The organism is Nocardioides flavus (ex Wang et al. 2016) (genome assembly GCF_014653115.1).
Classification (GTDB): Bacteria; Actinomycetota; Actinomycetes; order Propionibacteriales; family Nocardioidaceae; genus Nocardioides; species Nocardioides flavus.
In genome coordinates, this window is the sequence record NZ_BNAD01000009.1 from 1 (window position 1) to 55367 (window position 55367).

At 72.5% G+C, this 55367-nt stretch carries 55 protein-coding genes, 1 tRNA gene, 1 rRNA gene and 1 other RNA gene (1 of these 58 running past the window's edge); 32 read left to right on the forward strand and 26 right to left on the reverse strand.

The window, feature by feature from the left end; translation table 11 throughout:
• The first annotated feature begins 2 nt into the window (after window positions 1-2).
• From rrf to IE200_RS14290, 3 genes are all read left to right on the forward strand, one after another.
• Window positions 3-120 (forward strand): 5S ribosomal RNA (gene rrf, locus IE200_RS14280).
• 116 nt (window positions 121-236) lie between these two features.
• Window positions 237-1163, forward strand: a complete 927-nt coding sequence (locus IE200_RS14285; RefSeq protein ID WP_191280165.1) for a tetratricopeptide repeat protein — start codon at window positions 237-239, stop codon at window positions 1161-1163.
• A gap of 192 nt (window positions 1164-1355) precedes the next feature.
• Complete coding sequence (locus IE200_RS14290; RefSeq protein WP_268245550.1) at window positions 1356-1835, forward strand: DUF3145 domain-containing protein; 480 nt, start codon at window positions 1356-1358, stop codon at window positions 1833-1835.
• A gap of 15 nt (window positions 1836-1850) precedes the next feature.
• Here IE200_RS14290 and IE200_RS14295 read toward each other — a convergent pair whose 3' ends face one another.
• The 6 genes from IE200_RS14295 to IE200_RS14320 all read right to left on the reverse strand — a co-directional run bounded on the left by IE200_RS14295 (window position 1851) and on the right by IE200_RS14320 (window position 8396).
• Window positions 1851-3281: an acyl-CoA carboxylase subunit beta gene (locus tag IE200_RS14295; protein WP_191280166.1), complete on the reverse strand. Its 1431-nt coding sequence runs from the start codon at window positions 3279-3281 to the stop codon at window positions 1851-1853.
• A gap of 28 nt (window positions 3282-3309) precedes the next feature.
• The gene (locus IE200_RS14300; RefSeq protein WP_191280167.1) at window positions 3310-4560 is read right to left on the reverse strand and encodes a beta-ketoacyl-[acyl-carrier-protein] synthase family protein; all 1251 of its coding nucleotides are present in this window, start codon (window positions 4558-4560) and stop codon (window positions 3310-3312) included.
• A 92-nt stretch (window positions 4561-4652) separates the two neighbouring features.
• On the reverse strand, window positions 4653-4898 hold the full coding sequence (locus IE200_RS14305) for an acyl carrier protein (protein ID WP_129456799.1): 246 nt from the start codon (window positions 4896-4898) through the stop codon (window positions 4653-4655).
• A gap of 47 nt (window positions 4899-4945) precedes the next feature.
• Window positions 4946-5959 carry a beta-ketoacyl-ACP synthase III gene (locus tag IE200_RS14310; RefSeq protein WP_191280168.1) on the reverse strand — a complete coding sequence of 338 codons (1014 nt, stop codon included), beginning with the start codon at window positions 5957-5959 and terminating at the stop codon, window positions 4946-4948.
• A complete protein-coding gene (locus IE200_RS14315) occupies window positions 5959-7143 on the reverse strand; it encodes an acyltransferase domain-containing protein (protein WP_191280169.1) in 1185 nt (394 codons plus the stop codon). The genes IE200_RS14310 and IE200_RS14315 overlap by 1 nt, the downstream gene beginning before the upstream one ends.
• An 80-nt stretch (window positions 7144-7223) precedes the next feature.
• Window positions 7224-8396, reverse strand: a complete 1173-nt coding sequence (locus tag IE200_RS14320) for a PucR family transcriptional regulator (protein ID WP_191280170.1) — start codon at window positions 8394-8396, stop codon at window positions 7224-7226.
• A gap of 171 nt (window positions 8397-8567) precedes the next feature.
• On the opposite strand from IE200_RS14320, the gene IE200_RS14325 reads away from it, so the two are divergent.
• A complete protein-coding gene (locus IE200_RS14325; protein ID WP_229856564.1) occupies window positions 8568-9554 on the forward strand; it encodes an alpha/beta fold hydrolase in 987 nt (328 codons plus the stop codon).
• A gap of 42 nt (window positions 9555-9596) precedes the next feature.
• On the opposite strand, the gene aceE is transcribed toward IE200_RS14325, so the two are convergent.
• Window positions 9597-12341, reverse strand: coding sequence for a pyruvate dehydrogenase (acetyl-transferring), homodimeric type (aceE, locus tag IE200_RS14330; RefSeq protein WP_456237864.1), 2745 nt, complete (start codon window positions 12339-12341; stop codon window positions 9597-9599).
• Window positions 12342-12614: 273 nt separating this feature from the next.
• On the opposite strand from aceE, the gene IE200_RS14335 reads away from it, so the two are divergent.
• The 6 genes from IE200_RS14335 to IE200_RS14360 all read left to right on the forward strand — a co-directional run bounded on the left by IE200_RS14335 (window position 12615) and on the right by IE200_RS14360 (window position 16821).
• The gene (locus IE200_RS14335; protein WP_268245549.1) at window positions 12615-13013 is read left to right on the forward strand and encodes a DUF3052 domain-containing protein; all 399 of its coding nucleotides are present in this window, start codon (window positions 12615-12617) and stop codon (window positions 13011-13013) included.
• Window positions 13010-14668, forward strand: coding sequence for an AMP-binding protein (locus tag IE200_RS14340; protein ID WP_191280172.1), 1659 nt, complete (start codon window positions 13010-13012; stop codon window positions 14666-14668). Before IE200_RS14335 ends, IE200_RS14340 begins: the two co-directional genes overlap by 4 nt.
• A complete protein-coding gene (locus IE200_RS14345; RefSeq protein ID WP_191280173.1) occupies window positions 14665-15150 on the forward strand; it encodes a peroxiredoxin in 486 nt (161 codons plus the stop codon). The genes IE200_RS14340 and IE200_RS14345 overlap by 4 nt, the downstream gene beginning before the upstream one ends.
• A gap of 147 nt (window positions 15151-15297) precedes the next feature.
• A tRNA-Val gene (locus IE200_RS14350) sits at window positions 15298-15369 on the forward strand.
• A 137-nt stretch (window positions 15370-15506) separates the two neighbouring features.
• Window positions 15507-15896 carry a hypothetical protein gene (locus IE200_RS14355; protein WP_191280174.1) on the forward strand — a complete coding sequence of 130 codons (390 nt, stop codon included), beginning with the start codon at window positions 15507-15509 and terminating at the stop codon, window positions 15894-15896.
• A gap of 25 nt (window positions 15897-15921) precedes the next feature.
• A complete protein-coding gene (locus IE200_RS14360; protein WP_191280175.1) occupies window positions 15922-16821 on the forward strand; it encodes a serine/threonine-protein kinase in 900 nt (299 codons plus the stop codon).
• A 5-nt stretch (window positions 16822-16826) separates the two neighbouring features.
• Here IE200_RS14360 and IE200_RS14365 read toward each other — a convergent pair whose 3' ends face one another.
• From IE200_RS14365 to IE200_RS14375, 3 genes are read right to left on the reverse strand one after another with little or no spacing between them, the layout of a single operon-like run.
• On the reverse strand, window positions 16827-17498 hold the full coding sequence (locus tag IE200_RS14365) for a response regulator transcription factor (protein ID WP_191280176.1): 672 nt from the start codon (window positions 17496-17498) through the stop codon (window positions 16827-16829).
• 45 nt (window positions 17499-17543) lie between these two features.
• Window positions 17544-18929, reverse strand: a complete 1386-nt coding sequence (locus IE200_RS14370; protein WP_229856566.1) for a sensor histidine kinase — start codon at window positions 18927-18929, stop codon at window positions 17544-17546.
• A 25-nt stretch (window positions 18930-18954) separates the two neighbouring features.
• On the reverse strand, window positions 18955-19332 hold the full coding sequence (locus IE200_RS14375; RefSeq protein ID WP_191280178.1) for a hypothetical protein: 378 nt from the start codon (window positions 19330-19332) through the stop codon (window positions 18955-18957).
• Between the two features lie 148 nt (window positions 19333-19480).
• Between IE200_RS14375 and IE200_RS14380 the strand changes: the two genes are divergently transcribed.
• Genes IE200_RS14380 through IE200_RS14395 form a run of 4 tightly spaced genes read left to right on the forward strand, consistent with a single transcriptional unit; the run spans window position 19481 to window position 24021 of the window.
• On the forward strand, window positions 19481-21013 hold the full coding sequence (locus IE200_RS14380) for an AMP-binding protein (RefSeq protein WP_191280179.1): 1533 nt from the start codon (window positions 19481-19483) through the stop codon (window positions 21011-21013).
• Between the two features lie 18 nt (window positions 21014-21031).
• The gene (locus tag IE200_RS14385; RefSeq protein WP_191280180.1) at window positions 21032-22150 is read left to right on the forward strand and encodes a Nif3-like dinuclear metal center hexameric protein; all 1119 of its coding nucleotides are present in this window, start codon (window positions 21032-21034) and stop codon (window positions 22148-22150) included.
• A gap of 24 nt (window positions 22151-22174) precedes the next feature.
• Window positions 22175-22915: a zinc ribbon domain-containing protein gene (locus IE200_RS14390; RefSeq protein ID WP_191280181.1), complete on the forward strand. Its 741-nt coding sequence runs from the start codon at window positions 22175-22177 to the stop codon at window positions 22913-22915.
• A 14-nt stretch (window positions 22916-22929) separates the two neighbouring features.
• On the forward strand, window positions 22930-24021 hold the full coding sequence (locus IE200_RS14395) for an FUSC family protein (protein ID WP_191280182.1): 1092 nt from the start codon (window positions 22930-22932) through the stop codon (window positions 24019-24021).
• Here the strand turns inward: IE200_RS14395 and yaaA are convergent.
• Window positions 24018-24797 (reverse strand): peroxide stress protein YaaA, encoded by a 780-nt coding sequence (yaaA, locus tag IE200_RS14400; protein ID WP_191280183.1) that lies wholly within the window; start codon window positions 24795-24797, stop codon window positions 24018-24020. The genes IE200_RS14395 and yaaA overlap by 4 nt on opposite strands.
• A gap of 150 nt (window positions 24798-24947) precedes the next feature.
• Between yaaA and IE200_RS14405 the strand changes: the two genes are divergently transcribed.
• Window positions 24948-26399, forward strand: coding sequence for an RNB domain-containing ribonuclease (locus tag IE200_RS14405; protein ID WP_191280184.1), 1452 nt, complete (start codon window positions 24948-24950; stop codon window positions 26397-26399).
• 46 nt (window positions 26400-26445) lie between these two features.
• Here IE200_RS14405 and IE200_RS14410 read toward each other — a convergent pair whose 3' ends face one another.
• The 3 genes from IE200_RS14410 to map form a co-directional block, all read right to left on the reverse strand.
• Window positions 26446-27225 (reverse strand): PDDEXK family nuclease, encoded by a 780-nt coding sequence (locus IE200_RS14410; protein ID WP_191280185.1) that lies wholly within the window; start codon window positions 27223-27225, stop codon window positions 26446-26448.
• 153 nt (window positions 27226-27378) lie between these two features.
• Window positions 27379-27765: RNase P RNA component class A (gene rnpB, locus IE200_RS14415), an RNA gene on the reverse strand.
• 13 nt (window positions 27766-27778) lie between these two features.
• The gene (map, locus tag IE200_RS14420; RefSeq protein ID WP_191280186.1) at window positions 27779-28651 is read right to left on the reverse strand and encodes a type I methionyl aminopeptidase; all 873 of its coding nucleotides are present in this window, start codon (window positions 28649-28651) and stop codon (window positions 27779-27781) included.
• On the opposite strand from map, the gene IE200_RS14425 reads away from it, so the two are divergent.
• On the forward strand, window positions 28650-28874 hold the full coding sequence (locus IE200_RS14425) for a hypothetical protein (RefSeq protein ID WP_191280187.1): 225 nt from the start codon (window positions 28650-28652) through the stop codon (window positions 28872-28874). The genes map and IE200_RS14425 overlap by 2 nt on opposite strands.
• Window positions 28875-28930: 56 nt before the next feature.
• Window positions 28931-29149, forward strand: a complete 219-nt coding sequence (locus tag IE200_RS14430; protein WP_191280188.1) for a hypothetical protein — start codon at window positions 28931-28933, stop codon at window positions 29147-29149.
• 16 nt (window positions 29150-29165) lie between these two features.
• Here the strand turns inward: IE200_RS14430 and panB are convergent, their stop codons facing one another.
• The 7 genes from panB to IE200_RS14465 form a co-directional block, all read right to left on the reverse strand.
• Window positions 29166-30023 (reverse strand): 3-methyl-2-oxobutanoate hydroxymethyltransferase, encoded by an 858-nt coding sequence (gene panB / locus IE200_RS14435; protein ID WP_191280189.1) that lies wholly within the window; start codon window positions 30021-30023, stop codon window positions 29166-29168.
• A 93-nt stretch (window positions 30024-30116) separates the two neighbouring features.
• The gene (locus tag IE200_RS14440) at window positions 30117-30617 is read right to left on the reverse strand and encodes a hypothetical protein (RefSeq protein WP_191280190.1); all 501 of its coding nucleotides are present in this window, start codon (window positions 30615-30617) and stop codon (window positions 30117-30119) included.
• 17 nt (window positions 30618-30634) lie between these two features.
• Complete coding sequence (locus IE200_RS14445; protein ID WP_191280191.1) at window positions 30635-32626, reverse strand: alpha/beta hydrolase; 1992 nt, start codon at window positions 32624-32626, stop codon at window positions 30635-30637.
• Window positions 32623-32952, reverse strand: coding sequence for a hypothetical protein (locus tag IE200_RS14450; protein WP_191280192.1), 330 nt, complete (start codon window positions 32950-32952; stop codon window positions 32623-32625). Before IE200_RS14450 ends, IE200_RS14445 begins: the two co-directional genes overlap by 4 nt.
• Window positions 32949-33470: a hypothetical protein gene (locus IE200_RS14455; protein ID WP_191280193.1), complete on the reverse strand. Its 522-nt coding sequence runs from the start codon at window positions 33468-33470 to the stop codon at window positions 32949-32951. The genes IE200_RS14450 and IE200_RS14455 overlap by 4 nt, the downstream gene beginning before the upstream one ends.
• A 61-nt stretch (window positions 33471-33531) precedes the next feature.
• Entirely contained in the window at window positions 33532-34716 is a 1185-nt protein-coding gene (locus IE200_RS14460; RefSeq protein WP_191280194.1) for a PQQ-dependent sugar dehydrogenase, read from the reverse strand.
• A 26-nt stretch (window positions 34717-34742) separates the two neighbouring features.
• Window positions 34743-35630, reverse strand: a complete 888-nt coding sequence (locus IE200_RS14465; RefSeq protein WP_191280195.1) for a GNAT family N-acetyltransferase — start codon at window positions 35628-35630, stop codon at window positions 34743-34745.
• Between the two features lie 87 nt (window positions 35631-35717).
• Here IE200_RS14465 and IE200_RS14470 point away from each other — a divergent pair, with 87 nt between their 5' ends.
• The 10 genes from IE200_RS14470 to IE200_RS14515 all read left to right on the forward strand — a co-directional run bounded on the left by IE200_RS14470 (window position 35718) and on the right by IE200_RS14515 (window position 46974).
• Complete coding sequence (locus IE200_RS14470) at window positions 35718-36203, forward strand: SigE family RNA polymerase sigma factor (RefSeq protein ID WP_191280196.1); 486 nt, start codon at window positions 35718-35720, stop codon at window positions 36201-36203.
• Window positions 36200-37420, forward strand: a complete 1221-nt coding sequence (locus IE200_RS14475; protein ID WP_191280197.1) for a hypothetical protein — start codon at window positions 36200-36202, stop codon at window positions 37418-37420. Before IE200_RS14470 ends, IE200_RS14475 begins: the two co-directional genes overlap by 4 nt.
• 22 nt (window positions 37421-37442) lie before the next feature.
• Entirely contained in the window at window positions 37443-39485 is a 2043-nt protein-coding gene (locus IE200_RS14480; RefSeq protein WP_191280198.1) for an NAD(+) synthase, read from the forward strand.
• Window positions 39486-39636: 151 nt separating this feature from the next.
• Window positions 39637-39798 (forward strand): hypothetical protein, encoded by a 162-nt coding sequence (locus IE200_RS14485; protein ID WP_191280199.1) that lies wholly within the window; start codon window positions 39637-39639, stop codon window positions 39796-39798.
• 81 nt (window positions 39799-39879) lie between these two features.
• Window positions 39880-40479 carry a hypothetical protein gene (locus IE200_RS14490; protein ID WP_191280200.1) on the forward strand — a complete coding sequence of 200 codons (600 nt, stop codon included), beginning with the start codon at window positions 39880-39882 and terminating at the stop codon, window positions 40477-40479.
• 67 nt (window positions 40480-40546) lie between these two features.
• A complete protein-coding gene (locus IE200_RS14495) occupies window positions 40547-41893 on the forward strand; it encodes a glutamine synthetase family protein (RefSeq protein ID WP_191280201.1) in 1347 nt (448 codons plus the stop codon).
• A gap of 19 nt (window positions 41894-41912) precedes the next feature.
• Window positions 41913-44912 carry a bifunctional [glutamine synthetase] adenylyltransferase/[glutamine synthetase]-adenylyl-L-tyrosine phosphorylase gene (locus IE200_RS14500; protein WP_229856567.1) on the forward strand — a complete coding sequence of 1000 codons (3000 nt, stop codon included), beginning with the start codon at window positions 41913-41915 and terminating at the stop codon, window positions 44910-44912.
• Window positions 44913-44993: 81 nt separating this feature from the next.
• Window positions 44994-45635: a SatD family protein gene (locus IE200_RS14505; RefSeq protein WP_191280202.1), complete on the forward strand. Its 642-nt coding sequence runs from the start codon at window positions 44994-44996 to the stop codon at window positions 45633-45635.
• Window positions 45632-46366, forward strand: a complete 735-nt coding sequence (locus IE200_RS14510) for a hypothetical protein (RefSeq protein ID WP_191280203.1) — start codon at window positions 45632-45634, stop codon at window positions 46364-46366. Before IE200_RS14505 ends, IE200_RS14510 begins: the two co-directional genes overlap by 4 nt.
• A gap of 164 nt (window positions 46367-46530) precedes the next feature.
• Window positions 46531-46974 carry an SRPBCC family protein gene (locus IE200_RS14515; RefSeq protein ID WP_191280204.1) on the forward strand — a complete coding sequence of 148 codons (444 nt, stop codon included), beginning with the start codon at window positions 46531-46533 and terminating at the stop codon, window positions 46972-46974.
• A gap of 51 nt (window positions 46975-47025) precedes the next feature.
• Here the strand turns inward: IE200_RS14515 and IE200_RS14520 are convergent, their stop codons facing one another.
• Complete coding sequence (locus IE200_RS14520) at window positions 47026-47442, reverse strand: hypothetical protein (protein ID WP_191280205.1); 417 nt, start codon at window positions 47440-47442, stop codon at window positions 47026-47028.
• Between the two features lie 321 nt (window positions 47443-47763).
• On the opposite strand from IE200_RS14520, the gene IE200_RS14525 reads away from it, so the two are divergent.
• A complete protein-coding gene (locus IE200_RS14525) occupies window positions 47764-48045 on the forward strand; it encodes an iron-sulfur cluster biosynthesis protein (RefSeq protein WP_191280206.1) in 282 nt (93 codons plus the stop codon).
• A gap of 65 nt (window positions 48046-48110) precedes the next feature.
• On the opposite strand, the gene cobU is transcribed toward IE200_RS14525, so the two are convergent.
• The 3 genes from cobU to cobT are packed head-to-tail and all read right to left on the reverse strand — an operon-like array spanning window position 48111 to window position 50471.
• Window positions 48111-48638: a bifunctional adenosylcobinamide kinase/adenosylcobinamide-phosphate guanylyltransferase gene (gene cobU / locus IE200_RS14530; RefSeq protein WP_191280207.1), complete on the reverse strand. Its 528-nt coding sequence runs from the start codon at window positions 48636-48638 to the stop codon at window positions 48111-48113.
• A 23-nt stretch (window positions 48639-48661) separates the two neighbouring features.
• On the reverse strand, window positions 48662-49426 hold the full coding sequence (locus tag IE200_RS14535; RefSeq protein ID WP_229856568.1) for an adenosylcobinamide-GDP ribazoletransferase: 765 nt from the start codon (window positions 49424-49426) through the stop codon (window positions 48662-48664).
• A 4-nt stretch (window positions 49427-49430) separates the two neighbouring features.
• Complete coding sequence (gene cobT, locus IE200_RS14540) at window positions 49431-50471, reverse strand: nicotinate-nucleotide--dimethylbenzimidazole phosphoribosyltransferase (RefSeq protein ID WP_191280208.1); 1041 nt, start codon at window positions 50469-50471, stop codon at window positions 49431-49433.
• 53 nt (window positions 50472-50524) lie between these two features.
• On the opposite strand from cobT, the gene IE200_RS14545 reads away from it, so the two are divergent.
• Genes IE200_RS14545 through ctlX form a run of 4 tightly spaced genes read left to right on the forward strand, consistent with a single transcriptional unit; the run spans window position 50525 to window position 53455 of the window.
• The gene (locus tag IE200_RS14545; RefSeq protein WP_191280209.1) at window positions 50525-51094 is read left to right on the forward strand and encodes a 2'-5' RNA ligase family protein; all 570 of its coding nucleotides are present in this window, start codon (window positions 50525-50527) and stop codon (window positions 51092-51094) included.
• A gap of 21 nt (window positions 51095-51115) precedes the next feature.
• Window positions 51116-51319 (forward strand): hypothetical protein, encoded by a 204-nt coding sequence (locus tag IE200_RS14550; protein ID WP_129456469.1) that lies wholly within the window; start codon window positions 51116-51118, stop codon window positions 51317-51319.
• Between the two features lie 7 nt (window positions 51320-51326).
• Window positions 51327-52427, forward strand: a complete 1101-nt coding sequence (locus IE200_RS14555; RefSeq protein WP_191280210.1) for a threonine aldolase family protein — start codon at window positions 51327-51329, stop codon at window positions 52425-52427.
• Window positions 52424-53455, forward strand: coding sequence for a citrulline utilization hydrolase CtlX (gene ctlX / locus IE200_RS14560; RefSeq protein ID WP_191280211.1), 1032 nt, complete (start codon window positions 52424-52426; stop codon window positions 53453-53455). Before IE200_RS14555 ends, ctlX begins: the two co-directional genes overlap by 4 nt.
• 51 nt (window positions 53456-53506) lie before the next feature.
• Here the strand turns inward: ctlX and IE200_RS14565 are convergent, their stop codons facing one another.
• On the reverse strand, window positions 53507-55367 hold the 3' portion of the coding sequence (locus tag IE200_RS14565) for a PhoX family protein (protein WP_191280212.1). Its footprint extends 170 nt past the window's final position; 1861 of the gene's 2031 nt are visible here — the last part of the coding sequence; its start codon lies beyond the right edge, outside the window; it ends in the stop codon at window positions 53507-53509.

Here is a 55367-nt window from a genome sequence, read left to right on the forward strand (position 1 = left end):
GTTACGGCGGCCATAGCGAAACGGGAAACACCCGGTCCCATACCGAACCCGGAAGTTAAGCCTTTCAGCGCCGATGGTACTGCAACCGAGAGGTTGTGGGAGAGTAGGACGCCGCCGGACAAACATTTGGCAGGGGCCACCAGGAGACTGGTGGCCCCTGTGCCATTTCATGGCATGGAGTGAGTACGGTTGACCCGGTGACGGGGGCCGATGCAAGGAAGAAGGAGAGTGCGGCTGTGGCCGAGGACCGTCGAGGACAGCGATCGTCACGAGGTGGCTCCGGCGCGGGCCGAGGCAGCTCGTCCGGTGGTGGACGGGGTGGCTCGGCCCGCGGTGGCCACCAGGGCGGCAGGTCCGGCGACGGCAAGCCGGCCGGAGGCGGCAGGCCCACGGGCGGCAAGCCCGGCGGGAAGCGGCCGTCGAGCTCGCAGCAGCGGTCCTTCCGTGGGCGTACGGAGGAGAAGCCACGCACCGCCGACCAGGCGGCGTACGACGGTCCCGATCTCCCCGAGGGCATCACAGGTGCCGAGCTCGACCGCGGCGTCCGCGCCCAGCTGAAGGGACTTCCCGAGAAGCTCGCCGCACGCGTGGCACGACACCTGGCCGCTGCCGGCGCCTTCATCGACGAGGACCCCGAGCTCGCGTACCAGCACGCCCTCGCGGCCCGAGCGCGCGCCTCGAGGATCGCGGTGGTGCGCGAGGCTGCCGGCGAGACCGCCTACGCCGCCGGCCACTATGCCGAGGCGCTGTCGGAGCTGCGCGCGGCCAAGCGGATGAACGGCGCCACGGACTACCTCCCGATCATGGCGGACTGCCACCGCGCCCTCGGCAACCCGGAGCAGGCGATCAAGCTGGCCAAGAGCCCGTCGGTCGCCAACTTCAGCTCCGAGGCCAAGGCAGAGATGACGCTCGTCGAGGCCGGGGCGCGGCGGGACATGGGCCAGCTCGACGCAGCGCTGCGGACGCTCGAGCTCGCGCCGCTGACGTCCAAGAGCCGTTCCGCCTGGGTCGTGCGGCTGCGGTACGCCTACGCGGACACGCTGGAGGCGGCCGGGCGGGAGTCCGACGCGCTGGCGTGGTTCCACCGTACGCACGCGATCGACTCCGAGGAGCTCACCGACTCCGCCGAGCGTGCGGACCTCCTCGAGCGCCGACAGTCCTGATCGGCGTGACCTGCTGGCGTTCGGGCGCCACATGGGTCACAATAGGGGCACTAATCACATACGTGTCACTCGACTCTTGTTGAGCACTGACGACAGAACGCTGGGGAAGGCGCATCTGGAGCGTCGGAACTCAAGGAGGTCACGGTGACCACACGCATTGCTTCCCGCCCGGACGGTCCGGGTACGCGGGGCATTCTCTACGTGCACTCTGCTCCCTCCGCTCTCTGCCCGCACATCGAGTGGGCCGTGGGCGGAGTCCTCGGAGTTGCCGTCTCGCTCGACTGGACGCCGCAGCCCGCCCAGCCGGGTGCCTATCGTGCCGAGCTGTCGTGGACCGGCGCCGCCGGCACGGCGGCGGCTGTCGCGTCGGCGCTGCGTGGATGGAACCACCTCCGGTTCGAGATCACCGAGGAGCCGACCAGCTCGACCGAGGGCACCCGCTTCTCGTGCACGCCTGACCTGGGGATCTTCCACGCCATCACCGGGCCGCACGGCGACATCCTGATCCCGGAGGACCGGCTCAAGGCCGCCGTGGTCAAGGCCGCGCTCGGCGACACCACGCTGCTGCTGGAGATCGACAACCTCCTGGGCAAGCCGTGGGACGACGAGCTGGAGACCTTCCGCCACGCGGGCGAGGGCGCACCGGTGCGGTGGCTGCACCAGGTCGTCTGAGGCTGTAGCCCCGCGTCAGAGCGGGATGTTGCCGTGGCGTCCGCGGCGCACGCCGGCGGTGTCGATCTCGTGGCGCATCGCTGCGGCGATGGCGCTGCGGGTGCGGCTGGGCTCGACCACCTCGTCCACGACGCCGATCTCGACCGCCTTGTCGACGCCGCCGGCGATGCGCTCGTGCTCGGCGGCGAGCTCGGCCTCGACCTGGGGCCGGATCTCGGGGGAGACCTCGGAGAGCTTGCGGCGGTGCAGGATGCGGATCGCCGCCACCGCACCCATCACCGCCACCTCCGCGCCCGGCCAGGCCAGGACGCGGGTGGCTCCGAGCGACCGGGCGTTCATGGCGATGTAGGCGCCACCGTAGGTCTTGCGGGTCACGAGGGTGATCCGGGGGACCACGCACTCGCCGAACGCGTGCAGCAGCTTGGCCCCGCGGCGTACGACTCCGTCCCACTCCTGGCCGACGCCCGGCAGGTAGCCGGGGACGTCCACGAGCACGACGAGCGGCACGCCGAACGCATCGCACATGCGGACGAAGCGTGACGCCTTCTCCGCCGACAGGGAGTCCAGGCAGCCGCCGAGGCGCAGGGGGTTGTTGGCGACCACGCCGACCGTTCGCCCACCGAAGCGGCCGAGCGCGGTGACGATGTTGGGCGCCCAACGCGCGTGGAGCTCCTGCATCGTGCCCTCGTCCAGAATCGCCTCCACGAGTGGGTGCACGTCGTAGGCGCGCTTCTTCGACTCCGGAAGCAGCGCCTCGAGGTCGCGGTCCTCGACGGCGTCGACGTCGAGGCTGTGCTGCGCACCGAGCAGGGAGGCGACCGTACGGGCGCGGTCGAGGGCCTCGCGCTCGGACTCGGTGAGGATGTGGACGACGCCGGACCGGCGCCCGTGCGGCTCGGGCCCACCGAGGCGCAGCATGTCGACGTCCTCGCCGGTCACCGACCGGACCACGTCGGGACCGGTGACGAAGATGCGGCCCTCGGGACCGAGGATGACCACGTCGGTGAGCGCCGGGCCGTAGGCCGCGCCGCCGGCCGCGGGGCCGAGGACGACCGAGATCTGTGGGATCACTCCCGACGCCTGGGTCATGACCTGGAAGATGCGTCCGACCGCGTGGAGGGACAGGACGCCCTCGGCCAGGCGCGCGCCACCGGAGTGCCAGAGACCGATGATCGGCACGCCGTCGGTGATCGCGCGGTGGTAGGCGTCGACGACGACACGGCAGCCCAGGTCGCCCATGGCGCCGCCCATCACGGTGGCGTCGCTGCAGAAGGCGACCACCGAGGTGCCGTCGACACGGCCCACCGCCGCGAGCATGCCCGAGTCGTCGTCGGGGGTGAGGAGCTCGAGGGTCCCCTCGTCGAGGAGCGCGGTGAGGCGGTGGACCGGGTTGCGCGGGTCCTCCTCGCGGGGCAGCTTGGCGGGCTTGGCGGCGGTGGTCGTCATCGGTGGTCCTCCGTGGGTGGTCGTCGGGTCAGACGCTGCCGAAGGCCACCGCGACGTTGGCGCCGCCGAAGCCGAAGGAGTTGTTGAGCGCGACGATGTCGCCCTCGGGCAGGTCGCGTCGCGACGTGGGGATGTCCAGGTCGACCTCGGGGTCCTTCTCGTCGAGGTTGATCGTCGGCGGGCTGACGCGGTCGTGCAGCGCCATCACGGTCGCGACGGCCTCGAGCGCGCCGGCGCCGCCGAGCAGGTGGCCGGTCATCGACTTGGTGCTGGTCACCACGCACCGGTCGGCGTGCTCGCCGAGGACGGCGTGGAGCATGAGGCCCTCGGCGATGTCGCCCTTGGGCGTGGAGGTGGCATGTGCGTTGACGTGGACGACGGTCGCGGGGTCGACGTCGCCCTCGCGGAGCGCCATCTGGATGGCGCGGGTGCCGCCGCGGCCCTCGGGGTCGGGCTGGGCGATGTCGTGGGCGTCGTTGCTGATGCCGGCGCCGCGCACCTCGGCGTACACCGTGGCGCCACGCGCGCGGGCGTGCTCCTCGGACTCGAGGACGAGGACGGCACCACCCTCGCCGAGGACGAAGCCATCGCGCGCGGTGTCCCAAGGGCGCGACACACGCGTGGGGTCGCCGCCCTCCTCGCTGCCGGTCTTCGACAGCGCCATCATGTTGGCGAAGGCGGCCATCGGCAGCGGGTGGATCGCGGCCTCGGTGCCGCCGGCGAGGACGACGTCGGCGCGGCCGAGGCGGATCATGTCGATCGCCATGGCGATGGCCTCGTTGCCGGACGCGCACGCCGACGTGGGTGCGTGCACCGCGGCGCGGGCGCCGTAGGTGAGGCTGACGTTGGCGGCCGGCGCGTTGGGCATGAGCATGGGGACCGCGAGCGGGGAGACACGACGCGCGCCCTTCTCGAGGAGCGTGTCGTAGTTCTGGAGCAGGGTGGTGACGCCACCGATGCCCGAGGCCACCGCGACGGCGAGGCGCTCGGGCTCGAGGCCCGAGCCCTCGAGGCCCGCGTCGGCCCACGCCTGCGCGGCCGCGACCATCGCGAACTGGCTCGAGCGGTCGAGGCGACGGGCCTTGACCCGCTCGAGGACCTCGCTGGGCTCGACGGCCACGCGACCACCGATCCGCACCGGCAGCTGGTCGACCCACTCGTCGGTGAGGTGCCTGATGCCGGACGTGCCGGCCAGCATGGCCTGCCACGTGGAGGCGACGTCGCCTCCGACAGGGGAGGTGGTGCCGAGGCCGGTGACGACTACGCGGGTCGAGGGCATCAGATGGGGTTCCGTTTCTTGCGGGGTTCGGGAGGTTCCTGGGTCACGGGGGCCGGGCTGGACACCGGCCACCCGTGACGCGGGGGAGGGCGTCAGCCCTGGGCGCGCTCGATGTAGGCGACGGCGTCGCCGACGGTCTTGAGGTTCTTGACCTCGTCGTCGGGGATGGTCACGCCGAACTTCTCCTCGGCGGCCACGACGACCTCGACCATGGAGAGCGAGTCGACGTCGAGGTCGTCGACGAACGACTTGTCGAGCTGGACGTCGTCGGCGTCGACGCCGGCGACCTCGTTGACGATGTCGGCGAGGTCGGCGCGGATTTCTTCGGTGGTGGCCATGGGCCTCCCTTTCTGGTGGTGGGTGGTGCTTGGTCTGGTCTCGGGGGTCAGGGGACGGTGACGACCTGGGCGGCGTAGGAGAGCCCGGCGCCGAAGGCGATGAGCAGGGCGGTGTCGCCCGACCTCGCCTCGCCCTCGGCCATCATCCGGTCGAGCGCGAGCGGGACGGACGCGGCGGACGTGTTGCCCTGGTCGGCGACGTCGCGCGCGATCCTGACGCTCTCGGGCAGCTTCATCGAGCGCGCCATGGCGTCGATGATGCGCATGTTGGCCTGGTGGGGGACGAAGACGTCGAGCTCGTCGAGGGAGACGCCGGCGGCGTCGAGCGCCTGCTGGCCGATCTTGGCCATCGCGAACGAGGCCCACCGGAAGACCGGGTTGCCCTGCATGGTCAGGTGCGGCATCACGCCGGAGCCGGGCTGCGTGTCGGAGCCGACGACGTCGCGCCAGTCCTCGCGCTGGCGGATCAGGTCGAACTTCTCGCCGTCGGAGCCCCACACCACCGGACCGATGCCGGGTGTATCGCTCGGTCCGACGACCGCCGCACCCGCGCCGTCGGCGAAGATGAAGGCGGTGCCGCGGTCGGTGAGGTCGAGGATGTCGGTGAGTCGCTCCACGCCGACCACGAGGACGTGGCGTGCGCTGCCGGCGCGGACGATGTCGGAGGCTAGTGCGATGCCGTGGCAGAACCCCGAGCAGGCCGCAGAGATGTCGAAGGCGGCTGCGCCGTCGGTGCCCAGCTCGTGGGCGATCGCGGTCGCGACGGCGGGGGTCTGGAGCAGGTGGCTCACCGTGGCGACGACGATGCAGTCAATCTGGCCGACGTCGAGCCCGGCCCGCTCGATGGCGATCCGCGACGCCTCGACGGACATCATCTGCACCGACTCCTCGGGGCCGGCCCAGCGTCGCGTCCTGATCCCGGAGCGCTGCTGGATCCACTCGTCACTGGAGTCGATCGCGTCGACGACCTCGGAGTTGGGCACGATGCGTGCTGGCCGGTAGGCGCCGACGCCGAGGATGCGCGCGTGCGGGGCGCCTGTCGTACCGGTGATCGGCGCCATCAGGGCGTGGCCTCGGGGTGCAGCCGCAGCAGCGGCTGGCCGGGCGAGACGAGGTCGCCGTCCTCGACGAGCCACTCGACGACCGTGCCGCCGTGGGGTGCGCTCACCTCGAGACGGTCGCGGAGGCTGGCGACGGCGCCGATGCTGGCGCCCGGGGGCAGGACGCGGAGGTCGCCGTTCTCGGGGGAGAGGTGGAACGTGCCCTTGGCCGGCGACACGACCATGCGCCAGGTCGGCGAGGTCTCGATCATCGACGCCTCCCCGTGCTTGTCGCAGAACTCGCGGGCGGCATCGAGCTGGTCCGGGGTCTTGAGCGCGAAGGTCTCGACACCCTTGAGGGCGCGCTTGGCGATGCCGGTGAGGGTGCCGGCGGGCGGCATCTCGAGGATGCCGGTGACGCCGAGGTCGCTCATCGTCTCCATGCAGAGGTCCCAGCGGACGGGGTTGGCGATCTGGCCCACGATGCGGCGCAGCACGTCGCGTCCGTCGTGGACGACCTGGCCGTCACGGTTGGAGATGACCGGGGTGCGCGGGTCGTGGGTGGAGACCGACCGGGCGAGGGAGGCCAGACGGTCGACGGCCGGCCCCATGTGGCTGGTGTGGAAGGCGCCGGCGACGCTGAGCGGCATCAGGCGGGCCTTGGCGGGCGGCTCCTCGGCGAACGCGGCGAGCTGCTCCATGGTGCCCGCGGCGACGACCTGGCCGGGACCGTTGTCGTTGGCGGCGGTCAGCCCGTGGCGCTCGACGGCGGCGAGGACCTCCTCGCGGTCGCCGCCGAGGACGGCGGTCATGCCGGTCGCGGTGACGGCCGCGGCGTCGGCCATCGCGTTGCCCCGCTCGCGCACCAGCACCATCGCCTGCTCGGCGGTGATCACCCGGGCGCCGGCGGCGGCGGTCAGCTCACCGACGCTGTGCCCGGCGACCGCGCCGATGCGCGAGAACGCGTCGGCGGGATGGGGGAACAGGTCGAGCGCCGCGACGAGCCCGGTGGCGACCAGCAGGGGCTGGGCGACCTTGGTGTCCCGGATGGTCTCGGCGTCGGCCTCGGTCCCGTAGTGGGCCAGGTCGATGCCGGCCACTGTGGCCAACCAGTCGAAGCGCGCGGCGAAGGTGGGGTCCTCCAGCCAGGGCGTGAGGAATCCGGGGGTCTGGGCCCCCTGGCCGGGGGCGACGATGACGAGCACGACGACCACTCTGCCGCCTCGGCACCCGCCGACGCGGGTCCGACGCCCACGAAAGTCACCCCCAGAAGTTTGTAGGGTTCCTACAGTTCCGTCCGGCCGGACTGTCGCCCTAGGATCAGCGCCAGCTGCAGGGTGAACGCCTCGCGCGGGCGGGTCGGCGACCACCCCGTCACGTCGGTGACCTGGCGCAGGCGGTAGCGCACGGTGTTGGGATGCACGAACAGCGCCCGCGCGGTCGCCTCGATCGAGGAGCCGTGCTCGAACCAGGCGCCGAGCGTCTCGAGCAGCGTGCCGCGCACCGCCATCAGCGGCAGGTAGACCTCGTCGACGAGGTGGCGCCGGGCGTGGCCGTCGCCGGCGAGCACCCGCTCGGGCAGCAGGTCGCGGCTCGCCACGGGCCGGGGCGCGTCGGGCCAGCCGCTGGCGGCGCGGTGGGCCGAGAGGGCCGCCCGCGCCGATGCGCTGGCGTGCGCCAGGTCGGCGGTGACCGGGCCGACCACGACGGGGCCGTCACCGAAGTGGTCGAGCAGCCGCGTCGCCGCCGGGAGCGGGTCGCTCACGCCGCCGAGCACGACGACCAGCCGCTCGCCCTGGGTGGCGCACAGGGCGTCCATGCCGCCGGCGCGGGCGGAGCGGCGTACGGACTCGAAGACGTCGAGCTCCGCGCGGTGGGGCGGCACCGCACCCAGCACCACGGCCACGTCGCCGTGCGCGCCCCAGCCCAGCGCGCTGGCGCGCGACAGCACGGTCTCGTCGGCCTCGGCGCGGACGACGGCATCGACGACCAGCGCCTCGAGGCGGGCGTCCCACGCGCCGCGGGACTCCGCCGCGCGGGCATAGACGGCTGCGGTGGCGAACGCGACCTCGCGGGCGTACAGCAGGACCGCGTCGTGGACCTCGCGGGCGTCCTCGGGGTCGAGCAGGGCGTCGATCGTGGTCTCGACCACCCGGATGCTGAGCCGCACCAGCTCCACGGTCTGCTGGAGCGAGATCACGCCGGTCAGCTCGCGCGGCGCGGCACCGAAGACGACGACGTCGAGGGGGTCGTGCGCCGTGGCCTCGACCTCCTGGTCGTACCAGTCGACGAAGCCCCGGATGCCGGCCTGGACGATGAGGCCGACCCACGAGCGGTCCTGGGCGCTGAGGTCGTCGAACCACGGCAGGTCGGTCGACATGCGGCCCGTCGCGGCCGTGCTCAGCGCCCCGGTGGAGTTGCGCAGCGCCTCGGCGGCGCGACGACGGGACGGCGGCATGGGGCGACTCTAGTGGCCGGTGGTCCGTAGTGGGATTCCCACGAAGGAGGGTGGTGCCTGCCCAAGGAGGTCACGACTTGGCATCGGTTGACGCCGCCGCCGGTCCGGCGCGTGCCACGGCCCCGTCGTCTGGTTGAATCCGGGGCCTGCCCCCGGCCCCTTGGAGTCCCCGTGCCGCGTCGCACCAGTCCGCACCTGCAGCACGTCACCGTGCACGGGCACCGTCGCGCGTACGTCCGGATGGGCTCGGGCCCCGTCGTCCTGTTGCTGCACGGCCTGGGCTGCGACCACACGACCTGGACCCCGGTGCTGGAGTCGCTGGCGCGCACCCACACCGTCATCGCGCCCGACCTCCTCGGCCACGGCGCCTCGGACAAGCCGCGCGCCGACTACAGCGTCGGCGGCTACGCGAACGGCATGCGCGACCTGCTCACGATGCTGGGCGTCGACTCCGCGACCGTGGTGGGGCACAGCTTCGGTGGGGGAGTGGCGATGCAGTTCGCCTACCAGTACCCCGAGCGGACCGAGCGGCTCGTCCTGGTCGGGTCCGGGGGACTGGGGCCCGACGTGAGTCCGGCGATCCGGGCCATCACCACGCCCGGGTTCCACCAGGCGATGGGGGTGCTGACGGCTCCGGTGCTGCGCCACGTGACCACCGCGACCCTGCGGCTGCTCGCCCGCAGCCGGGTGCCCCAGGCACGCGACCTCGGCGAGGTCGCCGACATCTACGACTCGTTCAAGGACCCCCGCACCCGCGCGGCGATCCGTCACGTCGTGCGCGCGGTCGTCGACTGGCGCGGCCAGATCGTCACGATGGCCGACCGGGCCTACCTCACCGAGGCGATGCCCATGTGCGTCGTCTGGGGGGCCGACGACATGGTCATCCCGGTCAGCCACGCCAGCAACGCGAGCGCTCTCGCGCCGTCGGCCCGCATCGAGATCGTCCCCAACGCCGGGCACTTCCCCCACCGCGACCACCCCGAGCGGTTCGTCAAGATCGTGCGCGACTTCATCCGGTCGACCGAGCCGAGCCACTACGACCGCGAGCGCTGGCGTGAGCTGCTGCACGAGGGCGGTCCGACCCTCCCGGTGCAGGCCGAGGCGGGGGAGTCGCCGCTGGCGCCGGTCCACGCCGTACGACGCGCGAAGCCCGCCTGACCCCAGAGGGGCAGGCGGGCCTCGACGGGTGCGGACGCCGGATCAGGCGTCCCCGCCCTCCTGCTTGATGTCCTTGGTCGCGGTCGGGTCGTCGATGCGGTAGCGCTCGGCGGCCTCGACGACCTTCTCCACCGGGAACTGGCCGGCGTCGGCCAGCGCCTGGAGGGCCTGGACGACGACGCTGACGGCGTCGATGTGGAAGAAGCGCCGCGCGGCCGGACGGGTGTCGGCGAAGCCGAAGCCGTCGGCGCCGAGCACGCGGTAGTCGGCCGGGACCCACCGCGCGATCTGCAGCGGGACGGCCCGCATGTAGTCGGACACCGCCACGACCGGTCCCTGCACGCCGGCCAGCTTGTCACTGACGTAGGCGGTGCGCTTCTCCTCGCCGGGGTGGAGCAGGTTCCACTGCTCGGCGGCGGCACCGTCGCGGGCCAGCTCGTTCCAGGAGGTGACCGACCACAGGTCGGACTGCACGCCCCAGTCCTCGGCGAGCATCCGTGCAGCGTCCTCGATCCACGGGTAGCCGACGCCGGAGGCCATCAGCTGGACCCGCGGGCCCTCGCCCTCGGCGGTCGAGACCTTGTGGATGCCGCGCAGGATGCCGTCGACGTCGACGTCGGAGGGCTCGGCCGGCTGCGAGACCGGCTCGTTGTAGACCGTCAGGTAGTAGATGACGTCCTCGCCCTGACCGTCGGGGCCGCCCGAGCCGTACATCCGCTCGAGGCCGTCCTGCATGATGTGGCTGATCTCGTAGGCGAAGGCCGGGTCGTAGTGGACGATCGCCGGGTTGGTCGCCGCGAGGAGCGGCGAGTGGCCGTCGGCGTGCTGCAGGCCCTCGCCGGTCAGCGTCGTACGACCGGCGGTGGCGCCGATCAGGAAGCCGCGCGCGAGCTGGTCGGCCATCGCCCAGATCGAGTCGCCGGTGCGCTGGAACCCGAACATCGAGTAGAAGATGTAGAACGGGATCATGTGCTCGCCGTGCGTGGAGTAGGCAGAGCCGGCGGCCGTCGCGGAGGCCATGGCGCCTGCCTCGGAGATGCCCTCGTGCAGCATCTGGCCCTGCTGCGACTCCTTGTAGGACAGGAGCAGCTTGCGGTCGACCGACTCGTACTGCTGGCCGCCCGGGTTGTAGACCTTGGCGCTCGGGAACATCGAGTCCATGCCGAAGGTGCGGTACTCGTCGGGGGCGATCGGCACCACGCGCTCGCCGATCTCCGGGTCCTTCATCCAGTCGCGCAGCAGCCGGACGACGGCCATCGTCGAGGCGATCTTGTTCTTGCCGGAGCCCTGCTTGAGGTCGGCGTACAGCTCGTCGCCGGGCAGCTTGAGGGCGGTGGCCCGGTTGACGCGACGCGGGATCGATCCGCCGAGGGCCGTGCGGCGCTCGAGCATGTACTCGATCTCGGGGGCGTCGGCGCCCGGGTGGAAGAACGGCGCGCCGCCGGTGGACTCGTAGGACTCCTCGAGGTCGCGGTCGCTGATCGGCAGGTAGAGCCGGTCGCGGAACTTCTTGAGGTCCGGCAGGGTCAGCTTCTTCATCTGGTGCGTGGCGTTCTTGCCCTCGAGGGCGTCGATCGTCCAGCCCTTGATGGTGTGGGCGAGGATCACGGTCGGCTGGCCGGTGTGCTTGGTCGCGGCGTCGAAGGCGGCGTACACCTTGCGGTAGTCGTGGCCGCCGCGGGGCAGCTTCTCGATCTGCGTGTCCGACATGTGCTCGACCATCTTGCGCAGGCGCGGGTCGCCGCCGAAGAAGTGGTCGCGGATGTAGCCGCCGTCCTCGGTGGAGTAGGTCTGGAACTGGCCGTCGGGCGTGGTGTTCATCCGGTTGACCAGCACGCCGTCGACGTCCTTGGCGAGCAGGGCGTCCCACTCGCGGCCCCAGATGACCTTGATGACGTTCCACCCGGCGCCGCGGAAGTTGGACTCCAGCTCCTGGATGATCTTGCCGTTGCCCGTGACGGGGCCGTCGAGCTGCTGGAGGTTGCAGTTGATGACCCAGGTGAGGTTGTCGAGCTCCTCGCGCGCCGCGACGCGGATCGCGCCGAGCGACTCGGGCTCGGCCATCTCGCCGTCGCCCATGAAGGCCCACACGCGCTGCTGCTTGGTGTCCTTGATGCCGCGGTTGTCCAGGTAGCGGTTGAACCGCGCCTGGTAGATCGAGCCGATGGCCGTCAGGCCCATCGAGACGGTCGGGAACTCCCAGAAGTCCGGCATGAGGCGCGGGTGCGGGTAGGACGGGAGGCCGGCGCCCTTGCCGTGCTGGACCTCCTGGCGGAAGCGGTAGAGCTGCTCCTCGCTCAGGCGGCCCTCGAGGAAGGCGCGGGCGTAGACACCCGGCGAGCCGTGGCCCTGGATGTAGATCTGGTCGCCGCCGCCGTCGTGGTCCTTGCCGCGGAAGAAGTGGTTGAAGCCGACCTCGTAGAGGCTGGCCGAGGACTGGTAGGTCGCGATGTGGCCCCCGACCTCGAGGCCCTTGCGGTTGGCCGAGGAGACCATGACCGCGGCGTTCCAGCGGATGAACGCACGGATGCGGCGCTCGACCTCCTCGTCGCCGGGGAACCACGGCTCGCGCTCGGGCGGGATCGTGTTGATGTAGTCGGTGGAGCGCAGCGCCGGAACGCCGACCTGCTTCTCGCGCGCGCGCTCGAGCAGGCGCAGCATCACGTAGCGCGCCCGGTCGCGGCCCCGGTCGTCGAGCATCGCGTCGAAGGACGCGAGCCACTCCTGCGTCTCGTCGGGGTCGATGTCGGGCAGCTGGGTGGGGAGGCCTTCGTGGATCACCGACACCTTGGCCTGGCCCCGGTCGGACGACGAGCTCGTGGACTTCTCAGCATCACTCACCTGCCCATCGTGTCACGCGAGCCCGCCCCACGAAATCTACCCGCGGGTAGTCCCGGCAGGCGTGCATCCCGGGCCCGCCGAGGGCCCGTCGGGCGGGACGGGGTTGCGGGGCGTGCCGTGTTCCTGTGGACTGTGCGCACCATGCCCGGTCGATGCTGATCGGGCGCACCCGGACATTGGAGGCACTGCGTGAGCTCGACGGTGGGCGACTCTGCCCCGGTGACAGGCACGGGGGACCGGTTGGGGCTCAAGCCCGGCATGGTCGTCCAGGAACTCGGCTGGGACAACGACACCGATGACGAGCTGCGCATCGCGGTCGAGGACACCATCGACGCCGACATGGTGGACGGCGACTACGGCAACGTGGTCGACGCCGTGCTCCTGTGGTGGCGCGACGACGACGGCGACCTCGTCGACGGCCTCGTGGACGCGCTGACCGACCTCGTCGGGGGCGGCTCGATCTGGCTCCTCACCCCGAAGGTCGGACGCCCGGGCACCGTGGACGCCTCGGACATCGCCGAGGCGGCGCCGATCGCCGGCCTCTCGCAGACGACCACCGCGGCGGTGAGCAAGGACTGGCAGGCCACGCGCCTGGTCGCTCCGAAGACCCCCGCGTGACGGCTCGCGACCTCACGACGTCCCTCGCGGCCCGGGCATCCGGTGTCGCCACGACCCTCAGCGTGCTCGGTCGCGCCGGGGTGATCCGCCCGTACGGCCCGCGCACGCTCGCCGAGATCGGTCGCGTGGTGCTGCGCTGGGGCACCGGCCCGGCCGGCGGGTTCGCCACGCTGGCGGCCCGCTCGCCGCACCAGGTGGGCCTCGTCGACGAGCTCGGCGAGCTGACGTGGGGCGAGCTCCACCGCCGGTCGAACTCCCTGGCCCGCGCGCTCGCCGAGCGCGGCGTGCGCGAAGGGGACTCGGTCGCGGTGATGTGCCGCAACCACCGCGGCTTCCTCGACGCCTCGATCGCCGTGGCCAAGCTCGGCGCCGACATCCTCTACCTCAACACCGCGTTCGCGGGTCCGCAGCTGGTCGACGTGCTCGAGCGCGAGGCGCCGGTCATGGTCATCCACGACGAGGAGTTCACCGGGCTGCTCGCGGGGGCCAGCGTCGAGCGGCGCCTCCTGGCGTGGACCGACGGCGACCGGGGCTCCGGCGAGACGCTCGAGCGGCTCGTGTCGGCCCACGACGAGGGCGACCTGCACCCGCCGCAGCGGCACGCACGCATCGTGATCCTCACCTCCGGCACCACCGGCGCCCCCAAGGGTGCCCCGCGCAAGGAGGCCGGGATCGACGCGGCCGTGTCGCTGCTGTCGCGGATGCCGCTGCGGGCCGGGTGGCGTACACACATCGCGGCCCCGCTGTTCCACACGTGGGGGTTCGCCCACCTCGCGCTCGCGATGCTGCTGGGATCGACCGTCGTGCTGAGGCGCACGTTCGACCCGGAGACGGCGCTGCGGACCACGCAGGACGAGCGTTGCCAGTCCCTCGTGGTGATCCCGGTGATGCTCCAGCGGATGCTCGCGCTGGACGACGAGGTGCTCGACGGGATCGACCTCTCCCGCGTCGAGGTGGTCGCCTCGTCCGGCTCGGCGCTGCCCGCGACGCTCGCACAGGAGTGGATGGACCGCTTCGGCGACAACCTCTACAACATCTACGGCTCCACCGAGGTGGCCTACGCCTCGATCGCCACGCCAGAGGACCTGCGAGCGGACCCCACGTCGGCCGGCCGGCCGCCCCACGGGACCGTCGTGCGGATCCTCGACGACGCCGGCCGCGAGGTGCCGTGGGGTGTGACCGGGCGGATCTTCGTCGGCAACGGGCTGCTCTTCGAGGGCTACACCCACGGCGGGTCCAAGGAGGTCGTGGACGGGCTGATGTCGTCGGGTGACCTCGGCTGGTTCGACGAGGCCGGGCGGCTCCACGTCGCGGGCCGCGACGACGACATGATCGTCTCCGGTGGCGAGAACGTCTTCCCGCAGGAGGTCGAGGACTGCCTCGTCACCCACGAGCACGTGGGGGAGGTCGCCGCAGTCGGTGTCAGCGACGCGGACTATGGTCAGCGACTGCGCGCCTTCGTGGTGCGCACCGGCGAGGTGTCGGAGGACGAGCTGCGCGAGCACGTGAGGGCCAACCTGGCGAGGTTCAAGGTGCCCCGTGAGATCGTGTTCCTCGACGAGCTGCCCCGCAACGCCACCGGCAAGATCCTCAAGCGGGAGCTCGCCGGGTGGGACCGGGCCGAGGACCAGAAGGACGGCGAGGAGCCAGCGTGACCTGCGAGGGACTGTGCATCGGTGACGAGGCACCCGACTTCACGCTCCGCGACCAGTTCGGCCAGGACGTGCGGCTCAGCGACTTCCGCGGGCGCAAGGCGGTCGTGCTGATGTTCTTCCCGTTCGCGTTCACCGGGGTGTGCACCGGCGAGCTGTCGGGCGTGCGCGACCGTCTCGACGAGTTCCTCACCTTCGACACCGAGGTGCTGGCGATCTCCTGCGACTCGGTCTACGCGCTGCGCACCTTCGCCGAGACGGAGGGACTGAACTTCCCGCTGCTCTCCGACTGGTGGCCGCACGGCGCGGTCTCGACGGCCTACGAGGTCTTCGACACCGTGCGCGGCGCGCCGCGGCGCTCCTCGTACGTCGTGGACCGCGAGGGCCGGCTGCGCTGGTCGGTGCACAACGCGAACCCTGACGGACGCGACCTCGACGAGCACCTGCGCGAGCTGCACGCGGCGCTCGAGACGCACCTGGTCTAGACAGGTCCGGAGACTTTTCCGACTTTCTTGGAACGACCCTTGGGCCGGGGTGTAACGTTCTTCTTGTTGAGCCGCTGGTGACCCGAGACGCCAGCGGCTCAACTCATTTCTCGAGCAGGCGCGCGGTCCCGTAGGGTGTGCCACTGCGCGTCGGTAGCTCAGCGGTAGAGCACTCGGTTTACACCCGAGCGGTCGGCGGTTCGAAACCGTCCCGACGCACCCGTCCTCGTCTCCGGTCGGTCTCTCCGGCCCTCCATGAGAGCCCTCTCATCCGCGCCTCACGGTCGGCTCACGGCGCCCGTGCAGACTTCTCGTACACCAGGGCCCGCACCGGGCCCCCGACGAGAGGAACCACGATGAGGAAGATCCTCCCCACGACCCTGCTGGGTGTCGCCGGCCTGACCGCGTTCGGGCTGATCGGCATGTCGTCGCCGGTGGTCTCGGCAGGCAGCGACGAGGCTGCCAAGCGTGAGGACGACGCGCCGTCGCTGGTGCTGGTCGCCGACGACGACGACGATGACACCAACGACGACGATGACGACACGAACACCAACAGCCCGTCGTACACCGACCAGAGCCGCGACACCAACGACAACACCAACAGCCGCGTCACCGACGTGAGCCGTGACCGCGACCGCAGCCGCGGTGACAAGACGCGCGACTGGACCCGCGACGGCGGCGACCGCACCCGCGACTGGTCGGCCAACAAGACCAACGACCGCAGCCGCAACGACACCCGTCGCTGACCGCGACCGACAGGGGAGGGGCGACATGGGCAGGAACGACGACGGCTGGCACCTCGGCGAGGGCGAGCTCCTCGCGCCGGGGCTGAGCGCGCTGCGCCGGCTCGGCGGGGGTGCGGCCTACGAGGCCTGGCTGTGCTTCGACGAGGTGACCTGGTCGCCGGTCGTGGTGAAGGTCCTGCGCCCCTCCCAGGTCGAGGACGAGTCCTCCCGGCGCGGCCTGCGCCGGGAGGTCCTCGCCCTCGCGACCGTCAACCACCCCGTGGTCGTACGAGGGCTGCGCGACGGCCAGGACGGCGACCGCCCGCACGTCGTGCTCGAGCACATCGACGGGCCGCGCCTGTCGAGCCTGATCCGCCGGTACGGACCGCTCCAGGAGCAGCAGTACCTCCCGCTCGCGATCGACGTGGCCGCCGCGCTGCACTACTTCCGCACGATCGGCTGGACCCACCTCGACATCAAGCCGAGCAACGTCATCATGGGGGCGCCGGCTCGCCTGATCGACCTCTCGGTCGCCCGGACCGAGGAGGACGCGCGCCGGCTGCGCCACCCCATCGGCACGGACGCCTACATGGCCCCCGAGCAGTGCGACCCGGGAGCCTCGCGCGAGGGCGGAGGAGCGGTGCCGTCCTTCGCCTCCGACGTGTGGGGCCTCGGCGCGACGCTCTTCCACGCCGTCGCGGGCCGCCGGCCGTTCGAGCACGGCGACCCCGACGCGCGCGACGTACGCGACCGCTTCCCGCAGCTCGTCTCCCGGCCCGCTGCCCTGCCCGACGACGTGCCGGCCGTGGTCGCCGAGGTCGTCGCGGCGTGCCTGCAGGTCGACCCCGGCGCCCGGCCGCTGCCCCACGAGGTGGCCGAGGCCCTCGAGCCGGTGCTCGCCGGCCTGCCCCGCGGCTCGCTCGCCGGGTTCAGGATCAGGGGCTAGCGAGATCAGGGGTTGAGCCGGTAGCCGACCCCGCGGACGGTGGCGATCGTCGCCGTGCCGAGCTTCTTGCGGAGATAGCCGACGTAGACGTCGACGACGTTGGACCCGGGATCGAAGTCGTAGCCCCAGACCAGGTCGAGGAGCTGTTCGCGGGTGAGCACCTGGCCGGGGTTGAGCAGGAAGATCTCGGCCAGCGCGAACTCGCGCGCGGAGAGCTCCGACTCGCCCTGCGGCCCGGAGATGCGGCGCGTGCGCCGGTCGAGCCGCAGCGGGCCCACCACGAGGTCGTCGCCGCTCGCCTGCGTCTCGGGCGGGGCCAGTGACCGCAGCCGCAGCCGTACGCGCGCCATGAGCTCGGCGAAGCGGAACGGCTTGGCCATGTAGTCGTCGGCGCCGCCGTCGAGGGCGGTCACGGTGTCGGTGACCGAGTCGCGGGCCGTCAGGATGATCACCGGCATCCGGCTGCCCTGGGACCGGAGCTGGTCGAGCACCTCGAAGCCGTCCATCCCCGGCAGCCCGATGTCGAGCACCATGAGGTCGAAGCGTCCCGACAGCGCTTCGTCGAGCCCGCTCGGACCGTCGGACGCCACGGTCGGCTGGTGCCCCTCGGCGCGCAGCCCCTTGGCCACGAACGAGGCGATCCGCTCCTCGTCCTCCACGATCAGGATCTGCGCCACGTCGTCTCCTCGCTCTCGTCGTCGCTCGTCGGGGTGGTCATGGGCTCACGGGGCCAACGTGCGTGCGGGCAGGACGACCTCCACGTGTGCCCCGTGGGGCTCGGCGTCGGTGATCCGTACGGTGCCGCCGTGGGCCTCCGCGATGGCGCTGACGATGCTCAGGCCCAGGCCGAAGCCGTCGTCGCCGGCGCGCACGTGGCTGCGGCCGAACCGCTCGACGACGCACGCGCGGTCCTCGGTCGGGATGCCGTCGCCGGTGTCGCGGACCCAGAGCCGGACCTCGTCGCCGTCGAGGGAGGACCCGATGGCGACCACCGAGCCGTCGTCGGTGTGCTTGACCGCGTCGTCGGCGATCTGGAGCAGCGCCTCCGCGATGCGCTGCTCGTCGAGCACGGCGCGGCCGCGCGCTGCGGCGTCCAGCGACCAGTCGCGCTCGCCGAGCGCTCGCGCCTTCGCCAGCACGGACTGGGTCAGCGTGGCGAGCTCGACCTCCCCGAGGACGAGGAAGTCCGGGCGCCGGCTCTTGGCCAGCAGCATCAGGTCACCGACCAGGCGCGACATCCGGTCGACCTCGTCGAGCAGCAGGTCGCGGGTCCGGACCAGCTCGTCGGGGTCCTCGTGCTCGAGCAGCTCGAGGTGGCCACGCAGGACCGTGAGCGGGGTCTTGAGCTCGTGCCCCGCGTCGTCGAGGAACTGCCGCTGTGCCGCGAACCCGGCGTCGAGGCGCTCGAGCATGCCGTTGATCGTGCGGGTGAGGGCGGTGATGTCGTCGTTGCCGCGCTCGGGGATGCGTCGAGACAGGTCGGTCGCGGTGATCTCGCGGGCGGTGCTCTCCAGGATGCGCAAGGGAGCGAGCAGTCGGCCGGACTGGAAGGCCGCGATGGTCGTGATCAGGCCGAGGGAGAGCAGGGCGACCAGCGCGTAGGTCTGCATCGTGCGGTCGAGCTCCGCGTGCTCGTCGCGCAGGAAGCTGACGATCGCCAGTGCGCCGTCGCCCTGCGCATTGGTCACCGGCACGACGGTCACCCAGGTCTCGCCGAAGGTGGGCGACTCGATCACCCGGGTGCCGCCGGCGTCGGCCAGGTCCGTGAGCGCCTGCTGGTAGGCGGGCTCGTCGAGCACCTCCTGGCCGTAGCGGTTGGCCGTGCGCTCGGGGATCTCGCCGCGGACGTAGCCGACGAGCATCTCGTCGTCGTCGGGCACGTTGCGGGTCAGGAAGACGTTGAGCACGCGGCCGACGTCGTCGAACTCCTCGCCGGTGTTGGGATCGATGCGCAGCGCGCGGAACTCCGCGATCTCCTGGCTGATCTGGGCTGTCACCTGGCGCTCGATGCGCGCGGACTCCAGCGCGTACACCAGCAGGCCGGCGCCGGTCATCGCCGCGGCCGTGAGGACGGCGATGACGGCGGTGAGGCGGGTCCGGACGGACACGCGCGCGAAGCGACGACGGGCACCCTCAGTCGTCCCCGTCGGTCCGCTCGTCGTCGGTGTCGTCATCATCAAGCCCGTCGTCGTCCCACTCGTCGTCGTCATCCTCCCCGACCGGTGTGGGCTGCGGTGTCACCACGCGCGCCCGGTCGCCACCCTCGCGTCCGGAACGGTCCTCGTCAGGTCCTCGGTCGTCGTCGCGCTCGCGGTCGTCCTGGCGCTCGCGCGCGGGTGAGGCGGGCGCGGGGTCGGGCGGTGCCGGTTCGTCGGCAGGTGCGTCGCGCAAGATGACGGGGCTGTGGTCGGCCGGCGGAGGTGCGCCGGGCGAGGCCAGCGACCCGGCGACGTAGGCCGTCACCGGCACCACGACCGCCAGGAGCAGCAGCACCTTCGTCACCTGTCCCATGGTCGTGATGGTCGTCGCCGATCGTGGCGCGCGCGTGAGACGCAGATGAGAAGCCTCTTAGATCCGCTCGTCGCGGACCACGTGCCGTCCGTCGCAGGCATGGCACGACCCGGTGGTCGACGAGGGTGACGCGTGCCACAGTGTCCGCATGATCGTCCCCTTCAGCGTCACCGACTTCATCGAGCGCGCCGCGGCCGTCTACGGCGAGCGGCCGGGGTTCGTCGACGAGCCCGACCAGCCGGCCGCGTCGCTGGGCACGCTGACGTACGCCGAGGCGTACGACCTCTCGCGCCGGCAGGCGGCTCGGCTCGACGAGCTCGGCATCGAGGTCGGCGACCGCGTCGCGATCCTCAGCCACAACTCCGCGCGCCTGCTGACGTCGTTCTTCGGCGTGTGCGGGTCCGGGCGCGTGCTCGTGCCGATCAACTTCCGCCTGCGGCCCGACGAGATCTCCTACATCGTGGCGCACTCGGGCGCGCGGGTGCTCTACGTCGACCCCGAGCTCGTCGACTCGGTGCGCGACATCGACGTCGAGCACCGGTTCGTGCTGGGTGAGGACGCGTCGATGTTCGCCGCGCCCGGCGCCGAGCCCCGCGCCTGGGAGCCGGACGAGAACGCCACGGCGACCATCAACTACACCTCCGGCACCACCGCCCGGCCCAAGGGCGTGCAGCTGACGCACCGCAACCTGTGGACCAACGCCGTCACCTTCGGCCTGCACGCCGGGGTCACCGACCGCGACGTCTACCTCCACACGCTGCCGATGTTCCACGCCAACGGCTGGGGGATGCCGTTCGCGATGACCGGGCTCGGCGTCCCGCAGGTCGTCCTCCGCAAGGTCGACGGCGCCGAGATCCTGCGACGTGTGGAGCAGCACGGCGTCACCGTGATGTGCGCGGCGCCCGCCGTGGCCGCAGCGGTGCTCGACGCGGCGCAGGAGTGGGAGGGCGAGATCCCGGGCCGGGACCGCGTCCGGATCATCATGGCCGGCGCGCCGCCGCCGACGAAGACCGTCGTGCGCGTGGAGGAGGAGCTCGGCTGGGAGTTCGTGCAGATCTACGGTCTCACCGAGACCTCGCCCCTGTTGACGGTCAACCGGGCGCGCGCGGAGTGGGACGACCTCCCGGCGGAGGAGCGGGCGGCGAGGCTGGTGCGCGCCGGCGCCCCCGCGATCGGCGTACGGCTGCGCACCGACGAGCACGGCGAGGTGCTGGCGCGGTCCAACGTCATCCTGGAGGGCTACTGGGAGCGACCCGACGAGACGGAGAAGGCGCTCGTCGACGGCTGGTTCCACACCGGTGACGGCGGCACGATCGGCGACGACGGCTACCTGACGATCAGCGACCGCAAGAAGGACGTGATCATCACCGGCGGCGAGAACGTGTCGTCGATCGAGGTCGAGGACGTGCTGTTCTCCCACCCCGCGGTCGCCGAGGTCGCCGTGATCGGGGTGCCCAGCGAGAAGTGGGGCGAGACCATCAAGGCCCTCGTCGTGCTGGCCGAGGGCGCGAGCGCCGACGAGGCCGAGCTCATCGCCTGGTGCAAGCAGAGGGCGGCCGGCTACAAGGCGCCCACGTCGGTGGAGTTCCGCGACGAGCTGGCGCGCACCGCGACCGGCAAGCTGCAGAAGTTCAAGCTGCGCCAGCCCTACTGGGAGGGCGAGGAGCGGCAGGTCCACTGACCCCTCGATAATCAGCGCATGCCGAGCCTCGCCGACGTCGTCGACCTGCTCCACTCCTGGTACCCCCCGGGGACGGCCGACTCCTGGGACGCGGTCGGCCTGGTGGCCGGTGATCCCGCGGCGGACGTCGGCAGGGTGATGTTCGCCGTCGACCCGACGCTCGACGTCGCCCGGGAGGCGGTGGAGTGGGGCGCGGACCTGCTCGTCGTGCACCACCCCCTGTTCCTGACCCCCGTCAGCTCGGTCGCCGCGACCACGCCCAAGGGTCGCACGCTGCACACCCTCACCGCGGGCGGCTGCGCGCTGCTCACCGCGCACACCAACGCCGACCAGGCCGTGTCGGGGGTCTCGGAGTCCCTCGCCCTCGCGCTCGGGCTGACCGACCTCGCTCCGATCAGGCCCGCCCCCTCGGCGCCGCTCGACAAGGTGGTGGTGTTCGTGCCCCTCACCGGCGCCGACGCCGTACGGGCCGCGATGACCGAGGCCGGCGCGGGCCGGCTCGGCGACTACGACTCCTGCACCTGGACGACGACGGGTGAGGGCCGCTTCCGCCCGCTGGACGGCGCCTCGCCGGCGATCGGCGCGGTCGGGGAGCTGGAGGTGGTGGACGAGGCCAGGGTCGAGGCGGTGGTCCCGCGGTCGCGGCGTACGGCGGTGGTGCGGGCGATGCTTGCCGCGCACCCCTACGAGGAGCCGGCGTTCGACGTCGTCCCGCTGGCCGACCCCGGCCTCGCCGGGACGGGCACCGGGCGGATCGGCACCGTCGAGGAGACGACGTTGGAGGCGTTCGCCGCCCGGGTCGCGGCCGCACTGCCCGCCACGGCCCACGGGGTGCGCGTGGCGGGGGACCCGTCACGGCCCGTGCGGAGGGTCGCGGTGTGCGGAGGAGCCGGCGACTTCCTGCTCGACGAGCTCGCCGGCAGCGACGTCGACGCGTACGTGACGAGCGACCTGCGGCACCACCGGGCGGGGGAGTTCGTCGAGCACGGCGGGCCGGCGCTCGTCGACGTCGCGCACTGGGCCGCGGAGTGGACGTGGCTGCCGGTGGTGGAGGCTCGGCTGCGCGGGGAGCTGGGCGATAGGGTCGGCACCCGGGTCAGCACTCGGTGCACCGACCCCTGGACGTTCCGCCACTGATCCGCACCCGAAGCAGGAGGGCCGTTGAAGGCCGACCCCACCCACCAGCTCGCGCTCCTCGACGTCGCCGAGCTCGACCGTCGCGCCGCCCAGCTGCGGCACCAGCGTGCCAGCCTCCCCGAGCTGGCCGAGATCAGCGCGCTGGAGTCCGAGCGCACCGCGCTCACCGACCAGGTGCGCGACGCCCGCATCGTGGTCGACGACCTCACCGTGGAGCAGTCCCGGGCCGACCGCGAGGTCGAGCAGGTCAAGGCCCGCCGCGAGCGTGACCGCACGCGGATGGACGCCGGGCAGATCACCAACCCGAAGGACCTCGAGCGGATGCAGCACGAGCTGGTCTCCCTCGAGCGTCGCATCAGCACGCTGGAGGACGCCGAGCTCGAGGTGATGGAGCGGCTGGAGGAGGCCCAGCAGGTCCTCGACGCCCTCGCCATCCGCGCGGACGACATCGACGCACGGCTCGCAGAGCTCGTCACCGCTCGTGACGAGAAGCGCGCCGGGATCGACCGCTCGCTCGACGAGGTGACGGCCTCGCGCGGACCCGCGACGGAGGGCCTGCCGGACGACCTGACGGCGCTCTACGAGCGGCTGCGCGAGCAGAAGGGCATCGGCGCGTCCCTCCTGCGCGCGCGCCAGTGCGGCGGCTGCAACATGACCCTCGACGCCTCCGAGCTCTCCCGGATCCGCTCGGCACCTGCCGACGAGGTGATCCGGTGCGAGGAGTGCCAGCGCATCCTGGTGCGCACCGACGAGTCGGGACTCTGAAGGGCCGAGCGGCGATGCGCCTCGACGCGGAGCTGGTGGCGGCGCGCAGTCGTACGTCGCTCCGCGCCCGGGTCGCCCGGCTGCGTGCCAAGGGCTGGGTCATCGGCCAGTGCGCGATCGCGGCCGGAGTGGCGTGGTGGCTCGCTGCCGACGTCTTCGACCACACCCTGCCGTTCTTCGCGCCGATCGCGGCCGTGGTGTCCCTCGGGATGTCCTACGGCCAGCGCCAGCGCCGGGTCGCGGAGGTGACCGTGGGCGTCGCCCTCGGGGTGTTCCTCGGTGATGCGACGACGCACCTGATCGGGTCCGGCGGTCCGCAGATCGCGCTGATCGTGGCGGCCGGGATGTCGATCGCCCTGCTCCTCGACGCGGGTCAGCTGCTGATCATCCAGGCGGCCGTGCAGGGGATCGTCGTGGCGGCGCTCGCGCCGGCGCCGGGCGACGCGTTCCTGCGGTGGACCGACGCCATCATCGGCGGTGCCGTGGCGCTGGTCGCCGCGACCGTCGTGCCGCGGGCGCCGCTGCGCAAGCCGCGCGACCAGGCCGCCGTCGTGGTGCGCAAGATCTCCGAGCTGCTGCGCTCCTCGGCCGACCGGCTCGGGGACGGCGACGTCGAGCTCGCACTCGCCGTCCTGCGCGACGCCCGGTCGACCGACGTCCTGATCGGCGAGCTGCGGGCCGCCTCGGAGGAAGGGCTGTCGGTCGTCAGCTCGTCACCGTTCCGCCGACGGCACGGCGAGCACCAGCGCCAGCTCGCCGAGCTCGTCGAGCCGCTCGACGTGGCGCTGCGCAACACCCGCGTCGTCGTACGCCGGGTGGCCGTCGCGTGCTACCGGCGCGAGCCCGTGCCGTCGTCGTACGCCACGCTCATGCGCGACCTGGCCGACCTGTCGGACCGGGTGGCCGACGAGCTCGTGGCCAACCGGATGGCCGTCGCCGTCATCGACGACCTGATAGCGCTCGGGCACGCCACGGCGAAGGTCGAGCACAGTGATGACCTGTCCGCCGAGGTGATCCTGGCGCAGGTGCGCTCGATCATCGCCGACCTGCTGGCCCTGTGCGGGATGGACCCGCTCGAGGCGACCGACGTGATCCCGCTGCGCTAGACCGCGGTCACGACGACGTCGAGCTGCGTGCCCTTCGGGGTCGGCTCGCCGACCTCGACCGTCCAGCCGAGCCGGGTGAGGTCGTCCGCGAGCGCCGCGGGGGTGCGCGGGTCGGCCCCGTCCTCGAGGAGCGCGCGCACGATCCGGCCCTTCGTCGCCTTGTTGAAGTGGCTCACCACCGTCCGCTTGCCGCCCGACTCGTGCAGGACGCGCACGGTGGCCACGCGGCGGCCGACGTCCTTCGTGGGCCGCCAGAAGGCGGCGTACGTGCTCGAGCGCAGGTCGACCAGCAACCCCTCGCGCATGCCGTCGGTGATCGCATCGCCCAGGACTTCCCGCCACGCGCCGGCGACGGAGCCGACCCCGGGCAGGGCGGCGTCGCCGGAGAGGCGGTAGGCCGGGATGCGGTCGCCGGGACGCACGATCCCGAAGAGCGAGCTCGTCACGGCGACACGCGACGTGGCACGCCGGCGGGCCGCAGGGGACAGTGTGGCGAAGTCGAGCGCGTCGAAGAGGACGCCCGTGTAGACGGCGTCGGCGCGGGCGGTCGGCGCCGTGGCGAGCGCTGCGTTGCGCTGCACGAGGTCGCGCTGGGCGGGGCCGAGGCCCAGCACCTCGACCGCCCGGTCGGGGTCGTCGCGGCACAGGGTCGTGAGCGCGTCGAGCAGGGTGCTCCGCGTCGCGGTGAGGGTGGGGGAGGACAGCCCTGCGAGGTCGAGGGGCTTGCCCCGGCGCGGAGCGGTCTTGCCCTCGCTGGGCGGCAGCAGGATCAGCACGCGGCACAGGCTAGGTGCGCCGGAGGCTGCTACGACCTGGGGGTCTGGGTTTCGACGCGCGGCCGCGAGCTCGCAGGCTCGCTCGCGCGCTTGCTCAACCTCCCGCCCCACGCCGTGCGCTCGTTCCTCGCGCACGGCTAGGGTCGTGACATGCCGAGCAACCGTGTGGTGAAGGTCCGATCGACGGGTGACAGCGTCACCGCGCAGGAGATGCGCGACGGCATCGCTGCGATCCAGGAGGAGCTGGACGTCTCGGCACGGTTCCCCGAACCGGTCGAGCGGGCGGCTGCCGAGGCCGTGGCCGCGCCGCGGCTGCCCGAGCTGGACCGGACCGACATCCCGTTCGTCACCATCGACCCGGAGTCGGCCCGCGACCTCGACCAGGCGATGCACATCGAGCGCGCCGGCGACGGCTACGTCGTGCACTACGCGATCGCGGACGTGGCGGCCTTCGTGGCGCCCGGCGACCCGGTCGACCTGGAGGCCAACCGCCGCGGGGAGACGCTCTACGGCGCGGACTCCAAGGTCCCGCTGCACCCGACCGTGCTGAGCGAGGGAGCGGCCTCGCTGCTGCCCGGCGAGGATCGGCCGGCACTCCTGTGGACCATCCGTGTCGACGAGACGGGGGAGGGCACCGACGTCCACGTCGAGCGGGCCATGGTGCGCTCGCGCGCCCAGCTGTCGTACGAGGGGGTCCAGGCCGACATCGACGCAGGTCGGGCCGACGAGCTGTTCGGGCTGCTCCGCGAGGTCGGCGAGCTGCGACTCGCCCGCGAGGCGGCCCGCGGCGGCGTGTCCCTCCCGCTGCCCGAGCAGGAGCTCGTCGAGACCGGCGACGGGCACTGGGAGCTGGAGTTCCGCAGGCTGACGCCGGTCGAGACCTGGAACGCCCAGATCTCGCTCCTCACCGGGATGGCCGCCGCGTCGCTGATGGTCTACGCCCGGGTCGGGATCCTCCGTACGCTCCCGCCGGCGGACCCGCACGACGTCCAGCGGCTGCACCGCACCGCGCGCGCCCTCGGCATCGAGTGGCCGGCCGAGCTGCTCTACCCCGACTTCGTCCGCAGCCTCGACCCGTCCCGGCCGACGCACGCGGCGATGATCGTGGCCTGCACCCGCCTGCTGCGCGGCGCCGGCTACGTCACCTTCAACGGCGAGCTCCCCGAGCTGGCCCAGCACTCCGCGCTCGCCTCCGAGTACGCCCACGTGACCGCGCCGCTGCGTCGGCTGGCGGACCGCTACGCCGGGGAGATCTGCGTGGCGCTGTGCGCCGGCGCCGAGGTGCCGGAGTGGGTGGTGGCCGCGATGCACGAGCTCCCCGACACGATGGCCGGCTCCGGGCGCCTGGCCAACCAGTACGAGAACGCGATCGTCGACCTCTGCGAGGCCGAGCTGCTCCACGACCGCGTGGGCGAGACGTTCTCCGCGGTCGTCGTGGACCTCGACGACAAGGACCGGCGCCGGGGCGACATCACGATCCAGGACCCGGCCATCGAGGCCAGGGTGGAGGGCGCGGACGCGCTGCCCCTCGGCGAGCAGGTCGCCGTCGAGCTCGTGCAGGCCGACCCGGGGAAGCGGAAGGTCGAGTTCCGGCTGGCGTGAGGCGTCCGGCGTGTCGGACGACCAGAACCCGAGGCGTCCGACGAGCTCAGGCGGACTGTGCCAGGGCGTGACCGGCTTCTGGTCGTCCGACCGGCCGTACGACCTCGGCCAGCACCCAGCGGACGTAGGCCTGGTCATGCATCACCTGCTCCCACGTGAAGCGCAGCACGCGCCAGCCACGGACGACGAGAAGGTTGTAGCGGGCACAGTCGCGACGATGCGCCTGCGGCTCGACCGCCAGGCCGGCTTCGATGCAGAGGGCGCGCAGCACCGACTCGAACGGGTTGGCGGCGCGGGCGTCGGCGTGGACGAGGACTCGGCGTACGGCTGCCGCGCCCGCGCCACGTACGTCGATCCCGTCGAGGTCCTCGCGGGTCACCAGCCCGGACCGAAGGGCGGAGTCAGCGATGGCGAGGGCCTCGTCGAAGGGGAGCGCCCGCGCGCAGTCGAGGACCGTGCGCAGGGGCGTCGTCACGCCGTCCCGTACCTGGTCCGCCGCGAGGTTGGCCCATCGGACGACGACGCCGTCGCGCTGCTCGGCGGTGAGCTTGCGACCTCGACGCACCATCAGCTCTGGAGAGGTGGGCTGGACCTTGAGCTCCCAGCCGTGGAGAGCGGCGGCGCTGCGCAGGCAGACGACGGCCGTCAGCCGCGCCCCCGCGATGCGAGCCTCGGCGGCCGTGGGCACCATGTAGCGGCCGCGGGCGGGCTGTAGCAACCGACCTCGCTCCACTGCCTTGCGCAACCGCCGTCGCGTCGTGAGCCGCAGCAGCTGCCGTGCCGAGGCATGGCCGCCGAGGCGCTCCAGGGCGACGACCGGGTCCATGGGCCCAGCGTGCCGTGGATCGCCGGCCACCGCTCCGCTCATCCACAGGCACGTCGGACGACCAGAAGTCAGGCCCGCCGAGACGATCCACGCTCGCGTGCGGCGTACGCCGGTGGTTGTGGTCGTCCGGCGCGCCGGACGCGGTCCGGGGTGGGAGTGGGCCGGCCTGTAGGCCGGGTTCTGTCCTGCCGAAGCAGGGGCGACCATCCATCTGCGACGACCGTTGCCGGCCGCCTGGTGCGATCTACCCGGATGCTCGGGCGGGCCGCCCTCGAACGCATCCTGTCTGATCTTGCTCCGGGTGGGGTTTGCCTAGCTGCGCCGGTCGCCCGGCGCACTGGTGGTCTCTTGCACCACCGTTTCACCCTTGCCGGCGCCGCGCCGAAGCACGGACCGGCGGTCTGTTCTCTGTGGCACTGATCCCGCGGGTTGCCCCGGGTGGCTGTTGGCCACCACCCTGCCCTGTGGAGCCCGGACCTTCCTCGACACCTCGCCCCGGACGAACCGGGGTGAGGGTGCCGCGGCCGCCCGGCCGACCCACTCGGGGACGAGTCTAGGGGTGGGTGAGGACCTCGGCGCCATCCTCGGTGACCAGGAGGGTGTGCTCGAACTGCGCCGAGCGACGCCGGTCCTTGGTCACCACGGTCCAGCCGTCGTCCCACATGTCGTAGTCGGGCGTGCCGAGGTTGAGCATCGGCTCGATGGTGAAGGTCATCCCGACCCGGATCTCGTCGTCGAAGCGCTCGTCGTCGTAGTGGGGGATGACCAGGCCGGAGTGGAACGCGGTGCCGATCCCGTGACCGGTGAAGTCGCGGACCACGCCGTAGCCGAACCGCTTGGCGTACGCCTCGATGACGCGGCCGATGACGTTGACCCGGCGGCCGGGCTTGACCGCCTTGATGGCCCGCTCGAGCGACTCCTTCGTACGCTCGACGAGCAGCCGCGACTCCTCGTCGACGTCACCGGCGAGGAAGGTGGCGTTGGTGTCGCCGTGCACGCCGCCGATGAAGGCGGTGATGTCGATGTTGACGATGTCGCCGTCCTCGACGACCCGGGAGTCGGGGATGCCGTGGCAGATGACCTCGTTGACGCTCGAGCACAGCGACTTGGGGAACCCGCGGTAGCCGAGGGTGGACGGGTAGGCCCCGTGGTCGCACAGGAACTCGTGGCCGATGCGGTCCAGCTCGTCGGTGGTCACGCCGGGCACGACGTGCGAGCCGACGAGCTCGCGTGCCTGGGCGGCCAGGCGCCCGGCGACGCGCATCCGCTCGATGGTCTCGGCGTCCTTGACCTCCTCGCCGGTGAACCGGGCCGGCGCGGGCTTGTCGACGTACTCGGGGCGGGCGATGTGGGCGGGCACGGCACGACGCGCAGACACCTCTGCGGGGGATACGACAGGCACCTCGCGAGTGTAGTTTCGGCCCATGAGCGAGAACGAATACTGGTTCTGCCTGACGCACCACACCGTCGAGGGCCACGACGGGTGCAAGAACGCCGACCGGCTGGGCCCGTACGCCTCCTCCGCTGAGGCCTCCCGCGCGCTGGAGAAGGTGGCCGAGCGCAACGAGGAGTGGGACAACGACCCGAAGTGGAACGACGACGGCCCTGGGTCCGGCGACGGGCTCACCGACGGCACCCCGGACAGCTGAGCACCCCACCCGCGCGCGCACCGCTCTCGCCGTGGCCCGTCGCGGGTCTCGTCGGAATGGCGTGCGTCGCCTTCCTGATCGGCGCCACGAGCGTCGCCGTCGGGGCGCCCTGGTGGGCCGTCCTGGTGCTCGCGCTCGCCTGGCTGGTGGCGCTGGTCCTCGCGATTGCGTGGTTCACTCGCCGCCCGCGCGCGGTGGTCGTGCTGCCCGTGGCGGTGGCGCTGCTGTGGTTCGCCACCGTGGTCGGCGGCGCCCGCTACCTCGGGTGGAGCTGACTGCCCGGCGGTCGGCTCAGAACGTGTGCTCGGGACCGGGGAAGGTGCCGCCGCGCACGTCGTCGGCGTACGCCCGCGCCGCCTCGAGCAGCACCCCGTGCACGTCGGCGTACTGCTTGACGAACCGCGCCATCCGGCCCGTACGCAGGCCGAAGGCGTCCTGCCACACCAGCACCTGGCCGTCGCAGCCGGCGCCCGCGCCGATGCCGATCGTGGGGATCGCGAGCTCCTTGCTGATCTGCGCGGCGACGTCGCCGGGGACCATCTCCATGACGACGGCGAAGGCGCCGGCCTCCTGCACCGCGTGGGCGTCGGCGACGATCCGGTCGCTGGCCTCGCCGCGGCCCTGGACGCGGTAGCCGCCGAGGGTGTGCTCGCTCTGCGGGGTGAAGCCGATGTGGGCCATGACGGGGATGCCGCCCCGCGTGCACTTCTCGATGACGGGGGCCATCTCGGCACCGCCCTCGAGCTTGACGCAGTGCGCGCCGGCCTCCTTCATGAAGCGCACGGCGGTGAGGTAGCCCTGCTCCGGGGAGGCCTGGTAGCTGCCGAAGGGCAGGTCGCCGACGACCATCGCGCGCTTCACCGACCGCGAGACCGCCCGGGTCAGGGGCAGGAGCTCATCGACCGTGACCGGCAGCGAGGTCTCGTTGCCGTAGACGTTGTTGGAGGCGGAGTCGCCGACCAGCAGCAGGTCGATCCCGGCCTCGTCGAAGGTCGCTGCGGTGTACATGTCGTACGCCGTCAGCATGGTGATCTTCTCGCCGCGCTCCTTCATCTCCCGCAGGTGATGGGTGCGTACGCGCTTGGCAGGCGCAGCCGGTGCTGCGGGGCCGGAGCCGTAGGGGGCGGTCTCCTCGGACGGTGTCGTCAACGTGTGCTCCTCGTCATCTCGCAGCTCCCCGGTGGAGTCCACGGACCACGATCAGGCTAGCCCCGACCGATGGGTACGGCGCTGTGGTGGCGCTCACACGCCGTCGAGGCGACCGCCCTCGTCGTTCTCCACGCGCTCGAGGTCGTCGCCGTCGTAGTCGGCGCACTCCGACCTCACCGTCACCGTCCAGGTGCCCTCGCCCCGGGCGGGGGTCGGCTGGACGTCGACCGTGGTCTCGTCGCGGGTGACGGTGACGTGGTCGTCCACCTGGGTCGCGTCCTGGTAGCCCGCGCCGGTGAGCGCCGCGCGGACGTCGTCGAGCTGCGACGATGCGTCGCCGGCGGGAGCGGAGAGGGTCGCGAACGCCTCGTGGCGCCAGCTGATCGCCATGCAGCTCTGCCACTGCCGACTCGCCCGGACGACGTCGGCCCCGAGGGCCTCGGCGACGAGGGGGATGGCCTCCTGCGCGCGCTCGGTGGTCGTCGTCTCGACCGTGTCGACCGACGATCCGTCGGCACCAGATCCTCCGGAGCCCTCGCCCCCGCACGCCGCGAGGAGGCTGACCAGGGCGAGGAGGAGAACGGTGGTGCGCATGCGACTCACCGTAGTGCTCACGGCCACCGGACCGGCCAGACGCTGTCCCACGCGTCGTCCCACGCGTCCTGGGCGCCCTCGACCGCCTCGCTGATTCCCTCGCTGACGTCCTCGTAGGTCTCGGTGACCGTGTCACTGACGTTCTCGTAGGTCTCGACCACGGTGTCGCGAACGTCCTCGTAGGTCTCGACCACGGGCTCGACCACGTGGTGCTGGGCCTCCTCGCCCACCCAGTCGTAGAGGTAGTCGTGGGCCTCCTGGGTGCGGCCGCCGGTGTCGACGACGGCACCGGAGTTGCCCGAGACGACGTCGGCCATGTTGGCGAGCGCGGGGTTGCCGTCGTCGAAGTAGTTGACGTGGTTCTGCAGGAAGCCTGTCTCGACCAGGCCGCCGGGTCCGTGGAACTCCTGGCCGTTGTCCACGGCGAACACGGTCGCGCCGAAGTCGCTCTGCGCCGGGTCCTGGCCGAGGCCCAGGCTGTCGTCCCACGTGCCGGGGAAGATCCCGTCCTGGCCACCGAGCCACGACACCGGGTCGTTGTCGGCGGCACCCACGAAGACCTGTCCCGCGGGCATGTTGAGGTCCGAGGCGTGGTCCACGCCCTCGCTGGCGCCGGGGCTGCCGATGAGCACCAGCGAGTCGGCCTCCATGCCGGCGACGGCGCCGTACGACGACGTGGTCGAGCCGTAGCTGTGGCCGATCACGGTCAGGTGCGGCTGGTCGCCGGTGGAGTGGGTGCTGTTGAGGCCGTCGACGAACTGGGACAACGCGAGGCCGCCGGCCTGGGCGTTGGCCTCGGTCACGGTGTGGGAGACGTCGCCGGCGGAGTCGCCGAGGTCCCAGGGCCACATCGACTCGGGGTTGAAGTTGGGGGAGTCGTAGCCGATCCAGGCGATGGTGGAGACGGCGCCCTCACGAGGCGGGTCCTCCGACGCCATGCTGTTGACGGTCTCCTCGTAGAGGTTGAGCGCCTGGCTGCCGTTCTCGTCGATGTAGGTGCCGTCCTGCATGATGCCGGGCACGTAGACGGCCGTGTGGTCGGCGGTGTCGGGGTTGCCGTAGGCGACCGCGGCGATGCCGTCGCCACCGAAGGCGTGGGGCTGGTAGGCCATGATGAACGCGTCGATCTCGTAGTCGGCCCACTTGTCGTCGGACGCCTGCTGCACGGCGGCCTCGATGGCCTGCGCGTTCTCCAGCCACCGCTGCTCGGAGGCGCTCAGGTCCTGCCCCGAGGCCTGCAGTCCGAGCAGGTACTCGATGTCGCGCTGCACGGCCGAGGTGTTGGCCTCGTCGCGGTCGCCGGTGGGGATGCCGTTGGTGTTGCCGACCAGGTCGGGGTCGCTGATCAGCAGCGCGTTGCGCTCGGCCTGGGACAACCCGTTCCACCACGCGTTGACGGCGTCGGTGTCGGTGCCGAGGCGGCGCAGCTCGGCGGCGAGCGCGGCCGTGTCCGCGCGTGACGGGTCGGCGGCGGCCGTCAACCCCTCGGCGACCTGGTCGACGGCGGCCAGCGCACGCACGCACGCCTGCTCGTCGGAGTCGACGCGGTCGCGCCATGCCTGGAGGTCCTGGTGGTAGGTCTCGAAGCGCTGTCGCAGTGCGGCGGCGTCGGCCTGGAGGGTGGCGACCTGCGCCTCGATGGCGGTCTCGATGTGCTGGAGCAGGGCGTCGCGGTCGTCGTTGAGCCGCTGGCGCCGGTCCATCAGGTCGGCGTGCTCGGAGCGGCGCTGCCGCATCCGGGTGAGGAAGGCGTCGATGGCCAGGGCGCCGCGCTCGAGGGCAGCGCCGACGGCGTCGGTGTCGCGGGCGAAGCGGGTCACGGCGTGGTCGGCCGCCTCGGCGGCGTCACCGCTGAAGTCCGAAGGTGCACCGTTGGTGCGCGCCCACTCCGCGACGTCGCTGACGGCGGTGGCGGCGGCACGTACGTCAGTGAGCACCGCACCCGAGGCCTCGGTGACCGTGAGCTCGGGCTCGCGCGGCAGCCACGCGGGGACGGCGATCGTGGTCACGGGCCCACCGTCCGGACGGGGGTGGTGCCGCGGTCCTCCCACATGAGGAGCTGCTGGGTGGCCTGCACGCTGTCCTGGTCGCTGAGCAGGAAGTCGTACATCGTCTGCGCCAGGGAGTCGGAGTGGGCGGAGGCCCGGTCACGGAGGCTCAGGACCCGCTGCTCCCACGTGGCGAGGAAGGCCTCGGCGGCGCCCTGGACGGCGTCGCCGAGGAGGGCGGGGTCGGCCTGCGCCAGGTTCTTGCGGGGGCCGTTGAGCCCCTCCGACTGCTGCTCCCACGCGTCGCGGGCGGCTGCGAGGGTCGCGGTCCACATCTGGAGCGTCACGACGCCGCCTCGTCGACCGCGCGGACCTTGACCGTGCGGAGCGTGAGCACCAGCGAGTCGGGGCGCACGGTGGCCGACGCCGAGAGCCCGCCGCGGTGCCGGCCGACGAGCCGAGGCCGGTCGCCGGGCACCGGCCGCACCTGCCAGCCGAGGCCGACCAGCGCCTCGGCGGTGGCGCGCAGGAGGGTCATGTTGTCGCCCTCGCCGAGCGGGCCGACGACGGTGTAGGCCTCCCACCAGGTCTGGTCCCACTCGTCGGTGTGCCAGGCAGCGTCACGACGCACCGCCCCGGCTGCGGGGGAGGCGGCGATCCGCTCGAGGACGCCGTCGAGCGCGGAGTCGAGCTCGCCGGCGAGCGCGAGCCGCTGGGAAGGCGTGAGCTCGGGGACCTGCGGAGCAGGAGCTGTCTGCGGCAGCACCACGATGTCGACCTCGGGGTGCTGCTCGCGCAGGACCCGGAGCATCGGGTCGGTCAACGCCGGGTCGGGGGCGCCCGGCTCGCTCGCGGGAGGCGTCATGGGGCTCTTCTTCCGCGCCTGCGGGTGACTCAAACGTACGGGTTCGCCAGCCAGGTCGCGATCAGCGCGGCGAGACCCTCAGCACCCGGTCGCCGTCGCCGTTGTCGGTGGTGAGCAGCAGGTCGCCGTCGGCGGCCGAGGTGACCGAGCGCAGCCGGCCGAACCGTGCCAGGGCCGGCGGCCGGGTGACCGACACCAGCTCGCCGGCGGCGTCGAAGCGCAGGAACAGCACCTCGGAACCCTTCAGCGCGGCAACGGCCAGCGTGCCCTGCAGGGAGCCCCACTGCCGGCCGCGCACCCACGCCGCGCCCGAGGTGGCGACCGTCGGAGTGCCCGACGACCAAGCCGCCTCCCGCTGCTGACCGGGCAGCGACTGGTCGGTCATCGGCACCGACTCCTCGTAGCCCGGGACCGGGTTCCAGCCGTAGTCGCCGCCGGCGACGAGGAGGTTGACCTCGTCGTCGCGGTAGCTGCCGTGCTCGACCGACCACACCGTGCCGTCGCGACGCTGGGCCAGTCCCTGCACGTTGCGGTGGCCGTAGGTCCACACGAGTCGGCGCGGGGACGAGGCGTCGGCGTACGGGTTGCCGGGCATCGGCGCACCGGTGCGGCGGTGCACCCGCAGCACCTTGCCGCCGAGCGAGTCGAGGTTGCGCGGGTTGGTCCCGACGGCCGCGTCACCGGTGCCGACGAAGAGCGCGTCGGTGTCGCGGTCGAGCATGAGCCGGCAGCCGCCGTGGCGCCCCGAGGTCGCGGGGAGCCCCGTGACGACGGGGCGAGGGTTCGACAGACGTCGCCACGACCGGTTCGCCCGCCAGCGCGTCACGCGGACCTCGTCGTCGCTGCCCACCGACGCGCCGTGGCACGCCCACACCGTCCTGGTGCGGGCGTGGACCGCGATCGACATCAGCCCCGTCTCGCCCGAGACCCACACCTGCCCGGAGAGGTCGGCGAGGGTGCGTCGTCGGCCCTTCCGCACGACGCTCAGCCGGGCCCGGTCGCGCTCGGACACCACGAGCCGTCCACCCCGGGCCTGCTGGACGTCCCACGCGTGCTCGAGACCGCGCGCCACCGTCCGTACGCGCAGGCGCGGGGCGGCCGACGGGGTGCGGCCGTCGCCGGCGTCGGTCGCCCCGGGCCCCGATGCGTCCGGGGCGGCGAGCGAGGGCGGCAGGCCGGCGAGCAGGCCGCAGACGAGCGCGGCGAGGGACAGGGACACGGAGGTGGGGCGGAGCCGTGGGCGCACGACGGCGACGCTACGGCCGGGGCGGGTCAGGGGTAAAGGGTGGGGCGGGAGAGCTGGACGCCGACGCGCGTGGTGGCATACCCCAGCCGGGTGTTGAGCGCGCGCATGGCGGCGTTGCCGTCCTGGGTCCAGGTGTAGACCTCGGCGATGCCGTGGTCGGCCGCCCACCCGAGGGCGAGGAGCTTGAGGTGCACCGCGAGGCCGCGGCCGCGCCAGTCGCCGCGGACGGCGGTGAGGCCGTTCTCGGCCCGGGTCGGCTGGTCGGGGTCGAGGCCCAGGCCGGCGCACCCGACGACCTCCCCCTCGTGGAGGGCGAGGAACATCGGGTCGGCCAGCCATGAGCGCGCCCAGCTCTCGGGCGAGACGTCCAGCGGCGTGTCGACCGCGAACCCGGCGAGCGCCTCGAGCCCGAAGCCCTCGTACGCCGCCTCCCACAGGCCGGGCCGCTCGGCGGCGGTGACGACCTCGATGCCGTCGGGTCGCGGCGTGGGCTCGACGGGTCCGGTAAGGCGGAAGGTCTGCTCGACCTCCCGGTCGACCTCCTCGAACCCGAAGCGACGGGCGAAGGCCAGGGACTTCTCGTCGTCGGCCCCGCTGCGGAGCATCGGGTGGCCGAGCTCCTCGACGTGCTCGACGAGGCGCTGGAGCAGGGCAGTGCCGACGCCGCGGCGTCGGTGCTCGGGGAGCACCCGGGGGATCACGGTGCCGGCGCCGGTGCTCTCCGACCGCTTCGCCATCCCGTGGCCGACCACCCGGCCGTCCTCGCGGGCCAGCAGCAGCAGCCGGTCGGGGGTGTCGGAGTCGCGCAGCTCGGCCACCGACTGCGTGCGCTCGTAGGGCACGACGGCGATCCGCACCCGACGCCAGGCGTCGAGGTCGTCGTCGGTGACGCAGGGGATGATCTCGACGGCCATGGCTCACCGTAGGGCGCGCCGGTCAACTCGTCCCAACCATTTGTGCATCCGGTGCGGTTGAGTGGGTGGGACCGATCGGGGGGACGAGTGGACGAGCAGGGATTCACCGAGTGGGTGGGCGGACGGCAGCGCCAGCTGCTGCGCGCGGCGTACCTGCTGACCGGCGACCTGCACCGCGCCGAGGACCTCGTGCAGGAGGCGCTGACCAAGGTCGCGCTGCGCTGGACGCGGCTCGCCGACGGCAACCCCACGGCGTACGCCCTGCGCATCATCGCGCGCGACAACATCTCGTGGTGGCGGTGTCGCCGCGACGTGCCGACCGACTGCCTCGACGACGCCGGCGCCAGCCACGAGCCCGAGATCGCCTTGGTCGTACGCCGCGCGCTGGCGCGCCTGACGCCCGCGCAGCGAGCCGTGCTGGTGCTGCGGCACTTCGAGGACCTCACCGAGCGCGAGACGGCGGACGTGCTGGGCGTGTCCATCGGCACCGTGAAGAGCCAGAACGCAGCCGCCCTGACGCGGTTGCGCACCGGAGCGCCCGAGCTCCTCAGCCTCATCGGGAGGACGCCATGACCGATCTCCGCCCGCTCCTCGACCGCGCGACCGAGCACGTCGCCTCGCCCGACCTGGCCGGACGGGCGCTCGCAGCGGCCCACCGGCGGCGCGTGCGGCGTACGGCTGTGGGGGCGCTCGCCGCGGTCGTGCTGCTCGGCGGCGGCGTCGCGTGGCTGGTGCAGGACCCGACGCCGAGGCCCGGGGTGGTGGACAGGCCGGTGCCGACGCCGACAGCCGCGCCGTCGGTCATCGACGACGACCCCGCGACGCAGCCGATCTGGGATCCGTTCACCGTCGTGGACGCGCCGCGCCGCGCGAGCACGCTCCCGGACGTCCTCGATCCGCCGGAGGATCCGCCCAGCCTCGCCGAGGCGCCGTTGCCGGACTTCGTGGTCGCGTGGCCGGAGGAGGGGACTGACCTGCGCGTGCTCGCGACCAATGGTGAGTGGCGCTCGGTGCCGGGCACCGCGAACGCCATCCGGGGGACCTTCCGCGACGTCGTCAGTCCGGCGATCAGCCCGGACGGCGACCGGGTGGCGATGGCGGTCGACGCGGGCGTCCTGGTGGTCGAGGCGACGACCGGTCAGCAGAGCATCGTGCCGTGGCCGCCGGAGCTGGCCGGTCCGGTCGACTCCCGCCCCGGCCTGCACTGGCTGCCGGGGGACGAGGGCTTCGTCGTCCTGCACTGGAAGCGCCCGTGGCTGGTGGGTCTCGACGGAACAGGGGAGCCGGCGCCGTTCGGTGGACCGTACGGCAGCGGCGTGATGGTGGACCCCGACGACGGCACGATCCGTGAACGCACCCGGGCGTACGGTCGGCTCCGGACGTGGAACTCCGCCGACGACGTGTCGTCGGTGTCGCTCGGTGGCTACGGAGAGCGCTACGTCACCCGCTTCGGACTGGTGGCCTACACGGGCAACCCGGGACCGAACGGCGTGGCACTGATGAGCGGTCCCGTCGTCGTCGATCCGGGCACCGGCGAGATCCTCGGCTACGCGCCGGTCGAGGACCGCGATTCCGTCTACAGCGACAACGCCCACCTGACGGCGCTCGGCTTCGTCGACCCCGACACCGTGCTGCTGATGGTGACGCCGATGGACTTCCGGACCATGAGGCCCGAGGACGGCGTCACGCACGTGGTGTCGTGGGACTTCCGCACCGGCGACTTCGCGAGGCTCACCAGTGGCGGGCCGGCAATGCGATGGATCGCGGTTGCGCCGGGCCTCGTCGACTGATCCCTTCCCTAGAGTGATCCTCGTGGACTTCTACTCCGCCTACGCCCAGGGCTTCGCCCGGGTCGCGGCCGTCACCTTGCCGGTGCACCTCGCCGACCCCGCCGCCAACGCCGCCGCCGTCATCGAGCAGGCCCGCGCCTGCCACGACGAGCACGTCGCGGTGGCGGTCTTCCCCGAGCTGTGCCTGACGGGCTACTCCGTGGACGACCTGTTCCTCCAGGACACGCTGCTCGCGACGGTCGAGGAGGCGATCGCCGAGATCGTCGCGGCGAGCGCGGACCTGATGACGGCGCTCGTGGTGGGGGCGCCCGTCGTGCACGGCAACCGGGTCTTCAACGCCGCGGTCGTCATCCACCGTGGCGCGATCCTCGGCGTGGCGCCGAAGTCCTACCTGCCCAACTACCGCGAGTTCTACGAGCGCCGCTGGTTCGCACCGGGGGACGACCGCGAGCTTGAGTGGATCAGCGTCGCCGGGCAGGACGTCCGCTTCGGGCCCGACCTGATCTTCCGGTGCCTCGACGTCCCCGGACTCGACCTGCACGTCGAGGTCTGCGAGGACATGTGGGTGCCGGTCCCGCCGAGCGCCGAGGCCGCGCTCGCCGGTGCGACGGTGCTGGCCAACCTCAGCGGCTCGCCGATCACGGTCGCGCGGGCCGAGGACCGGCGGCTGCTGGTCCGCAGCGCGAGCGCGCGGTGCGCGGCGGCGTACGTCTATGCCGCGGCGGGGCAGGGCGAGTCGACCACCGACCTCAGTTGGGACGGCCAGACGATGGTCTATGAGTGCGGGTCTCTGCTCGGTGAGGGCGAGCGGTTCCCCGAGGGGCCGCGGCGCACCGTCGTCGACGTCGACCTCGACCTGGTCCGGCAGGAGCGGCTGCGGCAGGGCTCCTTCGACGACAACCGGCGCACGCACCACGAGCGGGTGAACCGCTTCCGCACCGTCGAGTGGGAGCTCGAGCCGCCGGCCGGCGACATCGGGCTGCTGCGCAAGGTCGACCGCTACCCGTTCGTCCCCGACGACCCCGCGCGCCTCGAGCTCGACTGCTACGAGGCCTACAACATCCAGGTCTCCGGGCTCGAGCAGCGGCTCAACGCGATCGGGACGCCCAAGGCCGTCATCGGCGTCAGCGGCGGCCTCGACTCCACCCACGCGCTGATCGTGGCGTGCAAGGCGATGGACCGGCTCGGCCGCCCGCGCAGCGACGTGCTCGCCTTCACGATGCCCGGGTTCGCGACGGGGGCGACCACCAAGTCGTACGCCACCCGGCTCTCGCAGGCGCTCGGCGTGACCTTCGAGGAGCTCGACATCCGACCCGCGGCCGAGCAGATGCTGAAGGACCTCGGCCACCCGTACGGTCGCGGTGAGAAGGTCTACGACGTCACCTTCGAGAACGTCCAGGCCGGGCTGCGCTACGACTACCTCTTCCGGCTCGCCAACCAGCGCGGCGGCATCGTCGTCGGCACCGGCGACCTGTCCGAGCTCGCGCTCGGCTGGTGCACCTACGGGGTCGGCGACCAGATGTCGCACTACACCGTCAACGCCGGCGTGCCGAAGACGCTCGTGCAGCACCTGATCCGGTGGGTGATCAGCCACGGCGAGTTCGAGGAGGCCGCCAACGAGGTGCTCGCCGAGATCCTCGAGCAGGAGATCACCCCCGAGCTGATCCCGACCGAGGAGGGGAAGAAGCCGCAGGCGACCGAGGACTCGGTCGGCCCCTACAACCTCCAGGACTTCACCCTCGCCATGGTCGTGCGCCACGGCTTCCGGCCCCGCCGGATCGCCTTCCTGGCGTGGCACGCGTGGAAGGACGCCGACGCGGGGGAGTGGCCGCCCGGGTTCCCCGACGACGCGCGGGTGGCCTACTCGCTCGCCGACGTGCGGGCGTGGCTCGAGGTCTTCGTCAGACGCTTCTTCGCCAACCAGTTCAAGCGCTCGGCGCTGCCCAACGGCCCGAAGGTGAGTCCGAGCGGCACGATGAGCCCGCGCGGCGACTGGCGGATGCCCAGCGACGCCAAGGGCACGGCCTGGCTCGCCGAGATCGAGCGGGACGTGCCGCAGGGCTGATCTCGCGCGGTGTGTGAGACACCTTTTCGGGCGTCAGAACATGGCTCACGCACCGCTTGACGGAACGACCTCAGGCGGGCGGTGGGTGAGGCAGGTTCTGGTGGCGCGGAACCTGTCCTGCTCACCGCCCGGGCTGTGGCGGGGCAGGCCCTTGCCAGCCGTTGGCGACTGGCTGGAGCGGGATCAGCCGTCGTGGTGGGGCGCATTCCGCGTCGAGTGCCTGGACACGTGGGCCTACGGCGTCGGCGTACGCCCCGCCCGGGACGCGGGCTGGCGCGTGGTCAGCTGGGAGAAGGGCCCTGACGACGACTGAGCGGCCGCGCAGGCGACCCGGTGCAACCTCCCTGCCCCGGGGTGCGTCCAGTCAGCGACGGACCACCCACGGGGAGACACCATGACGCACCACACCATCAGCTCGAGCCTCGCGGTCGCCGGGCTGCTCGCAGGGTCGCTGGCGGCGACGCCGCCCGCCCACGCCCTGGTCGAGGACCGCTCGGCGGGCCGTACGACCCTCACCTTCACCGTCGACGACTGCGAGGGCTGCGAGGTCCAGCTGGTCAACGCCCGCCGCACTCTCGACGCCGACGTCGTGCACGTGTGGCAGTCGCGCCCGAAGCAGGTGCGCGACGGCAAGGTCACCTTCCGCGTCGTCGCGAGGCGTACATGGGGTATGTCCGCCACCGTGCGCGCGCCGTGGGAGGGACACACCGGCTACGCCACGACCGTCGCCTGGCGCTACAACGGCGAGGGCGTCGGCGACACCGTCACCCTCGAGGAGGCCGTGACCAAGAAGAAGGCGTCCGCCTGCTGGGAGGGCGTGCGCAGCCGTGCGGTCACGGTGCCCCTCGTGGTCGAGAAGGTCCGCGTGCGCGGCGTGAAAGGCAAGGTGGCCGGGAGCATCGCGTTCGTCCCGACGACCCAGAGCTGGCTCGCGCCGATGCGCGAGGTCTGGGGCGGCGTCCTCGGCTCGCAGGACGTCAACGTCTGCCGGTGACCGCGGCTCGCCGCTCAACCTTCGGCGCCGTCGCGGGCCGTCGGCGGGTGCCCCCTAGGCTGGGGCCATGGGCAAGCAAGAGGACTTCGTACTCCGCGCGCTCGAGGAGCGCGACGTCCGGTTCGTCCGGCTGTGGTTCACCGACGTGCTCGGGTTCCTCAAGAGCGTGAGCGTGGCCCCGGCGGAGCTGGAGAACGCCTTCGAGGAGGGCATCGGCTTCGACGGGTCGGCCATCGAGGGCTTCGCCCGCGTGTACGAGTCCGACATGCTCGCCCACCCCGACGCCTCGACCTTCCAGATCCTGCCGTGGCGCACCGGCGACGACGAATGGCCGGCGACCGCCCGGATGTTCTGCGACATCCGGATGCCCGACGGCAGCCCGTCGTACGCGGACCCGCGCCACGTGCTCAAGCGCACGCTGAGCGCGGCCGCCGACAAGGGGTTCACGTTCTACACGCACCCCGAGATCGAGTTCTACCTCTTCAAGGACATGCCCGGGAAGGGCGACGAGCCGCAGCCGGTGGACCGCAGCGGCTTCTTCGACCACACTGCGCAGTCGCGAGGCGCCGACTTCCGCCGTGAGGCGATCACCATGCTCGAGGCGATGGGCATCTCGGTGGAGTTCAGCCACCACGAGGGCGGGCCCGGGCAGCAGGAGATCGACCTGCGCTACGCCGACGCACTCACCACCGCCGACAACATCATGACCTTCCGCACCGTCATCCGTGAGGTCGCGCTCGGCCAGGGCATCTGGGCCTCCTTCATGCCCAAGCCGTTCACCACCCACCCGGGCTCGGGCATGCACACCCACGTGTCGCTGTTCGAGGGTGACCGCAACGCGTTCTTCGAGGCCGGTGCCGAGTACCAGCTGTCGCGGACCGGCCGCCAGTTCATCGCCGGCATCCTGCGCCACGCCAGCGAGATCAGCGTCGTGACCAACCAGTGGGTCAACTCCTACAAGCGCCTGCTCGGTGGCGGCGAGGCGCCGTCCGGCGTGTGCTGGGGCCACAACAACCGCTCCGCGATGGTCCGCGTCCCGATGTACAAGCCCAACAAGGGCCAGTCGACGCGCGTGGAGCTGCGCACCATCGACGCCGCCTGCAACCCCTACCTGGCGTTCGCCGTTGTCCTCGGCGCGGGCATGAAGGGCATCGAGGAGGGCTACGAGCTGCCGCGGGAGGCGGAGGACGACGTCTGGTCCCTCACCGAGCGTGAGCGCAAGGCCCTCGGCATCACCCCGCTGCCCCGCAGCCTGTGGGACGCGATCGGCATCGCCGAGGACTCCGAGCTGCTCGCCGAGACGCTGGGCGAGCACGTCTTCGACTTCTTCCTGCGCAACAAGCGTGCGGAGTGGGAGGAGTACCGCACGCAGGTCTCCGCCTACGAGCGCGACCGGATGCTCCCGGTCCTCTGAGGCCGGGGAACTGACGACGGTGACGGGCTCGTCCGGGTCCTTCGTCCGCAAGGGCTTCGTCGACGGCGCGGCCGCGGCCCGTGGCGTCGAGCGGCTCGGGGACGCCGGGCTCCCGCTCACCGACCAGCTCGCTGCGACCGCCGACCCCGATGCGGCCCTCGAAGGGCTGCTGCGCCTCGCCGACGCGCTCGACGAGGCTGGCGCCGGCTCCGGCGCCGGTCGCGAGATGCTCGCCGAGGTGGCCGACGACGAGGGCACCGCGATGCGGCTGTGCAGCGTCCTCGGCGCCAGCGCCGCCCTCACCCACCACCTCGTCCGCCACCCCGAGCACTGGCGCGAGCTGACCGACCCGACGCTGGGCAGCACCCGCGCCGCGGCGTACGCAGTGCGCGAGTCGATGCTCGTCGCGGTCGGCGCCGACCCGCAGGCCGCCGACCCGGTCGCGGGCCTGCCCGACGCGGAGGCGGTCGACGCCCTGCGGGTGGAGTACCGCCGGATCCTGCTGCGGCTCGCCTCCCGCGACCTCGCCCATCACGTCGGCGTCGACGACGCCGCCGCCGAGATCTCCGACCTCGCCGCCGCGACCCTCGACGCCGCGCTCGCGATCGCCCGGGCGCGTGTCGGCGAGACCGCGCAGGCGGCCCGGCTCGCGGTGATCGCGATGGGCAAGTGCGGCGGCCACGAGCTCAACTACGTCTCCGACGTCGACGTCGTCTTCGTCTACGAGCCCGCCGCGACCGAGTCGGGGAGGGTGGACGACGGCGTCGCGCTGCGTGCCGCCACCCAGCTGGCGTCGCAGCTGATGCGGATCTGCTCCGACCACACCCGGGAGGGCACGATCTGGCCGGTCGACGCCAACCTGCGGCCCGAGGGCAGCCAGGGACCGCTGGTCCGCACGCTCGCCAGCCACCAGGGCTACTACGAGAAGTGGGCCAAGACCTGGGAGTTCCAGGCGCTGCTCAAGGCCAGGCCGGTCGCCGGCGACGCCGACCTCGGGCGGCGCTACTGCGAGATGGTCGCCCCGCTGGTGTGGAGCGCGGCCGAGCGCGACGGCTTCGTCGCCGACGTCCAGTCGATGCGGCGCCGGGTCGTCGACCACATCCCGGCCCACGAGGCCGAGCGCCAGCTCAAGCTCGGGTCGGGCGGCCTGCGCGACGTCGAGTTCGCCGTGCAGCTGCTCCAGCTCGTGCACGGGCGCGCCGATCCCACGCTCCGCGACGGGGCGACGCTCAGCGCGCTCGCGGCGCTGACCCAGGGGGGTTACGTCGGACGCGCGGACGGCGAGAAGCTCCACGAGGCGTACGCGTTCCTGCGCACCCTCGAGCACCGCATCCAGCTACACCAGCTCCGCCGCACCCACGTCGTCCCCGACGACGACGCGTCACTGCGGCGGCTCGGCCGGTCGCTGGGCTACTTCTCCGAGCCGGCTGCACAGCTCGACAAGCAGTGGCGCTTCCACCGCCGCGAGGTGCGCCGGCTCCACGAGAAGATCTTCTACCGGCCGCTGCTCGGCGCCGTCGCCAAGCTGCCCGGCACCGAGGCGCGCCTGTCGCTGGGCGCCGCGGAGGAGCGCCTGGCGGCTCTCGGGTACGCCGACCCGCGCGCGGCGCTGCGCCACCTCGAGGCCCTGACGAGCGGGGTCTCGCGCACCTCCGACATCCAGCGCACGCTGCTACCGGTGCTGCTGGAGTGGTTCGCCGACTCGCCCGACCCGGACGCCGGGCTGTTCGGGTTCCGCCGGATCAGCGAGAGCCTGGGGCGCACGCCGTGGTACCTCACGATGCTCCGCGACGAGGGCGAGGTCGCCGAGCGCCTCGCCTACGTCCTCGGCACCTCGCGCTACGCCACCGACCTGCTGGAGCGCGAGCCGCAGGGCGTGAAGATGCTGGGGGAGTCGCTGGTGCCGCTGAGCGCCGAGGCCGTGCTCGCCGAGATGCAGGCGCTGGTGGAGCGGGCCGAGTCGCCGGAGGCCGCGGTCGTGGCGGTCCGGGCCGTACGCCGCCGCGAGCTGCTGCGGATCGCGTGCGGCGAGCTCGTGGCCGGCACCGACGTGGCGCTGGTGGGCCAGGGCCTGAGCCGGCTCACCGACGCCACGCTCCAGGCCACCCTCGACATCGCCACCGAGTCCGTACGCCGCCAGCGAGGCCTCGAGTCCGCAGCGAGCCGGATCGCGGTCATCGCGATGGGCCGCTACGGGGGCTTCGAGCTGTCCTACGGCAGCGACGCCGACGTGATGTTCGTGCACGAGCCCGTCGAGGGCCACGACGCGCAGGCGGCGTCGTCCTTCGCGACGGCCGTGGTCTCGGAGCTGCGCCGCCTGCTGTCGCTGCCGGCGAGCGACCCGCCCCTCGAGGTCGACCCCGACCTGCGACCCGAGGGCAAGAACGGCCCGATGGTGCGCACGGTCGAGTCGTACGCCGCCTACTACGCCAAGTGGTCGAGCGTGTGGGAGTTCCAGGCCCTGCTGCGGGCCGACGCCATCGCGGGTGACCAGGAGCTGCGTGCCCGGTTCACCGAGCTGATCGACCCGCTGCGCTTCCCCGCCGACGGCCTGCCCGAGGCCGACGTGGTCGAGGTGCGGCGGATCAAGGCGCGCGTGGACGACGAGCGGCTGCCGCGCGGTGCCGACCGGCACACCCACCTCAAGCTCGGTCGCGGCGGGCTCGCCGACGTGGAGTGGACCGTGCAGCTGTTGCAGATGCGCCACGCAGGACGGGTCGAGGGCCTGCGGACCCCCCAGACCCTGCCCGCGCTGGAGGCGGCCGTCGCGGCGGAGCTGATCACCGAGGACGACGCTGCGACCCTCGCCGAGGCATGGCGGCTGGTGAGCCGGGTGCGCAACGCCGTCACGCTCGTGCGCGGCAAGCCGTCCGACCAGCTACCGCGCGACGCACAGGAGCGGGCAGCGGTCGCTCGGGTGCTGGGCTATCCGCAGGGGTCGTCCGACCAGATGGTCAACGACTACCTCCGTACCACCCGCCGCGCCCACGCGGTCGTGGAGCGGGTCTTCTGGGAGTGAAGTTTCTTCCTTCACATCCATAGAGATGAAGCAAAAGGCTTCATCGTGGACAAATGAAGCCATAGCCTTCACGATGGGGGTATGACAGCTGTCGCCACCGTCATCGGGGACCTCGTGGGCTCCCGGACGTCGCAGGACCGGGCCGAGCTCCACCGACGGCTGGGGCACGCGCTTGCGGAGGTCAACGAGCGGGTCTCGCCGGTGCGCGGGCTCCGCATCACCGCCGGCGACGAGTACCAGGGCACCTTCGCCACCGTCCGGGAGGCCGTGCGCGCCACGTTGCTCGTCCGCGTGCAGCTGTGGCCGGCCCACGACGTGCGCCACGGCATCGGCTGGGGTGAGACGGCCGTGCTCGACGAGGCGGGCATCGAGGACGGCCCGGGCTGGTGGGCCGCCCGCGCGGCGATCGAGGCGGCCGAACGGGCAGCCGAGACGCCGGCGCAGAGGTGGCTGCGCACGGCGTACGTCGTCGCCGAGGGCGCTGAGGGCGGTGCCGACCCAGCGCTCGTGAACTCCGGGCTCCTCCTGCGCGACGAGCGGGTGAGCGGCCTGTCGGAGCGCTCGGTGTCGGTGCTGCGTGGTCTGCTGTCCCACGAGACCCAGCGCGACATCGCCGAGGCCCTGGGGATCAGTGCGTCCGCGGTGTCCCAGCGGGTGCGCGCCGACGGGCTGGCGGCGATCGTCGCGGCCCACGACCTGCTCGCTCCGGAAGGAGACCGATGAGCTGGCTCGGGATCCTGCTGATCGGGTTCGCCGTCACCGACCTCACGCACTCGGTGCGCCGGACTCGCTACCTGCCCGAGTGCGTCGGCGCTCTGGTGGCGCTCGTCGTGGGCGTGGTCGCCGGCCTCACCACCGGCCGCGACGTCGTCGCGCTGCTGGTGATCGCGGTCGTCGTCCTCCTCTGGGGACTGACGGTGACGTGGGGCTTCGGCCACGCCGGCCCCAGGCCCGCGCGCATGCCGCTCGGGCTCTTCGTCGTCGCGATCCTCGCCGCGGTCGCGTGCTCAGGGCTCGCGCCGGAGGCGTCCGGCCCGCTGGGGCGCTGGCTCGACTCGGTGGCGCTGCCCGCGCTCGAGGGCATGGAGGCCGACCGGTTCCTGCTGCTGCTCGGCGCCTTCGGCGTCCAGCTCTCGACGGGCAACGTGCTGGTCCGGCTGGTCCTCAAGTCCACCGGGACGATCAACCCGCGCGCGGACGGCCAGATGCCGCCGACCCAGCTCAAGGGCGGACGCCTGCTCGGCCCGCTGGAGCGGGTCTTCATCCTCGCGCTCGCGCTCGGGGGGCAGGTCACCGCGGCCAGCATCGTCGTGGCGGCCAAGGGGTTGTTGCGGTTCCCCGAGCTGTCCTCCCGCGACGAGCAGCAGACCGTCCACGAGATGACAGAGTACTTCCTGCTCGGGTCGTTCGCGTCGTGGCTGGTGGCGCTGGGGGCGTTCGTGCTGGTGCGGTGAGCGGGGGAGGGGGGCCCGGGCCATGTCGGAACGTCCGCGCTGGGGGGGTCCCCGGGATGCCCGGCTCCGAGCGGGACCAATTCCTCTAACGCCTGCCTGTCCCGCCTGCCTAGCGTCGGAGCCAATGGGACGGGAGACCGTCGACACCGAGGGAGCGGGAAGCAATGGCCACACTGACACGCAGCATCATCATCGATGCCCCGGTCGACACAGTGTTCGACTTCGCGTTGGACATCAACCAGCTGTGGAAGGCGAAGGACGTCGCGCTGACGGAGGTCGACATCGAGCCTGGAGGCGTCGGCACTTCGGCCCGCCTGAACTCACACCTGCTGGGCTTCCACCTCGAGGGTGGTGTCGAGTACACCGAGGTCGTCCCCGGTCAGCTCATCGTCGCGCAGGCCCACTGGTTCATGGAGAAGCCGACGTGGAGGTTCACGTTCGAACCCGCAGATGGCCGCACCAAGGTGACCGCAGAGGGCGAGTGGGACATGAAGGTCCCGGTCGTGGGCAAGCCCATCGAGAAGATGATGGTGAAGGAGCACGAGCCCTTCCTCGAGGAGATGCTCGCCAACCTCAAGGCACAGGTGGAGGCCAAGAACGCCGCCTGAGGCCGGCGGACCCCCGGTGCGAGTGGCTCGCCGCTCGTGTGTCGCGTCGCCCTAGGTCTCCGACACCTCGACCAGGAACTCCTCAGCAGCTCCCTGTTCGCCGGTCGGGTGGACCTCGACGACGTGGGTTCCGACGTCGCGGGGCATCGCGCGACCGTCCCCGCGCTCACCAGCGGGCGCCTCCACTGCGAAGACGTCGTCCCCGTCGGGGTCCAGCAGGCGCAGCTCGTAGCCGGAGTCGCTCTCGTTCTCGAGCACGATCGCGACGACTTCCCCGGCCTCGGCCTCCAGGTCCGGTGAGGCACCCACCTGACCGTCCGCCGACACGTGGAACCGCAACGTCGGAGGATTCAGAGGGACGTCGTTCTCGGCTCGCTCGCCCAAGGGCGCCGCGCCGGTCTGGCCCTCCTGCCCGCACGACGACAAGACGCCGGCGAGGACCACGCACACCGCGAGCATCATCACCATGGGCCACTGTCGCGGTGCACCAGGTCGACGACCTGGGCGAGGGCTGTCGATCGGCGTGCGGGCGTTCGTTCTCGTGCGGGGCATGCCTCCACCTCTACCAAGGCGCCGGTGAGGAAACGCCTTCCTGACGGTCTGGCGGCCCCGTGCGCAGCCGCCGCGGCGGCGTCAGGTCGTCGGCGACGACACGTGTCCAAGCGTGAAGGTCACGGGGCGGTAACCATCCAGTGACGGTTGATAACGGGCTGAGCGTGCACCCGGTTGTGTTCGCCGAGAAGAGCGCCAAGGTGGTCGTGAGCCAACACACAAGGAGTTGAGTCACACATGCTCATGCTCACTGAGGAAGCCCACAAGGCGGTTGCTGCCATCTCCCGATCGACCGTCCCCTCGCACCTGCCGGGTCTGCGCATCTCTCGGCGGGCCGACCGCCCGTCGTTCTCCGTCAGGCGCGCGGTGGTGCCCGAGGAGACCGATCAGGTCATCGAGCGCGACGGCGCGCGCGTGTTCCTGGCGCCTGTTGCAGCGCTCCGTTTCAGCGACAGCGTCCTCGACGTCCGCCTCGACGAGCACGACCGTCTGCAGTTCGTCGTCCGCGACGCCGCCTGACCCGGCCCTGCCCTGGTCTCGACCACCGACGGGAGCAGCTGCTCGACCGCCGACGACGACGTGCGTCACAACCGCAGGACGCGGCCCGCGACCACCAGATGCACCTCGTCGCACGCGGCCGCCACGCGCTGGTTCACCACGCCGAGGAGGTCGCGGAAGAGCCGGCCCGACCGGTGCTCGGGCACCACGCCCAGCCCGACCTCGTTGGTCACCAGCACGACGTCCTGCTCGCACCGGCGCAGCGCCTCGACCACCTCGTCCGTACGGGTCAGCACGAGGTCGTGCACCTCGTCGGAGTCGCGGTCCCACGCGTCCGCGGCGTCGATGACCGCGGTGAGCCAGGTGCCCAGGCAGTCGACGAGCAGCGGGTCGCGGGCCCCGGCGAGCACGCCCGCGAGGTCCTGGGTCTCGACGGTTCCCCACGCATCGGGGCGACGGGCGCGATGGGCGTCGATCCGGGCCGTCCAGTCAGGGTCCTGCTCGCGGTCGGGCGGGCTCCCGGTGGCCACGTAGGTGGCGGGGGCACCGCCGATCAGCTCCTCGGCGTGGGTGGACTTGCCGGACCGCACGCCGCCGGTGACCAGGATCCGCATGGGCGCATCCTCCCAGAGCCGGATCAGGCAGTCGCGGCGGCTAGCACCAGCACCGCGAACGAGACCTCGACCGCCGCGCCGAGCACGTCGCCGGTGGTCCCGCCGAGGCGGCGTACGCACCGCAGCAATAGGGCGAGGACGACCGCCACCATCGACACCATCCCCAGCAGGAGCGACCACGGTGCGTCGAGCCCGCGGCCCGCGAGCGCGACCGCCGCACCGGAGAGCACGAGAGTCGCGAGCGCCCCCACGACCGGCACCGCACCGATGCACGTGGCGCCGAGGCCGTCGGCCCGCGCGGCCGGCACGCCCCGTACGCACGCGAGCGCCAGGGACGCGCGCGAGGCGCACACCAGCAGGGCCACCGCCCACCAGGCGTGCTCGTGGCGCACCACGGCCTGGAGCCCGGCGGCCTGCAGGCCCGTCACCAGCACGACGGCGACGACGCCGGCCGGCCCGACGGGCCCGGTGCGCATCACCTCGAGCGAGCGGGCGGGGGAGTAGGACGCCGTCAGCCCGTCGGCGGTGTCGGCGAGCCCGTCCCAGTGGAAGGCCCGGGTGCCGAGGGCGAGCGCGAGCACGACGACGTACGCCGTGGCGAGCGGGGGCAGCTCGGCCCGGTCGGCCAGTACGACGATCGCGCCCGCGACGAGGCCGAGGGGGAGCGCGGCCACGGGGGCGAGCGCCATCCCGAGCCCCGCGACCCGGCGGTCCACGACGCTCGGCGGAGGGACGCGCACCGCGGTGAGGGTGCCGGTGGCGAAGAGCCACGCGTCGCGCAGGAGCACGGCCTCAGCCCGGCAGGATGTCGGTGAGCAGCGCCACGTCGCGCAGCACGGCGACGCCCGATCGGAGCACCGGCAGCGCGGCGACCGCGCCGGAGCCCTCGCCGAGCCGCATGCCGACGTCGAGCAGCGGCTCGAGCCCGAGCGACTTGAGTGCGTGGGCCTGCGCGGGCTCGGTCGAGCGGTGGCCGGCGACCCACCAGGCGGCGGCGCCGGGTGCGAGCGCCTGCGCGACGGCCGCGCACGCGACCGACATCAGGCCGTCGAGGAGCACGGGCACGCCCCGGGTGGAGGCCTCGACCAGGAAGCCGGCGGCCGCGGCGAGGTCGGCGCTGCCGATCGCGGCGAGCAGGTCGACCGGGTCCCCGGCGCGGCCCTCGGTCCGGAGCAGGGCAGCGGCGATCACGTCGCGCTTGCGCGTCCAGCCGTCGTCGTCGACACCGGTGCCGCGACCGGTGACCTCGTCGGCGGGCAGGCCGAGCAGGGCCGCGACCAGCGCGGCTGCGGGGGTGGTGTTGCCGATGCCGAGGTCGCCCGTCATGAGCAGCTGCGCGCCGTCGTCGACGTGCTCGCCCGCCACCGCGGCACCGAGCGCCAGGGAGCGCTCGACCTCGTCACGGGTGAGGGCGTCCTCGAGGTGGATGGCGCCCGACCCGCGGCGCACCTTGCGCGCGGTCACCTCGGCCGGCAGGTCGGACAGGTCGGCGTCGACGGAGACGTCGAGCACGCTCACCTGCACCCCGTGCTCGCGGGCCAGCGCCGACACCCCGGCCCGGCCGGACACGATCGTGCGGACCATCGCCTCGGTGACGGCGGCGGGATAGGCCGAGACCCCGTGCGCCGCGACGCCGTGGTCGCCGGCGAACACCACGAGGCGTACGTCCGTCAGCGGGCGCGGTGGCACCTCGCCCTGCGCGGCCGCGACCCACGCGCCGATCTCGCCGACCCGCCCGAGCGCTCCGGGCGGTGTCGCGAGCGCGGCCAGGCGCTGCTGCGCAAGGGCGGCGATCTCGGGGGAGGGCGGGGCGATGCGGGGCGAGGAGTCCATGGCCGGACCAGCCTAGTGACCTCCCGTCCCGGCCGACCTGCCAGTCTTGCCGGGTGACCGGCCACTCCGTCCTCCAGCTCCCGGTCCCCGCGCTGGAGGAGTGGGTGCGCACCCGGCACGCCCACTACGACCTCGGATTCGTGTCGGACGACCCGCGGTTCGGGCACGCCCACATCACCGCGCTGGGGCCTTTCGACCCGGCGCCGTCGCGCGAGGCGCTCGACGTGATCGGCGCGATCGCCGCGTCGACGGCACCCGTCGCCGTACGGCTCGAGCGGCTCGACCAGTTCCCCAACGGGATCATCCACCTCGTCCCCGACCCCGCCGACGCGCTGCGCGACCTCACGGCCCGGCTCGTGGCGGCCTTCCCCGACTGGCCGCCGTACGGCGGGGAGTTCGAGGACGTGCGCCCGCACCTCACCGTCGACGCCGCATCGGACTCCGCCTCCGGGACGGTCGACCCTCCTGTCGACCCTCCTGTCGACCTCGCCTCGACGGCGCGGCTGCTGGCCGGCGTCGTGCCGGTCGCCATCGTCCTCGACCGGCTGCAGCTCGCGTGGTGGGAGTCGGGCAGGTGCCACGTGGTGCACGAGTGGGCGCTGGGTGCCGCGCCGGGGCGTTGACGCGCGTGGCAGGATCGCGGCATGGCTTCATGGGCACACCTCGAGATCACCGTCGACGACCAGGGCAACGTGGAGGTCGGCGGCTACAACGCCGACCCCGAGGCGCTGGTCGAGGGCACTGAGTCGTGGGAGGACCTGCTGTCCACCCTCGGCGTCAACGGCTGGGAGCTGGTGCAGGTGATCCCCGGTCCGGAGACGACGTACTGGTTCAAGCGCCACGCCTGACCCCGGCGTGAGCGAGCTCCACGACCGCTTCCGCGCTGCCTCGGCCTCGGCCGAGGCGATCTTCTGGCGCGCGCCGTCCACGCCCGCTGCGATGTTCCGCGAGCTCGCGGCGTACGCCGAGGAGCACGACGTGGGCTGGGACCGCTACGGCGAGCGCGGGGCGGTGGCGCAGCTCGAGTCCGAGGTCGCCGAGCTGCTCGGCAAGCCGGCCGCGGTGATGTTCCCCAGCGGCGTGATGGCCCAGCAGGCCGCCCTGCGCGCGTGGTGCGACCGGTCCGGCTCGCGTCGCGTCGCCCTGCCCGACCTCTCGCACCTGGTGCACCACGAGCAGGACGGCCCGCGCCGGGTGCTCGGCCTCGAGCTCGAGTGGCTCACCACGGGACGCGAGACGCCCACCGCTGCCGCGCTCGGACGGATCGGCGGGCGGCTCGGTGCCGCGCTCGTCGAGCTGCCGCTGCGCGACGCCGGCTGCCTGCTGCCGTCGTGGGACGAGCTCGTCGAGCTGTCCGCGGCGGCGCGCGAACGTGGTGTGCCGCTGCACGCCGACGGCGCCCGGATCTGGGAGTCGGTGCCGCACTGGGGCCGCACCCTCGCCGAGGCGGGCGACCTGTTCGACTCGATGTACGTCTCGCTCTACAAGGGCCTCGGCGCCTCGAGCGGCGCGCTCGTCGTGTGCCCCGAGGACCTGGCCGGCGAGCTGCGCTCGTGGCGCCAGCGGATGGGCGGCACGATCTTCTCGATGACGGCTGCGGCGGTCGGCGGGCTGATCGGCCTGCAGCAGGGCGTCGAGCGGTTCGGCGACTACCGCGCCTGGGCGATCGAGCTCGCCGCGGCACTGCACGAGCACGGTCTCCGCACCTTCCCCGAGGTGCCGCACATCGCCACCTTCCTCGCCTACGCGCCCGGCACCGCCGACGAGGTCAACGAGCGGGTCCTGGCCATGGTCGAGGAGCGCGGGATCGTGCCGTGCGGGCTGTGGGCCGCGGCCGACGTGCCGGGCTGGGTCCGGACCGAGCTGACCTGCTACGAGGCGGCGGTCACACGCGATCCGCGCGAGGTCGCAGCGTTGGTGGCCGAGGCCGTCGGGGCCGCTACATTCCTCCCGTGAGTGCCCAGGCCCCCTCTGCTGTCATCCTCGTCCGCGCGACCAGCTTCGTCCCCAACCCGGCGACCGCGGCCGACAACGCCTTCCAGTCCGATGCGCCGGAGGGCCAGACCGACTTCACCACCTCGGAGAAGGCGCTCCAGGAGATGGACGCGCTCGCGGCCGCGCTGCGGGAGGTCGGGGTGAGGGTCCACGTCTTCGACGACGACGACCACACCCGGCCGGACAGCGTGTTCCCCAACAACTGGGTCTCGACCCACGCAGGCGGCACCGTGGCGGTCTACCCGATGTACGCCTCGAACCGCCGCCACGAGCGTCGCGCCGACGTGCTGGAGATGCTCAAGTCGGAGTACCGCGTCCAGGCGATCGTCGACTACTCCGGGCTCGAGCCCGACGGCATCTTCCTCGAGGGCACCGGCGCGATGGTGCTCGACCACGTCTCGCGCGTGGCCTACACCGCCCGCAGCCACCGCGCCGACGTCGCGGTGCTCGAGCGCTTCTGCACCGACTTCAACTACGAGCCGATGGCCTTCGACGCCGTCGACTCCGACGGCGTGCCGGTCTACCACACCAACGTCATCGCCTGCATCGGCACCGACGTCGCGATGATCGCGCTCGAGATGATCCCCGACGAGCACCGGCGCCAGCAGGTGCGCGAGCGCCTCGAGGTCACCGGTCGCACGGTCATCGAGCTCACCGAGCAGCAGGTCCACGAGTTCGCCGGCAACGCCGTCGAGCTGTGCGGACGTACGGGCGACGGCCGACGCCGGTACGTGATGGCGATGTCGGCGCGGGCGAGGCGCTCGCTGACCCCCGAGCAGGTGGCCCTCATCGAGGAGTCGTGCGAGATCGTCGCGGTCGACATCCCCACCATCGAGCTGGCAGGCGGGTCCGTGCGCTGCATGATCGCCGGCGTGCACCTCGACCACCGCCGCCCCCTCGCCGAGGCGGAGCTCACCGCGGCGGTCGCCGCGATCAACGAGGACCACCCGGTCACGCCCGACGGCCGGTTCGTCGACGGCAACGCCTGACGGCGTGGAGGTCCTGGGCCACCGGGTGGCACAGGACCTCCACCACCGGCCTCAGGCGCGCGTCACCTGCACCACGGAGGGGCGTGGGCCCGCGAACTGCCCGGCCCCGGCGCCGGACCCGGCGGGGACGTAGTCGGGGAAGCGCGACTGCGGGGCGTCCCAGGATCCGTCCTCGCCAGGGTGCTGGACGGCGACGAAGACCGAGTCCTCCCGGTCCCGGATGACCGGACCGCACGTCTCGGCGCCCGCCGGCACCGCCAGGAACTGCTGCACGTGACCGCGCTCGGGACCCTCGACCGGCACCTTGAACAGGCCGTCGTCCAGCGTGATCGCCGAGGGCTGGCCGTCGGTGGAGACCCAGAGGTTGCCCACGCTGTCGAAGGCGACGTTGTCGGGGCAGGAGATCGGGGAGACCGGGCCGTCCCAGCCGCCGAAGTAGCGCCCGGCCGAGGCCTCGTCGCCGCAGATGAGGAACAGGTTCCAGGCGAAGGTGTCGGCGGTGTGGTCGCCGCGCGTCGGGATCATCTCGACGACGTGACCGTCCTTGTTGAGCGGACGCGGGTTGGCCTCGGTCGGGCCCTCCTTGCCGATCTTGCCGCGGTCGGTGTTGTTGGTGCACGCGACGTAGACGCGGCCGTTGCGCAGGTTGGGCTCGACGTCCTCGGGGCGGTCCATCCTGGTCGGCTGGACGACGTCGGCGGCGAGCCGCGTGTGGACGAGGACCTCCTCGATGGTGAACCCGGGGACCATCGACCGGCCGTCGCGGGTCAGTGGCAGCCACTCGCCGGCGCCGTCGCTGACGCCGTCCTCGAGACCGTCTCCGGTGAAGCGGGCCACGGACAGGTCACCCTCGCTCAGCAGCCGCAGGTTGTGGCGGCGCGCCTTCGCGCTGCTGCCGGGCCGCATCTTCTCGCGGGAGACGAAGCGGTAGACGTAGTCGAAGCGCTCGTCGTCGCCCATGTAGGCCACGACGTGACCGTCGCGGTTGACCACGATGGTCGCGCCCTCGTGCTTGAAGCGACCCATCGCCGTGTGCTTGACCGGGGTGGACGTCGGGTCGCTCGGGTCGAGCTCGACGATCCAGCCGAATCGGTTGGGCTCGTTGCGGTGGTCGTCGGTCGTCGCGTCGAACCGCGGGTCCAGGGAGCGCCAGTTCCGCGAGTCGCCCCGGGACGACAGGCCGTACCGCGTCTCCTTCGGGTCCGTGCCGGCGGCGAGGAAGTACTGGTTGAAGTTCTCCTCGCCCGAGAGCACGGTGCCCCAGGGCGTGGTGCCGCCGGCACAGTTGTTCAAGGTGCCCAGCACCCGGCGACCCGTGGGGTCGGACTTGGTCCGCAGCAGGTCCGACCCGGCGGCCGGTCCGTCGACGGCGAAAGGCGTGTCGAGGGTGACGCGGCGGTTGAGTCGCGCGCCCGGGAGGTACGTCCACACGTCTCCGCGGGTGCGGCGGGTCAGCTCGACCACGGACATGCCGTGCGCCGCCCACGCCGTACGGATCACCGTCTCCGGGTCCGTCCCGGGCGGGAACATGATGCCCTCGTTGGTGTACTCGTGGTTGCACACGAGCAGCGCGGTGGTGCCGGCGCGGTTGGTCTCGATGATGTCGAGGTAGTCGTTGTTGTAGCCGAACTGCCCCGCCTGCGCCTCGGGGGTCTGGTTGGTGGCGTCGAACCCCGGGGCGCCCGCGAGGATCGGGTCGCCCCACCGCAGGATCGTGTCCCAGCGATAGCCCGCGGGGACGGTGACGTCGTCGACGGTCGCGGGGACCGGGGCGATCGGGCTGAAGGGCAGGCGGCCCGCGTTGCCCGGGCCGCGCGAGCCGGAGCCGGCGCGGGGAGCCGCGGCGGCCTGCGCCACCGGCAGGGCGGTCAGGGCCCCCACGGCGAGGCCGGTGCCCACCACCGAGCGACGA

Excerpts from the sequence above, each read along its gene's own strand:
- IE200_RS14375 (WP_191280178.1), bottom strand. The coding sequence starts at position 19,332 with ATGGGACAGGTGACGAAGGTGCTGCTGCTCCTGGCGGTCGTGGTGCCG.
- cobU (WP_191280207.1), bottom strand. The coding sequence starts at position 48,638 with ATGCGGATCCTGGTCACCGGCGGCGTGCGGTCCGGCAAGTCCACCCAC.
- IE200_RS14295 (WP_191280166.1), bottom strand. The coding sequence starts at position 3,281 with ATGACGACCACCGCCGCCAAGCCCGCCAAGCTGCCCCGCGAGGAGGAC.
- IE200_RS14510 (WP_191280203.1), top strand. The coding sequence starts at position 45,632 with ATGAGCTGGCTCGGGATCCTGCTGATCGGGTTCGCCGTCACCGACCTC.
- IE200_RS14395 (WP_191280182.1), top strand. The coding sequence starts at position 22,930 with ATGCGCCTCGACGCGGAGCTGGTGGCGGCGCGCAGTCGTACGTCGCTC.
- IE200_RS14320 (WP_191280170.1), bottom strand. The coding sequence starts at position 8,396 with ATGCCGCCGTCCCGTCGTCGCGCCGCCGAGGCGCTGCGCAACTCCACC.
- IE200_RS14495 (WP_191280201.1), top strand. The coding sequence starts at position 40,547 with ATGGGCAAGCAAGAGGACTTCGTACTCCGCGCGCTCGAGGAGCGCGAC.
- IE200_RS14515 (WP_191280204.1), top strand. The coding sequence starts at position 46,531 with ATGGCCACACTGACACGCAGCATCATCATCGATGCCCCGGTCGACACA.
- IE200_RS14490 (WP_191280200.1), top strand. The coding sequence starts at position 39,880 with ATGACGCACCACACCATCAGCTCGAGCCTCGCGGTCGCCGGGCTGCTC.
- IE200_RS14425 (WP_191280187.1), top strand. The coding sequence starts at position 28,650 with ATGAGCGAGAACGAATACTGGTTCTGCCTGACGCACCACACCGTCGAG.
- map (WP_191280186.1), bottom strand. The coding sequence starts at position 28,651 with ATGGGCCGAAACTACACTCGCGAGGTGCCTGTCGTATCCCCCGCAGAG.
- IE200_RS14310 (WP_191280168.1), bottom strand. The coding sequence starts at position 5,959 with ATGGCGCCGATCACCGGTACGACAGGCGCCCCGCACGCGCGCATCCTC.
- IE200_RS14405 (WP_191280184.1), top strand. The coding sequence starts at position 24,948 with ATGCCGAGCAACCGTGTGGTGAAGGTCCGATCGACGGGTGACAGCGTC.
- cobT (WP_191280208.1), bottom strand. The coding sequence starts at position 50,471 with ATGGACTCCTCGCCCCGCATCGCCCCGCCCTCCCCCGAGATCGCCGCC.
- IE200_RS14455 (WP_191280193.1), bottom strand. The coding sequence starts at position 33,470 with ATGACGCCTCCCGCGAGCGAGCCGGGCGCCCCCGACCCGGCGTTGACC.
- IE200_RS14550 (WP_129456469.1), top strand. The coding sequence starts at position 51,116 with ATGGCTTCATGGGCACACCTCGAGATCACCGTCGACGACCAGGGCAAC.
- IE200_RS14440 (WP_191280190.1), bottom strand. The coding sequence starts at position 30,617 with ATGCGCACCACCGTTCTCCTCCTCGCCCTGGTCAGCCTCCTCGCGGCG.
- IE200_RS14520 (WP_191280205.1), bottom strand. The coding sequence starts at position 47,442 with ATGGTGATGATGCTCGCGGTGTGCGTGGTCCTCGCCGGCGTCTTGTCG.
- IE200_RS14505 (WP_191280202.1), top strand. The coding sequence starts at position 44,994 with ATGACAGCTGTCGCCACCGTCATCGGGGACCTCGTGGGCTCCCGGACG.
- IE200_RS14380 (WP_191280179.1), top strand. The coding sequence starts at position 19,481 with ATGATCGTCCCCTTCAGCGTCACCGACTTCATCGAGCGCGCCGCGGCC.
- IE200_RS14305 (WP_129456799.1), bottom strand. The coding sequence starts at position 4,898 with ATGGCCACCACCGAAGAAATCCGCGCCGACCTCGCCGACATCGTCAAC.
- IE200_RS14360 (WP_191280175.1), top strand. The coding sequence starts at position 15,922 with ATGGGCAGGAACGACGACGGCTGGCACCTCGGCGAGGGCGAGCTCCTC.
- IE200_RS14475 (WP_191280197.1), top strand. The coding sequence starts at position 36,200 with ATGACCGATCTCCGCCCGCTCCTCGACCGCGCGACCGAGCACGTCGCC.
- IE200_RS14410 (WP_191280185.1), bottom strand. The coding sequence starts at position 27,225 with ATGGACCCGGTCGTCGCCCTGGAGCGCCTCGGCGGCCATGCCTCGGCA.
- IE200_RS14300 (WP_191280167.1), bottom strand. The coding sequence starts at position 4,560 with ATGCCCTCGACCCGCGTAGTCGTCACCGGCCTCGGCACCACCTCCCCT.
- IE200_RS14355 (WP_191280174.1), top strand. The coding sequence starts at position 15,507 with ATGAGGAAGATCCTCCCCACGACCCTGCTGGGTGTCGCCGGCCTGACC.
- IE200_RS14465 (WP_191280195.1), bottom strand. The coding sequence starts at position 35,630 with ATGGCCGTCGAGATCATCCCCTGCGTCACCGACGACGACCTCGACGCC.
- IE200_RS14525 (WP_191280206.1), top strand. The coding sequence starts at position 47,764 with ATGCTCATGCTCACTGAGGAAGCCCACAAGGCGGTTGCTGCCATCTCC.
- IE200_RS14430 (WP_191280188.1), top strand. The coding sequence starts at position 28,931 with ATGGCGTGCGTCGCCTTCCTGATCGGCGCCACGAGCGTCGCCGTCGGG.
- IE200_RS14385 (WP_191280180.1), top strand. The coding sequence starts at position 21,032 with ATGCCGAGCCTCGCCGACGTCGTCGACCTGCTCCACTCCTGGTACCCC.